The sequence below is a fragment of the Ensifer sp. 22521 genome (assembly GCF_052044795.1).
In the GTDB taxonomy this organism is placed as follows: Bacteria; Pseudomonadota; Alphaproteobacteria; order Rhizobiales; family Rhizobiaceae; genus Ensifer.
The window spans coordinates 113338-154253 of the sequence record NZ_JBQENM010000015.1 but is presented as its reverse complement, the minus strand read 5'-3'; the positions used below and the strand labels follow the sequence as shown (position 1 = coordinate 154253).

Annotated in this window: 31 protein-coding genes and 1 pseudogene (1 of these 32 running past the window's edge); 10 read left to right on the top strand and 22 right to left on the bottom strand. The window is 60.8% G+C overall.

The genetic code is table 11. The features are described 5' to 3' along the window. From ACTJKE_RS22860 to ACTJKE_RS22850, 3 genes and pseudogenes are all read left to right on the top strand, one after another. Window positions 1-573 (top strand): annotated as a pseudogene (locus tag ACTJKE_RS22860) (hypothetical protein); the annotation flags it as partial. A 320-nt stretch (window positions 574-893) separates the two neighbouring features. Beyond that, entirely contained in the window at window positions 894-1163 is a 270-nt protein-coding gene (locus ACTJKE_RS22855) for a hypothetical protein (protein ID WP_057249283.1), read from the top strand. Between the two features lie 190 nt (window positions 1164-1353). Beyond that, window positions 1354-2337 (top strand): L,D-transpeptidase family protein, encoded by a 984-nt coding sequence (locus tag ACTJKE_RS22850; RefSeq protein ID WP_113513888.1) that lies wholly within the window; start codon window positions 1354-1356, stop codon window positions 2335-2337. 104 nt (window positions 2338-2441) lie between these two features. Here the strand turns inward: ACTJKE_RS22850 and ACTJKE_RS22845 are convergent, their stop codons facing one another. Next, a complete protein-coding gene (locus tag ACTJKE_RS22845) occupies window positions 2442-2630 on the bottom strand; it encodes a hypothetical protein (protein ID WP_440692539.1) in 189 nt (62 codons plus the stop codon). Window positions 2631-2793: 163 nt separating this feature from the next. Here ACTJKE_RS22845 and ACTJKE_RS22840 point away from each other — a divergent pair, with 163 nt between their 5' ends. After that, a complete protein-coding gene (locus tag ACTJKE_RS22840; RefSeq protein ID WP_058327511.1) occupies window positions 2794-3048 on the top strand; it encodes a hypothetical protein in 255 nt (84 codons plus the stop codon). Between the two features lie 98 nt (window positions 3049-3146). On the opposite strand, the gene ACTJKE_RS22835 is transcribed toward ACTJKE_RS22840, so the two are convergent. From ACTJKE_RS22835 to ACTJKE_RS22760, 16 genes are all read right to left on the bottom strand, one after another. Beyond that, on the bottom strand, window positions 3147-3989 hold the full coding sequence (locus ACTJKE_RS22835) for an HpcH/HpaI aldolase/citrate lyase family protein (RefSeq protein ID WP_058327512.1): 843 nt from the start codon (window positions 3987-3989) through the stop codon (window positions 3147-3149). Then, a complete protein-coding gene (locus ACTJKE_RS22830) occupies window positions 3986-5203 on the bottom strand; it encodes a CoA transferase (protein ID WP_113513892.1) in 1218 nt (405 codons plus the stop codon). The genes ACTJKE_RS22835 and ACTJKE_RS22830 overlap by 4 nt, the downstream gene beginning before the upstream one ends. Next, window positions 5200-6249, bottom strand: coding sequence for an ABC transporter ATP-binding protein (locus ACTJKE_RS22825; RefSeq protein WP_058327514.1), 1050 nt, complete (start codon window positions 6247-6249; stop codon window positions 5200-5202). The genes ACTJKE_RS22830 and ACTJKE_RS22825 overlap by 4 nt, the downstream gene beginning before the upstream one ends. Before the next feature lie 30 nt (window positions 6250-6279). Next, complete coding sequence (locus ACTJKE_RS22820) at window positions 6280-8379, bottom strand: ADP-ribosylglycohydrolase family protein (RefSeq protein WP_440692537.1); 2100 nt, start codon at window positions 8377-8379, stop codon at window positions 6280-6282. A 16-nt stretch (window positions 8380-8395) separates the two neighbouring features. Further along, window positions 8396-9601: an ADP-ribosylglycohydrolase family protein gene (locus ACTJKE_RS22815; protein WP_440692535.1), complete on the bottom strand. Its 1206-nt coding sequence runs from the start codon at window positions 9599-9601 to the stop codon at window positions 8396-8398. Further along, window positions 9591-11012: an extracellular solute-binding protein gene (locus ACTJKE_RS22810; protein ID WP_440692533.1), complete on the bottom strand. Its 1422-nt coding sequence runs from the start codon at window positions 11010-11012 to the stop codon at window positions 9591-9593. The genes ACTJKE_RS22815 and ACTJKE_RS22810 overlap by 11 nt, the downstream gene beginning before the upstream one ends. Window positions 11013-11061: 49 nt before the next feature. Next, complete coding sequence (locus tag ACTJKE_RS22805) at window positions 11062-11964, bottom strand: carbohydrate ABC transporter permease (RefSeq protein ID WP_057249398.1); 903 nt, start codon at window positions 11962-11964, stop codon at window positions 11062-11064. After that, on the bottom strand, window positions 11964-12812 hold the full coding sequence (locus ACTJKE_RS22800; protein ID WP_440692531.1) for an ABC transporter permease: 849 nt from the start codon (window positions 12810-12812) through the stop codon (window positions 11964-11966). Before ACTJKE_RS22800 ends, ACTJKE_RS22805 begins: the two co-directional genes overlap by 1 nt. Window positions 12813-12932: 120 nt before the next feature. Beyond that, window positions 12933-13982 (bottom strand): LacI family DNA-binding transcriptional regulator, encoded by a 1050-nt coding sequence (locus tag ACTJKE_RS22795; protein WP_113513902.1) that lies wholly within the window; start codon window positions 13980-13982, stop codon window positions 12933-12935. A gap of 385 nt (window positions 13983-14367) precedes the next feature. Beyond that, on the bottom strand, window positions 14368-15987 hold the full coding sequence (locus ACTJKE_RS22790; protein WP_058327518.1) for a dihydroxyacetone kinase subunit DhaK: 1620 nt from the start codon (window positions 15985-15987) through the stop codon (window positions 14368-14370). A gap of 10 nt (window positions 15988-15997) precedes the next feature. Beyond that, window positions 15998-16993, bottom strand: a complete 996-nt coding sequence (locus ACTJKE_RS22785) for an ABC transporter ATP-binding protein (RefSeq protein ID WP_058327519.1) — start codon at window positions 16991-16993, stop codon at window positions 15998-16000. Next, window positions 16986-18083 carry an ABC transporter ATP-binding protein gene (locus ACTJKE_RS22780; protein ID WP_440692529.1) on the bottom strand — a complete coding sequence of 366 codons (1098 nt, stop codon included), beginning with the start codon at window positions 18081-18083 and terminating at the stop codon, window positions 16986-16988. Before ACTJKE_RS22780 ends, ACTJKE_RS22785 begins: the two co-directional genes overlap by 8 nt. A gap of 4 nt (window positions 18084-18087) precedes the next feature. Continuing rightward, window positions 18088-18276 carry a hypothetical protein gene (locus ACTJKE_RS22775; RefSeq protein WP_057249296.1) on the bottom strand — a complete coding sequence of 63 codons (189 nt, stop codon included), beginning with the start codon at window positions 18274-18276 and terminating at the stop codon, window positions 18088-18090. Beyond that, window positions 18273-19211, bottom strand: coding sequence for a carbohydrate ABC transporter permease (locus ACTJKE_RS22770; RefSeq protein WP_058327521.1), 939 nt, complete (start codon window positions 19209-19211; stop codon window positions 18273-18275). Before ACTJKE_RS22770 ends, ACTJKE_RS22775 begins: the two co-directional genes overlap by 4 nt. After that, on the bottom strand, window positions 19208-20155 hold the full coding sequence (locus ACTJKE_RS22765) for a carbohydrate ABC transporter permease (RefSeq protein WP_057249298.1): 948 nt from the start codon (window positions 20153-20155) through the stop codon (window positions 19208-19210). Before ACTJKE_RS22765 ends, ACTJKE_RS22770 begins: the two co-directional genes overlap by 4 nt. A 209-nt stretch (window positions 20156-20364) precedes the next feature. Next, on the bottom strand, window positions 20365-21699 hold the full coding sequence (locus ACTJKE_RS22760; protein WP_440660981.1) for an ABC transporter substrate-binding protein: 1335 nt from the start codon (window positions 21697-21699) through the stop codon (window positions 20365-20367). A 273-nt stretch (window positions 21700-21972) separates the two neighbouring features. Between ACTJKE_RS22760 and ACTJKE_RS22755 the strand changes: the two genes are divergently transcribed. Next, window positions 21973-23010 carry a LacI family DNA-binding transcriptional regulator gene (locus ACTJKE_RS22755; protein WP_440692527.1) on the top strand — a complete coding sequence of 346 codons (1038 nt, stop codon included), beginning with the start codon at window positions 21973-21975 and terminating at the stop codon, window positions 23008-23010. Window positions 23011-23099: 89 nt separating this feature from the next. Here the strand turns inward: ACTJKE_RS22755 and ACTJKE_RS22750 are convergent, their stop codons facing one another. The 4 genes from ACTJKE_RS22750 to ACTJKE_RS22735 are packed head-to-tail and all read right to left on the bottom strand — an operon-like array spanning window position 23100 to window position 34129. Further along, window positions 23100-30272 carry a tetratricopeptide repeat protein gene (locus ACTJKE_RS22750; RefSeq protein ID WP_440692551.1) on the bottom strand — a complete coding sequence of 2391 codons (7173 nt, stop codon included), beginning with the start codon at window positions 30270-30272 and terminating at the stop codon, window positions 23100-23102. After that, window positions 30272-31138, bottom strand: a complete 867-nt coding sequence (locus ACTJKE_RS22745; RefSeq protein ID WP_197423457.1) for a polysaccharide deacetylase family protein — start codon at window positions 31136-31138, stop codon at window positions 30272-30274. Before ACTJKE_RS22745 ends, ACTJKE_RS22750 begins: the two co-directional genes overlap by 1 nt. Further along, window positions 31104-33275: a glycosyltransferase family 2 protein gene (locus tag ACTJKE_RS22740; protein WP_440692525.1), complete on the bottom strand. Its 2172-nt coding sequence runs from the start codon at window positions 33273-33275 to the stop codon at window positions 31104-31106. The genes ACTJKE_RS22745 and ACTJKE_RS22740 overlap by 35 nt, the downstream gene beginning before the upstream one ends. An 8-nt stretch (window positions 33276-33283) precedes the next feature. Further along, the gene (locus ACTJKE_RS22735) at window positions 33284-34129 is read right to left on the bottom strand and encodes a glycosyltransferase family 2 protein (protein WP_245296116.1); all 846 of its coding nucleotides are present in this window, start codon (window positions 34127-34129) and stop codon (window positions 33284-33286) included. Between the two features lie 710 nt (window positions 34130-34839). Between ACTJKE_RS22735 and ACTJKE_RS22730 the strand changes: the two genes are divergently transcribed. Continuing rightward, window positions 34840-35142 carry a hypothetical protein gene (locus tag ACTJKE_RS22730; protein ID WP_058327526.1) on the top strand — a complete coding sequence of 101 codons (303 nt, stop codon included), beginning with the start codon at window positions 34840-34842 and terminating at the stop codon, window positions 35140-35142. Between the two features lie 28 nt (window positions 35143-35170). Here ACTJKE_RS22730 and ACTJKE_RS22725 read toward each other — a convergent pair whose 3' ends face one another. Beyond that, window positions 35171-36220, bottom strand: coding sequence for a POTRA domain-containing protein (locus ACTJKE_RS22725; protein WP_058327527.1), 1050 nt, complete (start codon window positions 36218-36220; stop codon window positions 35171-35173). 175 nt (window positions 36221-36395) lie between these two features. On the opposite strand from ACTJKE_RS22725, the gene ACTJKE_RS22720 reads away from it, so the two are divergent. The 4 genes in view from ACTJKE_RS22720 to ACTJKE_RS22705 are tightly spaced (at most 6 nt apart) and all read left to right on the top strand, a layout consistent with a single transcriptional unit that may run on beyond the window. Next, window positions 36396-37484: a GNAT family N-acetyltransferase gene (locus ACTJKE_RS22720; protein ID WP_440692523.1), complete on the top strand. Its 1089-nt coding sequence runs from the start codon at window positions 36396-36398 to the stop codon at window positions 37482-37484. Next, a complete protein-coding gene (locus tag ACTJKE_RS22715) occupies window positions 37474-38316 on the top strand; it encodes a glycoside hydrolase family 16 protein (protein ID WP_440692549.1) in 843 nt (280 codons plus the stop codon). Before ACTJKE_RS22720 ends, ACTJKE_RS22715 begins: the two co-directional genes overlap by 11 nt. Beyond that, window positions 38316-40841 (top strand): phosphotransferase, encoded by a 2526-nt coding sequence (locus ACTJKE_RS22710; protein WP_440692521.1) that lies wholly within the window; start codon window positions 38316-38318, stop codon window positions 40839-40841. Before ACTJKE_RS22715 ends, ACTJKE_RS22710 begins: the two co-directional genes overlap by 1 nt. Before the next feature lie 6 nt (window positions 40842-40847). Then, window positions 40848-40916 carry the 5' portion of a hypothetical protein gene (locus ACTJKE_RS22705; RefSeq protein WP_440692519.1) on the top strand. The gene runs 1794 nt beyond the window's last position, so 69 of the gene's 1863 nt are visible here — the first part of the coding sequence; it begins with the start codon at window positions 40848-40850; its stop codon lies off the right edge, out of view.

The window sequence follows — 40916 nt, the reverse complement described above, 5'->3', positions numbered from 1 at the left end:
AAGCGGATGGCGCCGGGCGAACAACGCTGGTCCGCCGTGTCTGCCGCCGGCATCGGTCAGGCCGGTTTCACGGCACAGGAAACCGATCGCAACGGCTTTGCCGCCGTGGTCGATCGTTTCCTCGCGCAGTTTCCGCTGCGCCCCGAATGGGCTGAAGGGCAGCTCGACTACATTCTCGGCGATGCGGAGCAAAAGCCCGAACAGGGCGAGCTCGTCTACGCTCTGGCCACGGCGCGCACCGGCACGCTCGTTGGCGCGTTCGCCTATTACGCCAAGGCAGGCGCGATCGGACGGGTGCTGCAGGTTTTGGCGCTGCCGGGCCAGGCTGGCCCGGTCATCGACTGTCTTGTCGATCATGCCGCCAAGCGTGGGCTCCCGGGCCTACGGGGACGGACACAGCCGGTACTTATGGAAGCCATGCTCGGACGTCGGATTGCCTTCGTCCATGTTTACTCAACAGTGCTCCACTCCCGTGACCCGGCAATCGTCCAGGCCTGCCGGGACGGGCAAGGCTTCTTCAACGGCATTGCCGGAGAACACTGGTGCCGGCTGATCGCCGGGACCTTCGGTTAATCTTGCTCAGTGATCGGACGATTCATACGCTCCCTTTTTGCAGATAGCGATGATCGCCATGAAAGACACGTGCTGCGGGTGCCGAGTCCACGGCAACCCAACGTCACTGGCTTAATTCCATGAAGAGGTATAAATTGACCGGCCGGTCGTCGCCCCAGAGCCAACGACCGGGAATGACTGCATGGGAGACCGAGCGATCGATGACTGTCTCCCTCAAGAAGGCCCGCGGGGCGAAGCCAATATCAGCGATACCTCCGCGTGAAAGTGAAAGCGTCAACTGGAAGATGGGCCGGAAACCGCGGCCGCCAGGGAGGGTTTCAATGCAGTGGGCAGTCAATGATCTCAATGGCCAATGGAATGCAACCGAGCTTGAAATGCTCCAGCGCACATTCGACCGGGTCTGCCTGTGGCAGAACATCCCTGCGAACAGTCTGCGTGCAGGGCGCCTGGTTCGGTATTTGACAGATCAGCTTCGCGGCGGCATCTGCGACGAGGGTACCCTGTTTGAAAACGCCATGTTGCTGGAGCGATCGCGTTCGGAGGCGACGTCCTTTCCCCGACGCGGCGCGCCGATGCGTGTGCTCAACTAGCTCCGCCCGATAGATAGATCCGCGAGACCTGCAATGTTGATCCCTTTTGAGGGCAAAGCGTTTCCGCGGCCATCGGGACGCTACAGAAATGGCTGTTGTCGCGATCAACGGCGTGTCGACTTTCCGGGCTATGATCCGGCCGGCTGCGGTATCTCGATGGGCGGGAACAAATCCGGCGCCAGTCGATTGAATGGTCATGAAAAACATGACCCTGTCGACAGTACTGTTGATGCTGTTTCCCGCCGCTATGGCTCTGGCCCAACCGCTTCAGCCCGATGCGATCAACAACGCTTCGATCGCGCCCACTTCGTTGAAGCCGAAGACTGGAGCCTCGGACGAACCCGACCCCGCCATCGTTCGGCTTCAAGTTCTCCTGGATCGCGCGGGTGCATCGCCTGGCGTGATCGACGGCTACGACGGTGAGAACGTCCGCAAGGCGATTGCCGCCTTCGAAACCATGCAGGATCTGCCTGCAGACGGCAAACTGGACCCGGATGTCATTGAACGAATTTCGGACCGGACGCCGACGGTACAGCCCTATGTCATCTCCGAAGAGGACACCAAAGGGCTCGTCGCCACTATACCCAAAGACTACTCCGAACAGGCGAAAATGGATCAGCTCGGATATACGAGCGTCGCCGAGAAGCTGGCCGAGCGCTTTCACATGGACATCGATCTCTTCAAGGCGCTCAATGCGGCCTCGATGTTTTCGGTCGGCGATACCGTGTCCGTTATGGTCCCCGGAGCCCCAAGGCAGGGGACAGTCAAACGCATCGAAGTGCACCGACGCTTGGGCCAGGTCATAGCCTTTGCAGGCGACGGAACGGTGATCGCCGCCTACCCAGCAACGATCGGCAGCCGAGAGGCCCCGTCGCCTTCCGGCACGCATAAGGTCAAGGGGGTCGCTCGCACGCCTCCCTATGTCTACAATCCGAAGATCAATTTTCAGCAGGGCGACAACCGGAAGATACTGACCTTGCCCGGCGGTCCGAACGGCCCTGTCGGCAGCGTCTGGATCGACCTGTCGAAGCCGACCTACGGAATCCACGGCACGCCGGAACCATCAATGATCGACAAGTCCGGATCGCACGGATGCGTTCGCTTGACGAACTGGGATGCGGAAGAATTGGCAGGGATGGTCAAACCCGGCGTCATCGTTGAGTTTGTCGACTGAGCCTCGTCAACGCTGCGAAGGACTGAAACGACGTCGCGAATGAGAAAGTGAAGCCCCGCAAAACGAGCGGTCGAGCCGTGGTACTCCGAGCCTGTATCGAGCAATCATCGTATGCGCGTCTGAACGCGCACGATGTTCATCTGAAGCTCATGACTCGTCGCGTATCTGCCCAGCACCTTGATCAGGCGCTGCTCTTCGGTCTTGTGAATGCCGGTGCGCCGGCAATAATCGGCGACATCCCAGATACGCCTGGCCTGGGGGTTGTCGACTGTTCGGATATCCGCGTGTTTCATCCTGCACCTCCCCTTGCGAGCGCATAACGTTGGCAGGCCGCTTTGGTTCCGCGCGAGCCGCTGAAAGCCAACGCGCGGACGGCAATTGTCGCCTTCAAGGGAACGTAGTTTCCGCCCGCTGGTTTGGGGCGCGAAATACCACCCAAAACAGGAGGCAGATGCGATGTTCAACAAGCTTCTAATTGCAGCCGTCATGGCCGCTTCTTTCACCGGCGCCGCCATGGCCCAGGCCGATATGACCTGCGATGAGGCCGGCATGACAAAGCTGGAAACGGACGTGGGCTCCATCACCGACGCCACCAAGAAGGACATGGCAACGAAGGAACTGGCCATGGCCAAGGAAGCAATGGCGGCGAAAGATACGGCAAAATGCAAGACCCACATGGAGAATGCCATGAAGGGCAAGGACGCCATGTGATTTCAGGTTGCGGCGGCTCGGGTGTTTCGCCACTTTCCGCGTGGCGTGACACCCAGGCCGGCGCCCAGTAAAAAAGCGGGGTCTTCGCGGGCTTTGACTTAATCGATCTTCTGCAGAATGCGGCGGGCGCGTTCGATGATCGGTGCATCGACCATCCGGTCGCCGACAAGGAAGGCACCCCTGCCATCGGCGGTCGCACCTGCCGCGGCATCGAGCACGGCGCGCGCCCAGGCGACCTTTTCTTCGCTGGGTGAGAATGCCGCATTCATGATCGGCACGGCCGAGGGATGAATACAGGTTGCACCGTCGAAGCCATGGTGGCTTGCTTCGCGGGCAGCAGCCTCAAGGGCATCGCGCTGCTGATAGTCGGCAACGGTCGTCAGAGTGCCGAAGGACAGCTTGCCCTCGGCCTTCGCTGCGAAATGCACGAGCAACTTCGGCAGACGCAACACCTCGGGGAGTGGTTCGGCCCCCATGCTCGTGGCAATATCCTCTCCACCGGCCACGAGGCCCAATACGCGCTGGCAGGCGGCAATTGGTCTTGCGTCCAGCACCGCGCCGGCATCCTCCAACAGCGCGACGAAAACGAGCGGCTCGCGCCCGAGCTCACGTTCGATCGGTGCCAGATGTTCTGCAAGAACGCCCACCTGCTCGGGCGAACGGGCCTTGGCGATGAAAAGACCGAAAGTGCCTGCGCGGCAAGCGGCCTCGGCATCCGCCTTCTGCAGTCCCGGTTCGGCATTGATCCGCACGAAGGTCTTGGCGCCGCTTCGCCCGACCATGGGGACTGACTGCGCAAGTCCAGCACGTGCCGCCTGCTTTTCGCCGTCGGCGACGGAATCCTCGAGATCGAGGACGATGGCATCAGCGCCACGTTCATGCGCCTTAGCGATGAAGCGTTCGGACGAGGCAGGCACGTAGAGAAGAGATCGCAGTCTCATGCCGCCCTGCCTTTTAGAATGAGGTCGATTGCGCTTGCATCCAACCCTGCTTCGGTGAGGACCTCAGCCGTGTGTTCCCCAAGCGTTGGCGCCGGTCTCCGCCAGACACCCGGCGTCTCCGAAAGCCGTGGCACGATGTTGTGCATCGGCAGGCTACCGAACTCCGCGTCCTCCACGTCGACGATGATTTCACGCTCGGTAAAATGCGGGTCGGAAACGGCATCTGCGATGTTGTAGATCGGCCCAACCGTCGCGCCGGCGTCGCGCATGATCTTCAGCGCTTCGTCGTGGTCGTGCCGGGCAAACCAGCCGCCGACGGCCTCATCGACCAGATCCCGGTTCTTGACGCGCTCCGAATTCGTTGCAAAGCGCGGATCGTCGTTCATGTCGGCACGGCCGATGATCTCGAAAATCCGCCTTGCGACCTGGGGTGTCGAACCGGACAGCGCCACGTATTTACGGTCGCGGCACCGGTAGACGTTGCGCGGCGCGGCTGTGTTGGAGGCGCTGCCCACGCGCTCCTTGATCTTGCCAGTCGTCTGGTATATCGCCGCTTCAGGTCCGAGCACCGAGAACATCGGCTCCAGCAGCGAGAGGTCGATCACCTGCCCCTTTGCGTAGCCGCGATCACGCGCGAGCAGCGCCGTCACGGTGGCCGAACTTCCGTAGACACCGGCGATCATGTCGGCGAGCGCCAGCGGCGGCAGCACCGGTTCGCGATCGGGAAAGCCGGTTCGGTAGGCAAATCCGCTCATGCCTTCGACGATCGTGCCGAAGCCCGGGAACTGCGCATAGGGGCCGGTCTGTCCAAAACCAGAGATCCGCACGATGATCAGGTTGGGGTTGCGGGCATGCAGCGCTTCCGGCGAAAGGCCCATGCGCTCCAGCGTCCCCGGCCGAAAATTCTCGATGAAGACGTCCGCCGTTTCGATCAGCGCCCAGAGCGCCGCCATGGCCGCCTCCTGCCGAAGGTTGAGCACGACGGAGCGCTTGTTGCGGCTATAGGTCTTCCAGTAGAGCGAGTGGCCGTCGTCCTTCCAGTCCCGCAGTGGATCGCCGGCCGGCGGCTCGATCTTGATGACGTCTGCACCGGCATCGGCCAGCTGCAGCGACAGCATGTTGCCGGCGACGAGGCGTGAGAGATCCAGAACCCTTGTGCCGACAAGCGGCCCCGTGGCAGCGGGATCGAACTGTCGCTTGGCAAACCCGCTCATCGAATGCGCTCCCCGGTTTCCTTGTCGAAGAGCAGAACCTTGTCGACGTCGATCGTAAGCGTCACATCCTGGCCGGCCGAAAGCAGCTTGCCGCCATGGACGACGACGGAAATATCCTGGCCGCCCATATCGACGACGATTTCCTGATCTTCGCCGGTCGGTTCGACCAGGCTGATGCGGCCCGGCACACCCGTTGTTCCAAGCGTGATATGTTGCGGGCGGATGCCGCAGACGACGCGCGTACCCGGCTGCACCTGTCTTCCAAGCGGCAAGGACACCCCGCCGCGGGTCAATGCCGTTTCGCCGTCAGCGATCGCCTCGATGAGGTTGATCTCCGGCGAACCGATGAAGCCGGCAACGAAGAGATTGGCGGGATCGTTGTAGAGTTCGAGCGGCGCGCCCGCCTGCTCGATCTTTCCGCCGTTCATCACCACAATCTTGTCGGCCATGGTCATGGCCTCGGTCTGGTCGTGGGTGACGTAGACCATCGTCCGGCGCAGCCGCTGGTGCAGCTTCTTGATCTCGCCGCGCATCTTCACGCGCAGCTTGGCGTCGAGGTTCGAGAGCGGTTCGTCGAAAAGGAAGGCGCGCGGGTCGCGCACGATGGCGCGGCCCATGGCGACACGCTGGCGCTGGCCGCCGGAGAGTTCCCGCGGCAAGCGGTCGAGCAACTTTTCCAAGCCGAGGATTTCGGCGGCCTCGGTCACGCGCTTGTGGATCTCCGCCTTCGGCGCGCCGGCAAGCTTCAGCGCGAAGCTCATGTTTTCCGCGACCTTCATGTGCGGATAGAGCGCGTAGGACTGGAAGACCATGGCGATGTCACGCTCCTTCGCCGGCATGTCGTTGACGATCTTGCCACCTATGGTGATTTCGCCGGCTGAAATATCCTCCAGCCCGGCGATCATGCGCAACAGCGTAGACTTGCCGCAGCCCGAAGGACCAACGAGGACGACGAATTCGCCATCGCCCATCTCCAGCGAGATGTCGTTGAGCACGGCGACACTGCCATAGCTCTTGCCGACACTTCTGAGCTCTATCTCGGACATGTTTCCTCCCTTCCTTTCCTCGTCGCGCGACTAGCGCTCGGATACCTCGAGCCGGCCAATCGACATGCGTCCAGCCGAGGCCATGCGTAGACCCGCCATGCCGTAGCGGAGCGTCGCATCGTCCGCTTGGAGCACTCGCTCGCCATCGACGGAAAGGGTCAGCTTGCCACCTTCGACCGTGAGATCGACCGCGTAGCTTCGGCCGTATTCGATACGGAACGGGCTGCGGGCGAGGATCGTGGTGCCGTGATTTTCCAGAAGGATCACGGCCTCGCCATGCTCAAAACCGGCGGCATAGAAACGGCTTGTTCCTTGAGCGCGTGCCACCACCAGATGCGAGGCACCGGAGAGCGGCTGCAGCTCCGCTATGACACTGACGTCCCGCAGGTAGGCATTGCCGGTCCAGGCGTCCGCATCGGTGGCCGTATGCGCATGGATGCGGCCCTGCTGCAGACTCCAGTGCCCGCGGTTCCAAGTGAAGCGGGTGATGCCACCCCATTCGTGCACTTCTTTCGCCGGGTCGATCACGGCGCGGCCCTTGCCGGACACGGTGAAGTCCGCCAGGAACAGCCGGCCGAGGAACTTCAAACGACCGAAATACTCGACCAGGATACCGATCTCATCGACCGCCTCGCCATTGCCATCAGGGATGGTGAATTCGTAGTCCTGCCAGCCGCTGGCCGAGGGCACGTGCCAGGCGCCTGTTTCCTGGATGGTGTCGGTCATGGCGCGACGGACGTAGGGCGCTACGCGCAGGTTGCCGTCGCCATTCCACGGGTCGAGCCAGAGCTTGAACTTCACCGTCTGGCCGTCATCGGCAAGCGGCGTGAACATCGGACGGTAGCGCTCGTCGTCGAAGTCGGAGCGGCGATAGAAGGGCTTCCAGAATATCCGCCCACCCTGCCCGCGTTCCAGCCGGTCGAGCAGGATTTCCAGCGATCCCTTGGCATTCTCGGTATGGCGCTCCGCCGATGCCTTGACGGAGATCTGGTTGAACGGCTCCGTGCGGAAGCCATGGGTCGCGCCGGGAGCGTCGAAATCGAAGCGCACGCCGCGACGTTCGAAATCTTCGCCCCAGAGCGCCGGGGCCTCTCGCCCCTGCAGGCGGAGCGCGAGCACGGTCAGCTCGCGGGCAAAAGAGGGAATATCAACGACGTTGATCGTGCCGGTAACGCCCGAGGCTACGACGAAATCGTTGATCGGCTTGCGGTATTTGTCCCAGCCCGGCTGAACCTGCTGCAGGGTGCCGACGATCGCGCCGGCGTTGCCGGCGTTGCAGTCCGTATCCCAGCCGGCCATCGTCGCGATCTCGACCGTGCGCGGCAGGTCGCCCTGACCATAGATCAGCGCCATGACGAGAACGCCGGCGTTCGGAATGATGTGGCAGACGCCGGGATAGCGGTCATAGCCCCATTCCGCAGTCAGCATGTCGCGGCAAGCGCGCCAGTCATTCGGGTTGCTGTCGTGGAAACGAAGCACCGCGCGAGAGACCCTGGCGTAGATGGAATCGGCCGGGATCGTCGCGAGGCCCGTCTCGATGACTTCCTCGATGCTTTTTGCAACGAAGGCATGGGCGATCGCCGCGGCGCAGAAACGCGCGCCGTTCAATCCCTCGCCGTCGTGGGCGACACTCGCGGCACGCGCGGACGCTTCGGCCGCCGTCTTAGGATCGGCCGGATGCACCCAGCCCCAGCTGTCGATGAAGATCTGGCCGCCGATCTGCTCGGCAACCGTGGTGCCGTTCTGGGCGATCGAGCCGGACTGCGGCGCCGGGATACCGGCCCGAAGGTTCTGGTAGGCGGTATGCTCGGTCGAATTGCCGAAGCCGCCCCACCAGTACATGCCATGTTCCTCGGCCGCATAGTTCAGCCAGGTCTTGCCGACCTCTTCGGCGGTTGCGCCGAGGCCGTAGTCGCGCAGCGCCCGGATGAAATAGACCGGGCCGTTGGTGTCGTCGTCCGCTGCGAAATTCTTGAAGTCGCGCAGATATTCCGTCACCTCGCCATAGGTGTCCCGGATGCGTTCATAGCTCCAGATGGTCGGTTCGACAGGCGCGCCGAGGCGCACGCCGATCGCCTTGCCGATGAAGCCGGAATAGATGCGCTCGAAGATTTCTGTGGTGCTGAGCATCGGATACTTTCAAAGACTAGAGGCTGGAAACCTGGGTGAGCTCGCGGGCGGCAAAGAGCCGTGCGCGTGCCTGCGCCCGCGCCGTTTCGCGTTTGTGATCGGCCGCCTGGATCACGGTCACCGCATCGGTAAAAAGGTCGGCGGAGCGGAAGAGATCGAGCCTGTTGACGCGGTCGAGTTGGGAGGCCATCGCCGGGTCGATGATCGTTTCGCCGTGCATCGCGCCGAGGATCGCACCGGCCATGACGCCGATCGAATCTGTGTCGCGGCCGGAATTGATGCCGTCGATGATCGTCTTGTAGAAATCCCCGTCATTGACGACGGCAAAGCCGAGCGCCAGCGGCAATTCCTCGATTGCGTGGAGGCGTGACGGCTGGTAGGCGTCGGTGGCAATGCCGGCCTTCTGCGGCGTATGCTGGACGTTGTCGCCCATCGGCGAATAGCGGGCGATGATACGGTGGAACTCGCCGACGACCGTCTGATGGTCCGCGCCCCTCAGTGCGCGCGCAGCTTCCACGATATCGGCAATCGCATTGCGCGTACCGTCTTTGGCAACGGCAAGGGCTTCTTCGATGACGGCGTCAAGCGTGGTGCCCGGCACGAAAGCGGCGGCAACGGCTGCCGAAAGCACGCCGGCAGCCTCGAGGCCGAAACTCTGCTGGTGGCCGGAGGCAAAGGCGATCGCCTCGTCATAGGCTGCCTTTGGATCGCAGGCGTTCGCCACGCCGATCGGCGCGATGTACATGGCCGCGCCGCAGTTCACCATGTTGCCGATCCCGCCCTGTCGCGGATCGCAGCCGGAAAGCTGATGGCGCTGGAAGATCCATTTTTCCGGATAGAACAGACGCTCGATCAGCATCGTCTCGCGCTGCAGCTCCGGCACCCAGCGCGGCGTCCAGGCGATCTCCCGCACCATGCCGGAGGCCATATCCCAGGCATCGAGGTGACGCTTGACGTCGTCGTAGATCGACATGACGCAGAGCGTCATCAGCGTGTCGTCGGTAACGATGCCGCCACCGCGGACACGGCCGTTGCGGGCCGCTTCGCTCTGCTTCATCCGGTGCCACTCGGTGTCGAGCGACGTCACCCGGCCATAGCGCCCGCGAATTTCTGCGGCAGAGAGTTTTTCGACCGGCGCCCCGATGGCGTCGCCGTAAGCGACGCCAAAAAGAAGCGCCCGGACCCTTCCCTTGAGGGAGAGCCCTGCAGCATCATTTGTCATTGAGAACCGTCCTTGCATATTCGGTCATTTTCTCGCCGCCGGCAGCGTTCCATTCGGAAACGAACTGGTCCCATTGGTCCATCTTGGCTTCGCCGGAGACGAATTTGTACACCCAGGCCCGGTAGACGTTTTCGGTCGCATCGATGTCGGTGGCGTATTCGGCAGGCCAGACGAAGGCATTGTCCGGCTTGAAGTCGGCTGAAATCGTCTTCAGCGATTGCTGCGCGGCCTCGCTCAGCCATTGCACCGGTGGCTGCCAGTTGGCGGCGACGAGGAAGCGGGCATACCAGGTGGCGAGCTTGTCGGTCGGTTTGATGGTCTCGCCGTCCTTGGTGTACTGCTCGCCTTCAAACCCAAGGCGTTCGATCGCCTGGCCCTCGGGGCTGGCGATGAAATCGAGCAGCTTGACCACCTCTTCCTTGTGCTGCGAAGTCGTCGCGATGGCGAGGCCGCGGGATTCCTTGGAAACGTCGAGTGCCATCAGGCCCTGGCCGGCCGGCCCCTTCGGCGGAGACAGCAGGCTCAGCGTCACGTCAGGATGCGCCTGGCGCATCTTGCCGCCATAGATGTCGATGACCTCTGCGGAAGAGCCGAAGATCACGCCGGCCCGGCCGGAATAGAACTTGTCTTCCTTCACGTCCCACTTGGTGGTGATGAACTCCGGGTCATAGAGGCCCTGCTCGCGAAGCGAGGCATAGAAGGCGATCTTCGCCTTTTCCGCTGCCGAGACGCGGGCATGGATCCATTCGCCCGCATCGTTCTTCAGCCAAGTGCCGGTGACGCCGAAGGCCTGGTTGAAGATCGCATCGAGCTCCTGGGTGTTGTCGGCAGTGGTAACGCCGTAGCTGTCGGCCTTGCTGTTGCCGTCGAGATCGCCGTCCTTGATCGCCTTAAAGAGGGTGACGTAATCGTCTGTCGTCTTCGGCGCCGCGACGCCCGACTTCTCGAGCCAATCCGTGCGAATGACCGGCTGCGGTATGCGCGGCGGATAGACATAGAGCAGATAGGGATAGTTCTTCAGCCGCTCGACATTGTGCGGAAAAAGCGCGTCCTTGAGATGGGTCGTCTTCGGCAGCCAGTTGTTCCAGTCTTCGAGCACGCCCTGTTCGGCCATCTTGGCGTCGCCGCCCTGGAAATAGATGAGATCCGGGATATCACCTGACAGAAGCATGGCGCTCAGCTTGTCGGCGTAACCCGAGGACGGCAGGTCGATGACCTGAATATGGATGTCGGTGCCCTTCGCCTTTAGCGCCTCCTCGTAGGCCTTCATGAGCTTGACGTCGTCAGGATTGCTCGTCGTGAGGTCCTTCGAGACGACGCGGATCGTTACTGGGTCGGCGAAGGCGGGCATCGCGACGCTCGCCATCAGTGCCACGGCGGTCGTTGCGCTAAGGATCAGTCTTCCAAGCATGTTTGTTCCTCCCAATATGCTTTGGCCATTTATGTTCGGTTCGACATCGTCAGCCCTTCAGCGCACCGCTCATGGTGCCCTTGGTGAAGAACTTCAGGATGAGCGGGTAGATCGCGAGGATCGGCGCGATGGTGAGCAGGATCATGCCGGCCTTCAGCGCACGGATGTTGATTTGGCTCGCACCCGTGTAAGTGTTGCTTTCGACCACCCCGACCATGGCGAGCTTGTCGCCCTCGACCACGAACTGGCGCAGGACGACCTGCAGCGGCCACTTCGACTGGTCGTTGAGGTAGATCATCGCCCGGAAGAACTCGTTCCAGTGGAAGACGAAATAGAAGAGCGCGATGGTTGCGAGCGCCGATTTGGCGAGCGGCAGCGCCACGTACCAGAAGATCTGGAACGGATTGGCGCCGTCGAGCTCGGAGGCCTCGATCAGTTCCTTCGGCACCTCCTCGAAGAAGCGCACCAGGATGATCAGGTACCAGGCGTTGACCACCTTGAAGAGGATCAGCGACCAATAACTGTCGAGCAGGCCGAGGCGTTTGTTGATGAAGTAGTCCGGGATGATGCCGGGCTCGAAGACGATCGTGACCAGCACGAAGACGAAGATGATGCGCCGGCCGGGCAGACCGGGACGCGAAAGCGCCCAGGCCATCAGCGCCGTCAGCACGACACCAAGAACCGTGCTGACGAGCGTGATGAAGATCGAGTTGAGGAGGCCCCGCTGAACGGCGGAATTGTTGATCAGCAGATCCCAGACCTCGGTCGAAAACCCATTGGGGATGACCGTCAAGCCACTCATCCCTGCGACCTTGCCCGGGTCGGAGAACGAAATGGCGAGCAGGTTGAGGAGCGGCTGGACCGTCAGGACGACAAGGAACAAGAGCGTCGAAACGATGATCGCATATTCGAGCCGCTCAAGCGGTGTTCTGCGGACGTTGTGGGCGGCCATCACCATACCCCCTTGCCGGTAAGACGTTTGGAAAGAAGGTGCGCTGCGACGATCATCAGCATGCCGAGCACGGCCTTGAAGAGGCCGGCCGCTGTCGCCAGCGAGTATTCGCCGGTCTGCAGGCCGATGCGGTAGACATAGGTGTCGATGATATCGATCTTGCTGCGCACGACGTCGTTGGAGAAGTTGATCACCTGGTTGAGGTCGGCGTTCAGGAACATGCCGGCGTTCAGGATGAAGAGCGTCGCGATCGTCGGCACGATGCCGGGAATGGTAACGTAGCGGATCTTTTGCCAGCGGTTCGCCCCATCGATCTCGGCCGCGTCGTAGAGCTCCTGGTCGATGGCGATGATGGCAGCGAGATAGAGCAAGCTATCCCAGCCGGCCGACCGCCAAATCTCCGAGAAGACCAGCACCCAGCGGATCGAGCCGGTGTCGGTCATGAAGGAGACCGGCTGCATGCCGAAGAAACCAATGATGTCATTGACCGCGCCGTCGCTCGGCGAGAGCACTGCGATGAACACGCCGGCGATGACCACCCAGGAGAGGAAGTGCGGCAGGTAGATTGCCGACTGGATGAATTTACGGAAGGCGCCTCCCCGGATCTCGTTGAGCAAGAGCGCGGTGATGATCGGGACCGGGAAGAAGAAGACAATCTTCATCGTTGACAGGATCAGCGTGTTCGCCAGCACCTGCCAGAAGATCGGAGACGAGAACAGCGTCTGGAAATGCTTGATACCGACCCAGATGTTCGGCGGGATGATACGCAGCTGCTCGAAAGCGATCTTGGCTTCCCAGATCGGAAAATAGTGAAAGATCACGAAGAAGATCAGGCCAGGAGCCATCATCAGGTAATAAGGCCACCATTGCCGAACGCTTTTGGCGAGGCTCCGGTGGCGAGCTTTGGGAACGTTCCCATTTCGTGGCATAGTCGCGTTCATCGCAAGTTCGTTGCTTACCGCCATTGCTTACCTCCCTGCCGCAACACGCACGGGTGCCGAGGCTGAAACGTCGGCAAGCGAGCCGCGCTCCACCAATCGGCACGGCAGATAAATCCGCTCGCGCTGGCGCCCACCAGCAATCTGATCGATCAGGCATTCGACCGCACGAATGCCGATCTGCCGGCCGGGCTTTTCGATGGTCGTCAGGCCCGGCCAGGAAAAGGCCCCTGCCGGAATGCCGTCGAAGCCCAGGATCGAGATGTCCTCAGGGCATCTCAGCCCCGCCTCGCGAACGGCTATCATGGCCCCAAGCGCCATCAGGTCGTTGGCGACGAACACGGCGCGGTTTCCTCTCCACTGCTTCGCAAGCAGGCGGGCCATCGCGCTGCGACCGCCCTCGACCGTATAGTCGGACTCTTCGACCATCAGGACTTCGGGATCGACATCGCGGGCGATGCAGTGCTCGTGGACCGAGCGCAGGAAGCGGGCGCGCGCGAGACGAGACCTCGGCCCGAGCATCAAGGCCGGCGCCGGGTGTCCGCGCTCGACAAGAATATCCATGCCGAGCCGCACCGCCTGAGCGATGTCGGATCCGACGCTCAACGTATCGGGGAAACGCTCGGCGCTGGAGCCGATGAAGATGAAAGGCATGCCAAAACGGTCGAGGTCGTCGAAATTATCCGCAACGGGATTGATGATCGCCCCGTCAACACGCGCCCGGCGCAGGGCGCGCAGGTGGGTCGCCTCCTTGTGCGCATCCCAATCCGACGAGAAGATCAGAAGCGAAATGTCATCCTTCGCCGCCCGATCCTGCGCTCCGCGGGCAACTTCGGCCCAGAACGGGTTGGTGATATCAGGAATGACGATGCCGAGCAGGCCGCTGCGACCCGAACGCATTCCGACGGCAAGCTGATTGGGCTCGTAACCGGTGGCAGCAACCGCCTTCAATACGCGGTCGCGCGCTTCCTCGGAAATGTTGGCGGAGCCGGCGAGAACACGCGCGACGGTGCTCTTCGAAACGCCTGCGCGTTTGGCAACGTCGATAATGGTCGCCCTTCGACCCGTCGTGTTGTTCATGAAGCTTCCTCCCAAAGCTCAAGCAATGCCTCTCAAGGCATCGCCTGATCTCTGTGGGAACGTTACCATGACGAAAGATACTTTGGCAATATGCAGGAGAAAATATCCCGATCTTTGCTACTAGACCGCCAACGACGGTGCGGAAATGTCGATCCTGGCTCGAAATTGCCATTCGTCCCTTCGCGCACTGTCAAAGCGGAAGTCGCGGCTGTGCCTTTGCAGCCTCTGACGGACATTGGGAATGCTCGATGCCCTTGATGTCCTGGCGGCGTCTTACGAACCATCGGCGAGATGTGGCGTGCTTTCGATCAGACATAGACGGGAGGCAAATCCCCTACGCCGCCGAACGCTAGGCTCGGCGGCGTCTCATGAGCGGCACGACAGCCTAGGCGGCCAGGTGCTCGAACAGCCGGGCGACGGCCTCGGCACCGGGGTCGACATGGCCCTCAAGCTGCTTTGCATTGATATAGGCCGCGCGACCGGCCTTGGCACGCGTCAAGGTGGAGGTGAAGTTCGCCCCCGTTCGTGCGGCAGCCGCTGCCGCGACCACGCTGTCGCCGAGCGCATCGAGCGCGGGAGACAGAGCATCGATCATCGTTCGGTCGCCGATCTTGGCGCCGCCGATCTCCTGCATGCGCGCAAGCCCGGTTCGAAGCGCCTCGCGCATCGGTAGACCGCTTGATGCTCCGTCGCCGGCGGCTGCGAAGAAAATGGCAAGCAGCACGCCGGAGGAACCGCCCATAGTCTGGCTTAGCTCCTGGCCGATCGCACGCAAAAGCTGGGTGTGATCGGATAATGGCAGCCGATCGATCGCGTTGATCAGGGCGCGAGCGGCTCCCGCCAGCGTCGAGCCCGTATCGCCATCGCCGGACTTCGCGTCGAGCGCATTGAGATCCTGCTCGGCGGCGATCAACACCTTGCAGCAGTCGATCAGGAATGCACGCGTTGCCCCATGGTCGGATGCCATCGGCGTGATCGGAGTCAAGCCATCCGGCAACGCGCTGACGGCGATCGGTCGGACCTCCGAGACACCCGGCCAGGCGGCGATCGCCACTGGTGCCTTCAAGAGCTCAAGTTCCGCCTGGTCTGCGGCAAAAACCGAGACCGAGAAGCCTTGCATGTCGAGCGATGTCATCAGCGGCGCTGGACCAATCGTGTGAGTGATCCTTTTGCCGAGAGGCAAATTGATGAGGTCGTGGGCGAGCACCGACATTTCGAGAACCGAGGTGCCGCCCAGATTGTTGATCAGCGCGACATGGGCGCCTTCCCCCATGACGGCTGCTAGACGCTCAGCCATGGTCGCCACCGCCGAGCGGGCGCCCGCAAAATCGATCTGTTCGACACCGGCCTCACCATGGATGCCGAGGCCGAGCTCCGCCTTGCCCAAAGGTATCCGCGCTTCCTTTGGCGAACCCGGTACCCGGCAGGTGTCCAGCGACATGCCGATGCTGCGCGTGCCCGCGATCACCCGTTTGGCCGCCGCCGTTACCGTCTCGAGGTCCGCCCCGCGTTCGGCGAGCGCGCCGGCGATCTTGTGCACGAACAGAGTGCCGGCAACGCCGCGCGCCTGCGGCAGGTCGGGTAGAGCGATGTCGTCGCCGACGATCACCATGCTGACCTTCAGCCCGAAGGCGCGGGCGCGCTCTGCCGCAAGACCGAAATTCAGCCGATCGCCGGTATAGTTCTTGACGACGAGCAGGCATCCGGCCGGACCGGTCACGGCGAGAATACCGGCAAGAACCGCGTCGACGCTCGGCGAAGCAAAGACATCGCCACAGACCGCAGCCGTCAGCATTCCCCGTCCGACGAAGCCGACATGAGCGGGCTCATGACCCGAGCCGCCGCCTGAGACGACCGCGACCTTCGATTTATCCCAGTCGCTGCGCAACACGACCCGGATGTGCGGATAGCCGTCAAGGCGGGTCAGCGCGCCGCCGGACAGGGCCAGAACACCGTCGATCGCTTCTGTCACGACATCTTCCCGCTTATTGATGAATTGCGCCATATCGAGCTCCTTAAGCCAAACGCATGCCTGCCGCATCGAAGTAGAGCGGCTTTAAAGGTTGAATCTTGATTGTTTCACCGCCACGGAGCGGCGTGTGGGCGTCCGTGACGGTGATGAGATCGTGTTTCCTGAAGGTCAGATGCAGACGCGTCTGGTCGCCCAAGTGCTCGACGCGCTTGACCAGAGCATCCTCCCCCGCACCCTGCTGGATGTGCTCCGGTCTTAGCCCGATGCTTGCCGCGCCTAAGGGGGCGCCGGCAAAAATGTCGGCCGGAAGCACATTGATCCGTGGCTGTCCCAGCCGCGTCGCCGCATAGACGCTGACGGGCTGCTCATACACCTCGCGCGGCGAGCCGAACTGAACGAGCTTGCCCTCATTCAGCACCCCGACATGGGTCGCCATCGTCATCGCCTCGATCTGGTCGTGAGTGACGTAGAGCAGCGTTGCGCCCGACCTTGCCTGGATGCGCTTGAGCTCGATGCGAAGATCGGCCCTGAGCTTGGCGTCGAGCGAACTCAACGGCTCGTCCATGAGGAATATCTGCGGGTCTCGGACAAGAGCACGACCGATGGAAACGCGCTGCATCTCTCCACCTGACAATGCCGTTGCCTTGTTGTCGAGCTTGTGCGTGATCTGGAGAACCTCGGCAACCTCCCTCACCTTCCGGTCGATCTCTTCCCTTGGCGTCTTCAGCAGCGGAGATTTCAGCGGGAACTCCAGATTCTGACGAACCGTGAGGTGTGGGTAGAGCGAGTATTGTTGAAAGACCATGGCTACGTTGCGTTCGGCAGGCGCCAGCCCTTTCACTGGTTCTCCGTCGATATAGACCTCGCCGCGATCGGGGGTGTCCAAGCCGGAGACCATTCTCAGTGTCGTCGTCTTTCCAGCACCGGTCGGCCCGAGCAGCACGACGAAAGAACCGTCCGGAACCGTCAGTGAGACATTATCGAGAGCAACCGTACCAGCAAACGTCTTCGTCACGTTTTCCAAGACGACTTCAGCCATGTCTCAGCACTCCTTGATTGCCGTCGGATAACAGCACCTTGCCGGATTCCGCATCGAAAACCGAAAGCGTTCTCGCATCGAATTCGAGGCCGATCTGCTCGCCTTCCTGAACCCGGTGGCCCGATGAAATGCGTGCCTTCAGGTGGCCGTGGCTCGTTGCGAGCGTCACGATCTGGGTGGTCCCGAGATATTCGACAGCGCTCACGCGGCCCCGATAGGCGCCGTCACTGACAAATTTCACATGTTCCGGCCGGACGCCAAGCGTCAGCCTTCCGGCGCGTCCTTCCCGCGAGGTCGGCACCTTGACCTCTATGCCGCCGAGATCGATAGCGCCGCCGCCCACGCCGATCATCCCCTCGAATTCCAGGAAGTTCATCGGAGGAGAACCAATGAACTGGGCTACGAATTTCGTGGCGGGCCAGTCGTAGATCTGCTGCGGCTTACCGAACTGTTCGACGACCCCATGGTTCATGACGACGATCTTGTCGCCCATTTGCATCGCTTCGAGTTGGTCATGGGTCACATAGACGGTGGTCGCACCCATGCGGTCGTGCAGTGCCCGCAGTTCCTCGGCCATGTGCTCACGGAACTCGGCATCGAGTGCGCCGAGGGGTTCGTCCATGAAGAAGGCCTTGGGGCGACGCACGATGGCACGCCCGAGCGCGACGCGCTGGCGGTCGCCGCCCGAAAGGCCGCCGACGGGCTTGTCGAGAATGGTCTCGATCTTGAGAATGCGGGCGACTTCGGCGACGCGTGACCTGACTTCCTCGCCGCGCAAGCCCTGGCTGACCAGCGGATAGGAGATGTTCTTGCGCACATTCATATGCGGATAGAGCGCAAACATCTGGAAGACGAAGGCGATGTCGCGCTTGCTGGCCGGCTTCATCCCGACCTCTTCACCATCAATGAAGATCTCGCCGCTCGTCGGCAGTTCCAGGCCTGCCATCATGCGCAAGGTCGTCGTCTTGCCGCAGCCGGAGGGCCCGAGCAGCATGAAAAACTCGCCATCCTCAATGGTGAAGCTCGAGGAGCGCACCGCGGTGAAGGCGCCGAACTCCTTGCGCACATTCTGAATTCTGATCTGCGCCATCGGCTTACTCCGGAAAATGGCTGACGATGATGAACATCACCGTACCCAGCAAGGTTATGACGAAGGACCAGGAATAGAGCGCGAGAGCGAAGGGCTGCATGAGCATGAAGACGCCCGCTGCGATCAGGGCCGATGCCAGCATTTCCCAGGCACCGCGGCGCAAGTGCAGCAATCCATTGAAAAATCGTGTCATTTGCGTACGGCTCCGAAAGTGATGCCGCGCAGTAGGTGTTTGCGCAGAAGAATGGTGAAGACCATGACCGGCACGAGGAACAGGGTCGCCCCGGCGGCAACAGCCGGCCAGTCCTGACCGCTGACGCCGATGATGGTTGGAATGAAGGGAGGCGCCGTCTGGGCGTTGCCCGATGTCAAAAGCACCGCGAAGGCGTATTCGTTCCAGGCAAAGATCAGGCAGAAGATCGCGGTTGAGGCGATGCCCGTCGCCGCCTGCGGCAACACCACCTTGTAGAAAGCCTGGAACCGGGTGTAGCCATCGATGAGCGCCGCCTCCTCATATTCGACAGGTATCTCGTCGATGAAGCCCTTCAGCAGCCAGACCGACAGCGACAGGTTGACCGCCGTGTAGAGCAGGATCATGCCCGCATGGGTGTCGTTCAAGCCCAATGACCGGAACATCAGGAAGATCGGGATGGCGACGGCGATCGGCGGCATCATGCGCGTCGATAGAATGAAGAACAGCAGATCATCCTTCAGCGGTACCTTGAAGCGCGAGAAGGCGTAGGCGGCGGCCGTGCCGAGCACGATGCAGAGCACGGTCGAGCCGAAGCCGATGATCACCGAATTGGTGAAGCGCTCGGCAAAGCGCGACGGACCGGAGATGACGAGGCCATCCTTGCGAACCAGCCGGTCATACCAGGTCTGCGGCTCGCCGACCGCCTTCAACTGCTCCTCGGTGAGCCGGGTGCGCGTCGTGAAGACGTTGACATAGCCTTCCACCGTCGGCGTAAAGAAGGTCTTGGGCGGATAGGCGATCGCGTCGGCCGGCGACTTGAAGCTCGTCGCGATGATCCAGACAAGCGGTAGGATCGTGATCAGCGCGTAGCCAACGACCAGGATCCCGGCGAACCACTTTTGCCGTTGCGACGGCTCGGTAACGGAATAGCTCATCGTTGTTTGACCTTGTTCAGGGCTTTGACGTAGATCGACGCCAGGCCGAAGACGGTGACGAAGAGGATGACGGCGTAGGCGGATGCGTAGCCGGTGCGCCACTTCTCGAAAGCTTCACGCTTCAGGTTGATCGAGGTGAGTTCGGTGATCGATCCCGGTCCACCGCCCGTCAGCTGCACGACGAGATCGAACATCTTGAAGTTCTCGATGCCGCGAAAGAGCACGGCGAGCATCAGGAACGGCAGTACGAGCGGAATGGTGATCGTCCAGAATTGCCGCCATTTGCTGGCGCGGTCGCATTCGGCGGCCTCATAGATGCTGCTCGGAATGGAGCGAAGGCCCGCAAGGCAGATCAGCATCACGAAGGGCGTCCACATCCAGGTGTCGACGATGATGATTGCCCAAGGGGCAAGCGACACATCGCCGATCATCGAGAAACTCGAGGGATCAGCCCCTGTCAGGAAACCGACTGCGTAGTTGAAGAGACCGATCTGCGGCTGGTAGAGGAAGGTCCAGAAATTGCCGACCACCGCCGGGCTCAGCATCATCGGCAGAACGATGATCGTGGTCCACAGATCGTTGCCGCGGAACTTCTTGTTGATCAGGTAGGCAAGGGAAAAGCCGATGAGCACCTGAAGGACGATGGTCCAGATCAGGAAATGGGCCGTCGCCTGCATGGTCAGCCAGATGTCCTTGTCGGACAGGATGCTCAGGTAGTTCTTGAGCCCGATGAACTGGACCTCGGCATTCGGCCTGTTGACGCGAAAATTCGTAAAGCTCAGTCGGACCGTCCAGATCAGCGGAAAGATATTGACCGCGAGAAGCAGGACGATGGACGGGGCAACGAACAGCCAGGCCAGCGACCGATCCGAGAGACCTCGGACCCGTTTGGCAAGGGCATGCGGTGTCGCTCCGGCGACCCGGTCCACTGTTGATTTCAGCATGGGTAGTTCCCTCATTTGACTGCCGCGCCGCGCGTCTCAATCGAGGCGCAAAGGCCGCTGCAGCACTTTGAATTGCTGCATGTTTTCGTCCTTCAATCGACCACGATCGAAGGAACCATGCAGAAGGCGGCGACAGAACCGGGGAAATTCCCCGGCTCCGTGTCGCGCCATGGCGCGCTGGGAGGTGCACAGCCATGGCCTGATGGCGGTCAGTACTTGCCTTCGTCGTCGAAGATCTGCGTCCAGTCCTTGGTAAGACCGTCGAGTGCATCCTGCGCAGACCCCTGGCCGGCGACCACATAGTCGTGGAAGCGCTTCTGCGTCGCCTGAAGCAGCGAGGCATAGGAGGGCTCAGCCCAGAAGTCCTTCACGATCGCCATGGAGTCGAGGAAGGTCTGGGCATAGGGCTGACTGGTTGCAAAGCCAGGATCTTCGACGACTTTGCGCAGCGCCGAATAGCCGCCCATCTGCCACCACTTCTGTTGGATTTCCGGCTGGGCGAACCACTTGATGTAGGCGAGGGCATCGTCCTGCTTCTCGGACGCTGAGACTACGGAGATGCCCTGGCCGCCGAGCTGCGCGAAGGCAACGCCATCGGGACCGGCCGGGTTCGGGAAATAGCCCGACTTGTCGCCGCCCACATTGGCATCGGCATTGATGCCGGGCCAGGTAAAGGCGAAGTTCATGTGAAGGGCAACCTGGCCTGACTTGTAGGCGTCGATGTCCTCGGACATGTAGGCGTCGGAATGCCCAGGCGGCGTGCAGCAGTCGTAGAGCGCCTTATAGAACTCCAGCCCCTTCACCGCCTTGGCGGAATTCACGTATCCCTCGAGCTCGTAGGGCTTGTCGGGGTTTTGATACTCGAAGCCGAAGCTGTAGAGCACGTCCATCGCACCCATGGTGATGCCTTCTGATCCGCGCTCGGTGTAGATCGCAGCACCATAGACCGTCTTTCCGTCGATCTCGCGTTTCTGGAAGAATTCGGCGATGTCCTTGAGTTCGGCAAAGGTCTTCGGCACGGCAAGGTCGCGGCCGTACTTGCTCTTGAATTCCGCCTGCAGTTCGGGGCGGGCGAACCAGTCCTTGCGGTAGCTCCAGCCGACGACGTCGCCGAATGCCGGCAGCGCCCAGTAGTTTGGTGAGTTCTTCGGCCACTCGGCATAGCCGACGACGGTTGCGGGGATGAAGTCGCTCATCTTGATCCCTTCCTTGTCGAAGAAATCGTTGAGCTTGACGTACTGGCCGTTTTCAGCCGCACCGCCGATCCACTGGCTGTCGCCGATCATCAGGTCGCACAGCTTGCCGCCGGAGTTCAGCTCGTTCAGCATGCGGTCGGCGAAGTTCGGCCATGGCACGAACTCATATTTCATCTTGATGCCGCTCTTGGCCTCGAAATCTTTGCTGAGTTCGACCAGGGCATTTGCCGGATCCCATGCCGCCCAGCAGAGCGTCAGCTCGGCTGCACTTGCGTTGCCGGTGTTTGCGACACTTGCCGCCAGCAGGGCACCCAATGCGGCCAATGATTTGAAATGACGAAGTTCCATAGCTGGGGCCTCCTCCCCTTCCTCCCGACCTCCATCGGAAGCTGAAAACGCCTGTGGCGAATAGCGGGCGCAAAGCGACGTTTCTTCGTGGGCAGGCCTCCCTCGCATCGCTCCGTGGCCTCACGCACTCCTCTGCCGGCCACAGCACTATTTTTATTGAGGTGCGCACCTCAATGCAAGCAAATTTTGAGGTGCGCACATCAATTCTTGCTTTTCGATTGCTTTTGTTGGAGGAATCGCCCTGAAGGATCGAGAGCAAAGAGAAGCGATTGCATGCGCCCTACCGCGAAAGATCTGGCAGAGGCAGCCGGCGTGAGCCTGGCCACCGTCGACCGCGTGCTGAACGACCGGCCGAATGTCAGCAAGAAGGCTTTCCGCAAGGTCAACGACGCCATCGAGCGCATCGGCTTCGTCAGGAACCCGGCGGCGGTAGCACTTGCGCGCAACAAGACCTACCGGTTTCGCTTCGTCCTTCCCGTCTCCGGCGACCAGTATCTGAGCGAACTGATTGGGCGCGTCACCGAGGCACGCGACGCGCTGCGCGCCGATTCCACCGAGGTCGAGGCCGTGCAGATCCCGATGGCAGACCCGCACCACGTCGCCAAGTATCTGAGCCTCATCGATCACGAAATTGTCGATGGCGTCGCGGTGATGGCACCGGAATCGCCACAGGTGCGCGATGCGCTCGTGCGGCTCGTGGAACGAGACGTGAGGGTCGTGCAGTTCCTGTCAGGCCAGGAACGGCTGGAAAGGGCCGACTATGTCGGCATCGACAACTTCGCGGCCGGCGCCACGGCCGGCAAGATCGCAGGCCGCTTCATCGGCAACCAGCCCGGCAAGATCATGGTCGTGGCGGAAACCATGATGGCACTCGACAGCATCCAGCGCCGTCTCGGCTTCGACAGCATCATCAATGCGCAGTTTCCGCATCTCCAGTGTCTGCCTTCGCTCGAAACCTATGCCGACGAGAAACGCGCCGAATTGATCATCAACAGGACGTTGCAACATAACCCCGATACGCTTGCCGTCTATGTGCTGAGTTCCGAGGCGCGAGCGCCGTTAACGGCGGTCTGGAATGCGCAGGGCTCGCGTCAGCTCACCGTCGTTGCTCACGAGCGCACGCCGTTCAGCGAGCGGGCGTTGATGGACGAACGCATTGATGCCCTGATCGCCCAGGACCCCGGCCATGCGGTCAGAAGCGCACTGCGCATCATGCGCGCCCGCGCAGATCATCGCGAGCTGCTGGCTTCGCAGGAGAGGATTCGCATCGAGATCCTGCTCAAGGAAAATCTTCAGTTTCAGGGCCCCTAGAGTGCCGTTGGCAGCCACAGCCGGTCTATACAGGCAGTGGCGATCAGGGTCGCACGGGAAGACGGGCGTCCCGCGATCGCGAGATTGCTTCAGAACATCTGGGCAAGCGTCTCAACGACCCGCGGCGTCGAGAGACCTTGATTGCATTGGCGCGCCGGAAGAAGCGTGCGGCATTGCCGGGCCATTGCCCTTTGGGCGGCCACGTTAAGCCGTCCGTCAACCGGCCCGACGCGCACACCGTTTTGGCGCAATTGTGCTTCTATCAGGTAGGCAAACAGTCGAGGGTTGGTCCTTGCCAAATCACGCACGACCCTTTGGCGTTCCGGTTGTGTCAGGGACTTAAACCTGTTGCTGAGCGCCGCAAACGCGCTGGCTTTTGCCGTCGAGGCATCCAACAGAAAGGTTTGAATGCTTTTTTCGGGGCCCGAGAGCAGGTCGGCCGACGCGAGCAAGACCGACTTCGCTTTCGCGTTGTCCCTTTTCACGAGTTGTGTGCGGCCATCGCGCTTGCCATCACGATAGGCTTCGATCAAATCGATTGCGGCAATCCGATCACCCTCCTTGGCAGCTTTCTGCAGGACGGCGAGAGCCTTCTTGCTGCTGCGCGTGATGCCTTGACCGTAAAATAGGGCCTCGGCGACAACCGATGATGCTCCGACCACTTTCTCGTCTGCGGAGCGTTGGAGCAAGGCCATTCCCGCAGCTGCATTCTTGCGTGTCTTTGTCAACGCCTTGAAGCGGCCGAGCGCCACATTGGCACCCGGGTTCCCCGTTTCGAAGGCCATCTGGTAGTACCTTTCGGCCTCCTTCGTATTGCGCGGGACAAGACGTCCGTTGTTGTAGGCATCACCGAGTCTGAGCATCGCTGAAACGCTACCCTGCTCCGCTGCGGCCTTATAATGTTTCACAGCCAGCTTCGGATCTTGCGCAGTAACTTGCCCCCCGCCGTAAATGTCACCGAGGGAGAGCAGGGCGGAAGCTGAGCCCTCGGCCGCCAGCGATGAAAGCACATTGACCGCCGAAGCGACGTCCTTCTTTATGCCCTGGCCGCGTGCTTCCATCTCGGCAAGGCGTATTTTGGCGTCCACATCGCCCTGCTCGGCTGCCTGGCGATAGTGCTCAAGCGCAGCGCTGTAGTCCGCCTTTACATCATCTCCCTCGGAATAAAGGTCGCCCAGCCGTAGATGCGCCCGGACGGATCCCAAATGCGCCGCCTTCTCAAGCGCCGCGACGGCAGGCGCTGGCTGCAATGGGATACGTCCGGAGAGGTAGAGTTCGGCGAGTGTGACCAGGAGATCCGGGCTCTCGCTTGCTCCGAGTGCACGAAGCTCCGCCATGCCGGCATTCACATTTGGTTCTGTCCCCTCACCCCTGATTGTCAGTTCGGCGACACGTAGGTGGCCTTCCAGGTTGCCTTGATCTGCTGCGGTGCTATAGGCCGCAAACGCCTTAGCTGGATCGTCCGACCGATAGCCGTCACCAAGCCTCAACATGGCCCTCACGCTGCCTTGATCTGCGGCTTGCTGGTAATATTGCCGAGCCCGCAGCGGATCAACTGGCACCGTTTGGCCCTTGGCGTAAAGGTCACCCAAAGAGTAGGCCGCGCCCGCTTCACCTTGGGCGGCAAGCATCGCCAGTTCGCCGGTGGCGCTTCCCGCGTCGGGAGCCATGCCCCGGCCGAGTGCCTTCATTTCAGCGAGCCGCACCTTCGCCTCCAGGCTGCCTTGATCGGCCGCCTGGCGATAGTGCTCTAGTGCGAGAGCATAGTTGACCGTCACGGCATCCCCGGCGGCGTAGAGATCGCCGAGCCGTACATGCGCCGGCACCGAGCCGAGGCGCGCAGCGCGCTCCAAGGTTGTGATGCCGAGTTCCGGCTGCATGGGCACGCGACCGGACAAGCAGAGGTCGGCAAGCGCTTCCAGTACGTTCGGATTGTCACTTTCGGCGAGCGATCGCATCGTCGCAACGCCTTGCGGGACATCGCGTAACGTTCCTTCGCCACGGATCGTCAGCTCCGCAACACGCAGGCTGCCGTCTAGACTACCCTGCTTGGCCGCTGCGCTAAAGGCGGCGAAGGCCTTGCCTGGTTCGCGACCTCGATAAACGTCGCCGAGCCGCAGGAGCGCCGTCAAACTCCCTTGTTTTGCGGCTTGTTCGTAGTAGTGGGCGGCCCGGATCGGATCATTGGGCATCACGCCTGCACGTCCATAGAGATCGCCAAGGGCGAGTGCAGCGCTGGCTTCGCCTCTGTCGGCAAGCGCCGCCAATTCGGCACTGGCGGCCTCCATGTTCTGCTCTCCACCTTGGCCTCGGGCCTGCATCTCTGCAAGCCGTATCTTCGCCTCGACGTTGCCCTGTTCTGCCGCCCGGCGGTAGTAGCTTTGGGCCAGCGGAAAGTCGGTCGTGGCCGCCTCGCTTTGCGAATAGAAATCCCCAAGCCGCAGCAATGCGGCGACATTGCCTTGCGCGGCGGCCTGTCGATAATAGTCCGCCGCGCGGGCGCGATCGGCCGGCACCGCCTCGCCCTTGCTATAAAGATCGCCGACGGCAAGCGACGCCTCGGCCCCGCCGCGCGCGGCAAGGTTTTCCAGCTCGGTCTTGGCAGCGGAGAGGTCCTGGGGGATGCCCTTGCCCTGCGCCCGCATTTCCGCAAGCCGAACCTTGGCCTCCAAATTGCCCCGCTCTGCCGCGCGGCGATAGTGATCGAAGGCGGCCGCAAAGTCCGTCCTCACCCCCTTGCCCGCGTAATAGAGGTCGCCCAATCGAACATTCGCCGTGGTGCTGCCTTGCGACGCGGCTTGCCGGAAATATTGCACTGCTTGCGCGGGATCAGCCGGGACTACTTTTCCGTCACTATAAAGATCACCCAATGCCAGTGAAGCCTCCTGTCTGCCAGATGCAGCAAGGCTTTTAAGCTCGGCCTGGGCCGGCGCGAGGTCCTGCGGAACGCCAAGGCCCCGGGCTTTCATTTCCGCAAGCCGGACCTTCGCCTCAACGCTACCCTGGCTTGCCGCCTGACGGTAGAAGTTTTGCGCGCGAGCGTAGTCAGTCATGGCCGTCTGGCTCTTGGAGTAAAACTCGCCGAGACGTATCATCGCCGTCACGCTGCCGCGTTCGGCCGCCTGGCTATAGTACTCGACCGTGCGCCCAGGGTCGGCTTGCACAACCTCCCCCTGGCGATAGAGCTCACCGAGAGAAAGCGCGGCTACCGTCTCTCCCTTTTCGGCCAGGGCAGCCAATTCTTGTGTGGCCGATGCCACATCCCGCGCCATGCCCTGTCCCCGAGCCTTCATTTCGGCGAGCCGGACTGCGGCCTCCGTGTTCCCCCGACTGGTAGCCTGCCGATAATAGTTTTGCGCCAGAGCAAAGTCCGCCACTGGCGACCCGCTTTCGGAGTAATAGCTCCCCAGTCTCAGCAACGCGGTAATGCTGCCGTTCTGGGCGGCCTGCCGGTAGTAATGCAGCGCTCTCACCGGATCGGCTGGGACCACGTCTCCCGCGCCATAAAGGTCCCCAAGCGAGATCGCAGCGGCGGTCTCTCCCCTGTCGGCGAGCGCAATCAATTCACGCGTTGCCGTTGCTACGTCGCGGGCAGTCCCCTGGCCCCGCGCCGTCATTTCAGCCATCCGGATCTTTGCCTCGTTGCTGCCACGCTCTGCCGCCTGGCGATATTGGTCGAATGCTCCGGCGTAGTTCGTCGCCAAAAGACCGCCAGCAGAGTAAAGATTGGCCAAGCGAAGATGTGCGGTGGCGCTTCCCTGCGAGATCGCCTGCCTATAGTAGTTGACGGCGGCCGATGGATCTTGGGGTACGACCTTTCCTTCGGCATAGAGATCACCAAGGGCGAGGGACGCGCTGGCCTCCCCTCCCTTGGCAAGCGCCGCCAGATCGGCGGTGGCAGCCGTCACGTCTTGCTGGACGCCCAGCCCTCTTGCCTCCATCTCCGCAAGCCGCACCCTTGCCTCAACGCTACCAAGCTCTCCGGCGCGGCGATAATAGCCGGCAGCAAGGGTTGGGTCGGCAGGCACGACCTGTCCATTGCTGTAGAGTTCGCCAAGCGCAATCGCTGCGGCTTTTTCTCCTCCTTTTGCCAGGGCGGTCAATTCGCTTGTCGCCGACGCGACATCCGGCGCCATACCCTGGCCGCGCGCCTTCATTTCGGCGAGCCGAACCTTCGCCACCAAATTCCCTCGTTCAGCAGCGCGGCGGTAGTGGTCTAGCGCTGCCGCGTAATCCGTCGCCGATGTGGTGCCGGCGGAATAGAGGTCGCCAAGCCGCAAATACGCAGTCATGCTGCCTTGCGTGGCCGCCTGGCGATAATATTGCAAACCCTGCGTCGGATTGACCGGTACGGCTTCTCCCCTGCCATAGAGGTCGCCCAACGCCAGCGCGGCAGCCGTCTCACCCCGCTGCGCGAGCTCGGTCAGTTCCCGGGTCGCGGCGGATACGTCCCGCGCAATACCTTGCCCGCGTGCTTGCATTTCGGCGAGCCGGATCTTGGCGCTCACATTCCCCCGGCCGACCGCTTGACGGTAAAAGTCCTGCGCAAGCCCGTAGTCGAGCATCGTCGGTTGGCCTTGTGAATAAAAGTCGCCGAGCCGCAACAAGGCGGTCACGCTGCCCCCATCGGCAGCCCGCCGATACTGGCTGAGAGCTTTCTCAGGATCGAACGCGACAACTTCGCCCCTACCATAGAGGTCGCCGAGAGCCAGTGAGGCATCTGCCTCGCCCGCTGCTGCGAGCTGCTCGAGTCCGGCTTTCGCGGCGGCGATGTCCTGGTTGATGCCGCGCCCCCGCGACTTCATCTCCGCCATCCGTATCTTTGCGTTGACGTTTCCTGCATCTGCGGCCTTGCGATAGAACTCGATGGCGCGCGCGTAATCGGCGGCGGTCCGTTCACCGTCGGAATAAAGGTCGCCAAGGCGAAGAAGCGCCGTGACACTGCCCTGTGCAACTGCCTGCTGATAGTAGAGGAGGGCCTGAGCTGGCTCGGCTGCCAGAGCCTGTCCGTCACTATACAGATTGCCGAGCGATAGCGAAGCGCCCGCGTCCCCGGCCGACGCGAGAGAATCCAACTCTGCCTTCGCGGCTGCAACGTCCTGCGTTGTGCCGCGTCCTCTCGCCTTCATTTCCGCGAGCCGCACCTTCGCACCGACGTTTCCCCTCGCCGCTGCCTGCTCATAGCTTACTCTTGCGGCCCTATAGTCGCCCGTTAGTGCGCCCTGGGTAAGGTAGAGATCGCCCAGTCGAAGCAAGGCCGTTATGCTTCCAAGCGCGGCAGCGTGCTGGTAATATCCGGTTGCGCGTGCCGGATCCGCTCGGGTGACTTCTCCGGAGTAATAGAGATCACCCAAGCTAAGGGCGGCAGCCGGTTCACTCCGTTCGGCAAGCGACGTCAAAATTCGCGTCGCCGTCGATACGTTGCGAACGACCCCCTGCCCGTGAGCCTCCATTTCTGCGAGCCGCACCTGGGCGCTCACGCTTCCTCTGCTGACGGCGCGCCGATAGTAGTCCTGCGCGAGGGTATAGTCTGGCTTAGCCCTACCGTTGCCAGCGTAGAGATCGCCAAGCCGTGTCAGCGCAGCGACGCTTCCCTGATCGACAGCACGTCGATAGTGGAGCCAGGCTTGGGCAGGATCGGCTGGCATGACATCCCCACGGGCGTAGAAATCACCCAAAAGAAGGGATGCCTCCCCCTCGCCGCGGGCTGCAAGGTTTTCCAGTTCGGCTTTGGCGGCGACGACATCCTGCTGCACGCCTCGGCCCATGGCCGTCATTTCTGCCAACCGGACCTTTGCACTGACGCTGCCCCTAGCGATTGCGGCACGATAGTATTCCAACGCACGTCCGTACTCGGGTCGGGATAACTCGCCTTGCGAATGGAATTCCCCGAGCCGGAGCAACGCCGTGACACTGCCCTGAGCGGCGGCCTGTCGATAGTAGATCAGAGCCTTGGCGGGCTCGATGGCTAACGCGCGCCCTTCGCCATAGAGATCGCCAAGCGCCAAAGAGGCACCGGCCTCCCCTGCACTTGCAAGCGTCATAAGTTCCGTCGTCGCCGCGGCAAGATCCCTCGGCATTCCGCGCCCTCGCGCCTTCATTTCCGCAAGCCGTACTCTCGCGCCTGGATTGCCGTTCGCTGCGGCCTGTTGATAGCTTTGAACGGCTGGACCATAGTCGCCAGTCACCGCCCCCTCATCCGCATAGAGGTCTCCAAGCTGCATCAGCGCCGTCCCGCTGCCACGGGCGGCGGCCTGACGGAAGTATTTTGCCGCACGAACCGGGTCAGCCAGCACGACATCGCCTTTCAGATAGAGACTTCCAAGGGAGAGGTCGGCAATCGGCGAGCCGAGATCGGCCAGAGCCTGCAATTCGCGCACCGCCTTCGTCACGTCGCGGGCCATGCCTTGACCGCGCGCCTGCATTTCGGCAATCCGAACTTTTGCATCCACATTTCCGTGTCCCGCAGCCAGACGGTAATGAACAAGCGCGGCGGAATAGTCCGAAACCAGGACTGTTCCGGCGTAGTAGAGTTCGCCGAGCCTGAAGTGCGCCCTTGCGGAACCCATATCTGCCGCCTTGCGCAGCGCCGAAACCGCGATATCGGTCTGTTCCGGTATGCGTCCGGAAAGGCAAAGCTCAGCTACTAGCTCCAGCACGCTGGGATTTTCGGATTGACCGAGCACGCGCAGGCTCGCCTCGCCTGCCGTCACATCGCGTTTCGTGCCCTCACCCCGGATCATCAATTCCGCCATCCGCAACTGCGCCGCGGGGATCCCCTGATTTGCCGCCTCGGCATAAGCGGCAAATGCCTTTTCGGGATTGCGAGGGACGAGTTCGCCACGACTGTAGAGATCACCGAGACCAAACAGCGCGCCCCGATAGCCGTAGGCCGCCGCACGTTCGTAAAGAGTAAGCACGCGGGCGCCATCGGGCGCTTCGTTAACAACCTCACCCGAGCCTCTCGGCTGCGATACCGCGACAATCGCATCCGGCCCGGCATTGCGCAGCATGCCTTCATACTCGCCGAGCAGACGATCCACGGTCGCGGCATCGACCTTGCGTGCAATGTAGAGGTCAGCCAGTTGCGCCAGTGCCCGGCCTAGGTTGGGTTGGAAGACAAGCTGTTGCCCTCCTTCAGGCCGATCGTGTTGGGATAGAGGGTCGATCGCTGAGGTTTCCGGCGCGGCGGCAGACGCCGACCCGGCCCACAGGACACCGACAGCGACAGCGACAAGTCCGATCCAGCCCGAGGAACTCATCACGCCCCACTTTCTGCTCCGGCCACTTGGCGCCTTGGAAACACCGAGCGGTGCAAGGCGCGCAGGCGTCTTGCTGCGCGCCAACCGGTGGCAATCAGCCGATCGGCTGGTGGTGCGACGGGAAGCTGCGGCGTCTCGATCATATCCAAGAGCGCGTCTGGCGTCACTTCACTGGTGACAACAATGCGAGAAAGAGCGAAGAGATTTTCCGTCTCGTCGCTGAGCGCGTGACGAACACGGCAGGCGGCGAGGTATCCAGCATCTTTTGCAATCCTGCGCGTTGCGCGGGACGCGTAGCCGTGAGGGTATGCGAATGTGGTGACTGCCGCGCCCAACCCGTCTTCCAGGGCCCTCTTGCTGTCGCGAAGCTCGCTGGTAGCCTTTGCAAAGGACAGTGTGTCAAGTTCGGGATGAGTTACAGAGTGCGCGCCGATCTCGATCCCAGCGTCGTGCAGGTCACGCAGCGCGGTCCAGTTGAGCATTGGGCGATTGCCTTCATCGAGATCCGCAAGCCATCGAGCGGTCGCCCCCACGAAACCGGTGGCGACATAGAGTGTGGCGGCAAACTTCCGGTCGACCAGAACTGGCATTGCGGCTTCGGCAAAGTCGCGAAGTCCATCGTCGAAGGTAATGACGCAGGTGCGCGGAGGGATCGGTTGTCCGCCGCAACGCAATAGCGCAAGGTCGCGAACCGTCATTGAGCGGTAGCCGCGCTGCGTCAGGGCCTGGAGATGTGCGTCCAACTCCCGCTCGGTCACCAGCCAGCGTCGATAGGCCGGGCCGCAAGTGCGGCCGACGCTGTGATAGACCAGGATCGGGATAGCTTGCATGTCAAACCTCTCTTTCTGCCGGTCGTCTTTCGCCAATGCCATTACGCGGTCGATCGTCGCGCCGACGTTTTGCTAGGCTGCGCAAATAGCCTGGCACACCTGCAAGGATGCCAAGGCGCTCCATCCAGACGAGTCGTATCGGGTAATCGCTCGGTAGCCGCGCGGTTTTCTGCGATGTCGGCCCGGCCATGTGTAAGATACCTGCTGGAAATGCCGCAGCGAGCCGAATAGCCCGACGTGGTTCGTCGACAACGATCTTCGTCAGGTAGGCACCAAGCCCCATGCCATAACAAAAGGCTTGCCGACGCATGCCGTCTTCGCCGCGGCGGTGGTAGTGCCAGATAATGCCCTGAGGCTGGTAGACCAGTCTAAAGCCGCCGCTAACGATGGCGAAGAAGGCAGCAAGGTCATCGCCGCCACGCGCCAGCGTTCCAGCACCCAGTGCTGCATCGAAGCCGCCAACCCGGCGCAACGCACTTGCCCGGAACGCCATGTTGGCACCTGAACCGAATTGACCAGCGGTGAAGGGAAAGAGCATGCTTTTGGGACGGTTCGCCTCCAAATCGTAAACTCGACGTTGCAGCCCCTTCCCGAAGCCGCCATGCCGCTCCGTCCAGACCTGCGCCCGAGTTTCGAGTTCGGCTGGCAGGATCAAACCGGTCACGCAACCGACAGCCTTATCCTCCTCCATCGGCGCTGCCATCGCTTCGACCCAATGTCTGTCGAGCACGACGTCATCATCGGTAAAGAGAACGATGTCGCTGGACACGTAGCGCAGGCCAGTATTGTGTGCCCGTCCGAGCCCCGGGGTTGGCTCGAGCACATAGTGCACCCGTCCGCGGTAATGTGTCGAAATCAGATCCAATGTCGCCGCCGAGGCCGGAGCGTTGTCGACAACGTGCACCTCATCGGGGGCGCGGGTCTGATCAAACAGCGAGGCGAGGCAGCGATCCAGGCTCTCTGCGCGATCACGCGTTGCAATCACCACCGCCACTCTTTCACGCGCAGGCGCGCGGTTGGAGTTGACTGAAGGCAAGGAGCGCACGGAGCCGATCTCCGCGAGCAAGTCTGCAGGCGCAATCACGGGGCCAGAATGCTGCAACTCGACGAGTGCGAGCGGCTGCGCGCCAGAGCGGATCAAACAGAAAACGCCGCCATAGGGCACATCGCCGCTCGGCCTGGTAAGGTCGATCGCCGGAAGTGGCTTGGTATGGTCTATGTCTACGATCTTGATTGGGCGGAAAGGACTTGAGTGTCTGGAGAATTTTGCGGCAAGATAGGCTGCCGTGGTAAAAATAAGCCCCGCGACGATTGTGAACGCACGCATCGGCCCCGAAGGGTCAAGTCGCGTCACCATATCCATTAAGCCGCGAAAGACGCCAGCCGGCAAGGTGCGGGTAACATAGGCACGCTCGGCACCAAGCTTGTCGCCCGCCCCTGCGGTTTCGACCACAGCACTTTTCGAGCGTCCCTCAGCCTGGCATCGTCTGCGGAAGTAGGCCCACCGCGTCCGTTCTCTGGTAACGTGGTGATGAACCACGGCTAGCGGATCGTAGAGAATGACTGCTGCCGGGAAGTGCCGGCGGGCGCGAATGCAAAGCTCTGTTTCCTCGCACCCGGCGGCATCCTGGCCACTGCGACCGAGACCTTCGCGAAAGCCGCCCACGGCATCGAAGACCGTCCGTCGGAACGACATGTTGCAGCCAATCGGATTGCGAACCGGGCTCAGCCTGTTCGGCAGGCCCTTGTAACTGCAGCCGACCACCCACTGGAATTCTTCTGGAAACCAGCGCGGTCGCTGATCTGGCCAAAGTGGCAGCACCTTGCCACCGACGCCGATAATGTTTGGATCCACAAAGTGCAGCGTGAGCCGTTGCAGCCAGTCGGCTTCGGCGACAGCGTCGTCGTCAAGAAACGCAACGATATCGCAGGGCGCGGCGGCACGCACGCCGGTGTTTCGCGCACCCGAGAGGCCTCGCGCCCCGTCATTGGCGATCACCTCGACACCGGGGTAAGAGGTCCGCATCTCCCGCAGCAGGTCGTCGTTGTGGTCGATGACGACGACGAGCCGATCAGGTTTGCGCGCTTGTTTCAATACCGAGTTAATAGCGTCGCCCAGTTGTAGGCGGCGCTCATCGCAGTAAGCGCAGATCACAACCGCAATCGAAGACATGGCAGGCCTCAACCTGCCCGCTGCGTACGGTTTCTGACCATGGCACCGGCGCGACTGCGTTGACTGAGGCCCAGCCGAGCAATTGTCTTCAGGACGCGCCAGCCATCGGGGATCGTGCGTAGATTGCTGACGCCGTGAATCCGCGCATATTCCCGGCTCGGAAGCTCCGCTATGGCGAGGCCTGCTTGGAGTGCGCGGATATTCATTTGCGTTTCGATCTCGAAACCGGTCGCGGACTCGACCCGCAAATGGGGTAAAACGTCACGCCAGAAGGCGTTGTAACCGTAGCAAAGATCGCTATAGCGGCCGCCGAAGCGCAGACGCACCAATTGCAGCAGACCCCAGTTTCCAAGACGTCGGTACCACTCCATGTCACGCGTATCGCCGCCTTGGAGAAACCGCGAACCCTTTACAAAATCGGCGCCTGCAAGCAATGCACCCACAAAACCAGTCATCTCTTCCGGGTCAGCGGAACCATCCGCGTCAAGGGTGATGAGGATGTCTCCGCGGGCCGCGGCGAAACCAGCAGCAAGCGCCACCCCTTTTCCAAGGCGCGGCTGCTCTATTACGACGATATCGGGCATAAGTTCGCGCGCAACGGCGACGGTTCCGTCGGTAGAGCTTCCGTCGACAAGGATGACCTCGTCTATCCAGGCGGGTATGCGTGGCAGGACATGCGGTAGGTTTTTTGCCTCATTTACTGTAGGGACGATGACACTGACCCTTGGGACAACGATGGCCCTGTCCATGGTGGACGGGCGGAGGGCTGCTCTTAACGAATTGTGAAAATGCTCACCCATCTTATTCAAAATCCTCCAACCAAAAAAAGAAAATTGAAAACAATAAGCGTTCATCCCCGGTCATGCAGATGGCCGCGGAAGAGAAAAGTGTGTATTACTTGTACATATTCAGTTTTATTACAATATTCTAACTTTGTAAACTACCGCGTGAATTTCTTGAAAAAGAGCATTTTATAGCAGAAACCGTTATTTTCCTTGGTTTATTCCAAGATAGGCTCGACGGTACCGTTTTATTGCAGAAATATGTCACAGTATAACGGATGGAATAGTTCCGTTCACAAAAAAATTTAGGAAACAAATTCTCTCACGGACGCAATTTCTCCGGTGTCGTTATATTTATACCCTTTATTTTTCTCTGGAATATAAGATATTTTCCGAATTTCAATACATAAACCTTAATATCAGCAACCCCTTAAATGAAAGAATTCGCCGGAGATCCATGACGAGCGGAGCCACACTGTGAGCGCATATGGCTGACTGCTATCCACACACGTTGTCGTGACCAGAGCGCCTCGTCGTCGCGTCAGTTAAAGAACAGCTCGCCTTCGGATATGCTGGTTTGTGTGCCGTAGAAGCACAACATAGCGCCTCGCAAAGCTGAGCTCAGTCGAATCTAACCGATTGAATTTGCCTAATTATGAGGGATAACGGAGGGTTGCAACCCACTAAGGTTGCAAGACCGATGGCTTATCAAGCGGGAATCGCGTATCTTGCAGCGCGTGGCATGATGCAGATTACCGTGCAAACAAAGGTAAGCGAGGCTGATGCAGTCGGAAGAACATATCGCCAAGGCACCGACAACGGACCCAGTTAAGCGGTGGATGAAGCTCATGGAAGAGTGGAACGCTCTAATTGCGGACTTGAGGGAATTGCGACGTTCCATCGCAACAACCGCGAGCGCGGATAACGCTACCTTAATCCAGGCCGAGGCGGCGCTCGTCGCCAAAGGCCAGGCGCTTAAGGAAGAGATTGACGCTGTTCTCAGCGATGCCGCCAGTCAACGCCAGCCGGTCAACGGCCCACTGATTGTCGGAACCCTTATTCCGACGCCCAAAGGCGAGCAATAGCACACGTCCAGCCTAACCCATGCCGGCGTCAAGCTAAGAAGCTAACGAGCCTGAGAGCCGCCAACGCTGCAAATATCAATAGGCAGCCACCTGTGCACCATATTAGTGGGCGCAACCGGGATCGCGGCAAGCCAGTCTGTGCTCCCATCTGAACAAAAAATAGACCTGCGATCGCGGCGAGGCCACTTCCAACGTCGAGCGGGTTCGAATGGCGCAACGTCTCGAGATTTGCAGGCGCTTCGCGGATTCTGACATCGATCGGGACCATTCCGTCTTCGTCTTTACCCATGGCAATCCTTACAGACTTCACAGTACTAAGGGCCTCAATATTGTGACGTAGCTGTTCAACAGCTGCGGCGCTGTAGCGGTCGCCGGAACGAAAGGGAACGAGGCGCTGGAGTTCGGATTGCATGCGAAGAGCGCCACTAAACCGAACCTCACCGAAACGGTTGCGGGGGCCCAAGTCGAGATCAATGACAGCAGTCGCGACACCCTCGCCCTTACGGACCCAATCCGTTGCCCGTCGCCGTGCGTGCGCGAAATCTTGGGCGGTGACGATTTGGAGGATACGCCGAGTGAACGTATCAACGACGAATGTCGTCGCGGGCTGCCCGACAAACTCATCAATGATCGCGGCGAGCCGATCGAGGACCTCACGGTCCAGTTCCGATGGACGAATGCCCTTGAGTTCGACGGACGTCACCCTGTAGAGATCACCAAGCTTGGGGTGGAGAACTATTTGCCCTTTCTGATCCTCCTCGAAGACATCCGCGTCCAAATAGCCAAAGCCGGCGATCACGCCCTTGAGCCGGGCCTTTTCGGTCGCGAGCGCCTCCTTTCGTTCGGCCGGCGAAGCGCCGGCGCCTAACAGAAGCGGCAATTGGTAAGCCTGCTCAAGTGCCCGCGCGAGATACGGTAAGGAAATTTCCTGCGTGTCGAGCACCACCGATTGGGCTGACGCCGGTAAGACCGCAAACATCCAGACGGCGCCAGCGGTAAGGAACCTTGTGACGCGCCAGTTCATCTTTTTGAGCTTCTGTTTCGCCGTTAATATTCGGTTTTGCGATCGATGCGGCATTTGCTGGCTCCAAGCATAACCTGCCAGTGTGCTGTCCTACATTAGTAAAGCACAAAATTGTGAAGATGCACGCCCCCTAAGAGATCATTCTCGGGCATTTCATTTCCTGCTTATTCGTCCTATGCTTGTGAAACGCACCGATGAACGACCATGAGGGAAGCGCTGGATCGGCTGTATGAGTTTGGAGACGGCATCAACGCAACCGATCGGCCCTAACGCCTTTGGTCACCTCATCCAATCAAGTGGGCCGGCCTCAGATGCCGTTTGGCTTGACCTCTATCAAAGTGACCGGACCGCGCTCGTCAGCCAATCGCACCAATGGGCACAAGCCGTCACTGCCAGCGGCAACTACCGATGCAGCCCACAGCACTTCCATTTCGCCGACGGTGCCCAAGCGGTATTGCCCCTATTTACCAAGGGTGTCGCCTCATTGCGTTACGCCTGGTCGCCACCGCCGGCCTGGGGGTTCGGTGGCCCGCTTTCTGACCAGGGAATTTCGCCTGACAAGTTGCGTTGCGTTCTCGCTCATCTTGAGACGTTGCCCTATGTCGGACTTAAAATCCGACCAAACCCTCTTTTAGCGACTATCTGGGCTGAGGTTGTCCGCCCTGGCTGGACGACCATTCCCCGTATGGCGCATGTCGTTGACTTGGCCGGAGGGATTGAGGTTGTACGGGCGCGCTTTCGCTCTAATGCTGGAACTAACATCCGACGCGCCCAAAAATGTGGCGTTGAGGTGGAAGCAGGTAACAGCGCTCGACTGATCGATGAGTTTCACAGCCTGCTCGAACTTTCGTTGTTGCGTTGGGCGCGCAAGCAGCATGAACCTGCAGTACTTGCACGCTTCCGTGGGTTGCGCCGTGATCCTCGCTCAAAGTTCGCCGAAATGGCGAGCCATCTCGGCGAGGCTTTTCGGCTCTATGTGGCGCGCATCAACGGCCGGCCCGTTGCCGCAATATTAGTGCTCATGCATCACCAAGCCCATTACACGCGCGGCGCGATTGATGAGGAGCTCGCGGGCGAAAGCCGCGCCACATACCTGCTTCAAGCCCGGGCAATCGAAGATGCCTGCCGGCTCGGCAGTACACATTATCATATGGGCGAGACTGGGAATTCCGCTTCGCTCGCCCAATTCAAATCTCGCTTCGGCGCGGTCGCCGTCCCCTATGCGGAATACCGCTATGAGCGACTTCCCCTCGCAAGCCTCGACAGTTTCGCCCGAAGCACAGTCAAACGCGTGGTGGGGTTTCGTGATGCATCTTAGGCAATCGATCACCATTACCGCCATACTCTTGTCTCTCTGTCTCGCAATATCGGCGGCGCGTGCTGACGGACCGGTTCCGATCGCTGCCAAAGGTTCGTGGCGGCTGATCTTTGAAGATAGCTTCGACGGACCCGAACTTGACCGGGAAAAGTGGACCACCTGTTATTGGTGGAACAAGGACGGCTGTACCAATCTCGGCAATGCCGAACTGCAATGGTACCGACCAGAAAACGTCACTATGTCCGAAGGACTTTTGCGGCTCACTGCTCGACGACAAAAGGCCAAGGGCATCGAAGACCGGACTTTCGACTACACCTCCGGCATCGTCACCACGGGGCGCGACTACGACGAACTGCCTCGTCCCTCGCGTGTTCGGTTCCGTTACGGCCACGTTGAAGTCAAGGCAAAAGTTCCCGCGGGCAAGGGGCTCTGGGCCGCGATATGGCTTCTGCCGGAGACACGCAAATCCCGTCCGGAAATCGATATTATGGAGGTTCTGGGCGATTCATCTTCCACGTTGCGAATGCACTATCATTACCTTGACGCGGCCTCTGAGAAGAAGAGCGTCGGGAAGGACGTCGAGACATCAGACTTGACGGCGAACTGGCACGTCTACAGTCTGACCTGGGACGCGGACAAGATCATTTGGTACCTCGACGGCAAGGAGGTCTGGCGACACACGGACGTCCCGACGATATCGAGTGAAGAGATGTACCTGCTCCTCAATCTGGCTGTTGGCGGTGAGTGGGCGGGGGCTCCATCGAAGACTACGAAATTTCCCTCCGCATACCTCGTCGACTACGTACGTATCTGGCAGCGGGACGACGGCTGATGTTGCAGCGTAACAACCACGACCACATCAACTTCATGGCCCGAGTCTCGCGGGCCTATCCCGCGTTGGCTGCGCTTGCCCAATCGTCACTCCTAAAAAATGGCTACGCGCTAATCGCGAGCGCCGGGCTCACTTCGGTGCTCGGACTCGCCTTCTGGGGCCTGGCTTCCCGCTTTTACTCCCCCGAACAAGTCGGGCTTGGGGCAGCACTCATCTCTACCATGCTGGCGCTTGGAAACATCTCGCAGCTCAACATGGGCAACTTTCTGAACCGCTATCTACCTGCGACAGCGAAGGAGGGCGTCCGGCGTCTGGTGCTTTGGGCCTATGCATTAGCCGCCATCGCAGCGGCTTTTCTTTCCACGCTCGCCATCATTTTCATCTCCCGTATCACACCCGAATTGGGTTTCCTGCGAGAGCAGCCCATCTCAGCCGCAGCCTTCGTGGTCGCAACGGTCGCCTGGACCCTCTTTGCCCTACAGGATAGCGTGTTAGCGGGTTTGCGGCGGGCGACGGTCGTGCCCATTGAAAACGCCATATTCGCCGTTGCCAAGCTTTTGTTGCTTACGCTATTTGCAGGCTCATCCATTCTCGGTGCTGGCCTCTATGCGGCGTGGATCTTGCCGCTGCCACTCTTGTTGGCCGGCATTAACTGGCTGATTTTTATCCGTTTTATTCCGCAACACCGCATCAACGGCGAGTCCCAGAGAGCTGACCGCAGGGCGCTCACTCGATATTTTGGGTGGGACTATCTGGGTACGCTCGCCTCAATGACGGCAATGGGCATCGCGCCTCTCGTCGTCCTGCATTATGGCGGCTCGGCCAATCTGGCTGTCTATTATATCAGCTGGGAAATCGTCTACGGGGTCTATTTGATCAGCCGTTCGATGGGCGTCTCCCTGTTGGCAGAAATCGCGTTCGATAAGTCGAAATTGCATCGGCTCGCCGTAGATGCCTTGCTCTACACGATCGCGCCATTGGCAGCTGTTGTGTTGGTTTTGATCATAGGCGCGCCACTTCTGTTGACGGTGCTCGGTATCGATGTCTCGTTTACAAACTCGACGCTGCTGCGCCTACTCGCTATATCCTGCCTGCCTTGGAGCCTCGTCACGCTCGTTCTCGCCGTCCACCGTGCGACGGGTCGGACACAAGTTGTTGCACTGGCACAAGTCGTAACGTTAGTCGTAGTGCTTGGTCTTGGCACTCCGCTTGTCGCAGCCTATGGCGCTCTAGGGATGGCGGCCGCGTGGCTGATCGCCCACAGCGTAACGACGGTCGGCCTGTTAGGCGACCTGTCGCGCCGTCTCGGACCGTCCGGTCGGATCGATCTTACATTGCGTTTGTTATCGTCGCTGGCGCGGATCTGGAGCAATGTCGCACCGCGGCGGCATTCAGCGCCGCCACTCGAGGCGTCAATTGCGAGCTTCTGTGCCGCCACCGGGCTTGCAATGCCAGCTGCGCAGTCCGTGCGGGAATTTTTCCGTGAAAGCGACGTACGAACAGGCATGTTCCGGACGGATGACGCTGCGAACGAACTCCTCGTCTTCAAGGCATCGACCTCGCCAGAGGGGCACCGAGCAGTTACCCGCCACATCGAACGCAGCCGTGAACTCGCCACCAATCCCGCGTTCCGACACCTTGATTTTGCGGTTTCAACGATTATCGCGAGTTCTGTTGACCCATCAGGAGCGAAGCTCGCGGAGCGCGCGTTGCCGGGTGCCGACGGTCGTTCGGTTTTTGCCAAGTCTGAACAGTACCCTTCCGCACTCGCCCAAGCGATAGACGCCATCCACATAATGCACTCGCGCACAGGAACAAAAGGGGTAATCAACCAGGATTGGCTGGAAAGCTGGCTCTATTATGGTTCCGATATTGTGTGCGCATCGCAATCGCATTTGCTCGGCCCGGCGTCGCGCGCAGAGGCACTTGCTGTCTTTCAGGCGCAGCAACGCGAGTTCTGGAGCGGTCGTTCGTTGTCTCTCAGTCTCGGCCATGGCGATTTCGCCCCCGGAAACTTGCTTTTCACGTCCGGCCCAGATGAAGCTGATGTCCGCTTGAGTGCAATTATTGACTGGGAGACGGCCACCCAGGATACCCCGCCCGGCCTTGATGTCATCTTCCTGTTGCTGACCGCGCGCGCATTGCGCAGCGGCGAAGACCTGGGTTTCGTTGTACGCCGTTTTTTGGAAGTGCCGCAATTGTCACCCGAGGAGGTGAAGGCCATGGCACCAATGCGTGCCACACTTGAGGAGAGCTACGGTGCACTTACGGACCCCGCCGTGTTGCGCGCGCTTTGCGGGTTGGCGTGGTGGCACCACATTGCGACCAATTTGACCAAATCATCTTGTTTTGCTGATAAGGCGCTATGGCTGGCGGTCAACATCGACCTGGTCCTGGCCTGGTACGGCGGTAAGGTGAACGCGGCACCGCACATACTTGCGATCGGCTGCCTCCGCAGACAAAAGCGCAAGACAAGCGCGACGTCGTCCTACCCCATTCCTGCCGGCTCCACGAAGAGGGGGTAACAGGTAATGACCGTTCTTGCCCGCGTCGAAGACATGCCATTGAACACAGGCGCTGACACAGTCTCCAAGCGATAT

Excerpts from the sequence above, each read along its gene's own strand:
- ACTJKE_RS22735 (WP_245296116.1), bottom strand. The coding sequence starts at position 34,129 with ATGAACGCTTATTGTTTTCAATTTTCTTTTTTTGGTTGGAGGATTTTG.
- ACTJKE_RS22835 (WP_058327512.1), bottom strand. The coding sequence starts at position 3,989 with ATGAGACTGCGATCTCTTCTCTACGTGCCTGCCTCGTCCGAACGCTTC.
- ACTJKE_RS22810 (WP_440692533.1), bottom strand. The coding sequence starts at position 11,012 with ATGCTTGGAAGACTGATCCTTAGCGCAACGACCGCCGTGGCACTGATG.
- ACTJKE_RS22730 (WP_058327526.1), top strand. The coding sequence starts at position 34,840 with ATGCAGTCGGAAGAACATATCGCCAAGGCACCGACAACGGACCCAGTT.
- ACTJKE_RS22750 (WP_440692551.1), bottom strand. The coding sequence starts at position 30,272 with ATGAGTTCCTCGGGCTGGATCGGACTTGTCGCTGTCGCTGTCGGTGTC.
- ACTJKE_RS22805 (WP_057249398.1), bottom strand. The coding sequence starts at position 11,964 with ATGGCCGCCCACAACGTCCGCAGAACACCGCTTGAGCGGCTCGAATAT.
- ACTJKE_RS22855 (WP_057249283.1), top strand. The coding sequence starts at position 894 with ATGCAGTGGGCAGTCAATGATCTCAATGGCCAATGGAATGCAACCGAG.
- ACTJKE_RS22850 (WP_113513888.1), top strand. The coding sequence starts at position 1,354 with ATGGTCATGAAAAACATGACCCTGTCGACAGTACTGTTGATGCTGTTT.
- ACTJKE_RS22800 (WP_440692531.1), bottom strand. The coding sequence starts at position 12,812 with ATGATGGCTCCTGGCCTGATCTTCTTCGTGATCTTTCACTATTTTCCG.
- ACTJKE_RS22760 (WP_440660981.1), bottom strand. The coding sequence starts at position 21,699 with ATGGAACTTCGTCATTTCAAATCATTGGCCGCATTGGGTGCCCTGCTG.
- ACTJKE_RS22820 (WP_440692537.1), bottom strand. The coding sequence starts at position 8,379 with ATGCTCAGCACCACAGAAATCTTCGAGCGCATCTATTCCGGCTTCATC.
- ACTJKE_RS22720 (WP_440692523.1), top strand. The coding sequence starts at position 36,396 with ATGAGTTTGGAGACGGCATCAACGCAACCGATCGGCCCTAACGCCTTT.
- ACTJKE_RS22845 (WP_440692539.1), bottom strand. The coding sequence starts at position 2,630 with ATGAAACACGCGGATATCCGAACAGTCGACAACCCCCAGGCCAGGCGT.
- ACTJKE_RS22815 (WP_440692535.1), bottom strand. The coding sequence starts at position 9,601 with ATGACAAATGATGCTGCAGGGCTCTCCCTCAAGGGAAGGGTCCGGGCG.
- ACTJKE_RS22830 (WP_113513892.1), bottom strand. The coding sequence starts at position 5,203 with ATGAGCGGGTTTGCCAAGCGACAGTTCGATCCCGCTGCCACGGGGCCG.
- ACTJKE_RS22715 (WP_440692549.1), top strand. The coding sequence starts at position 37,474 with ATGCATCTTAGGCAATCGATCACCATTACCGCCATACTCTTGTCTCTC.
- ACTJKE_RS22825 (WP_058327514.1), bottom strand. The coding sequence starts at position 6,249 with ATGTCCGAGATAGAGCTCAGAAGTGTCGGCAAGAGCTATGGCAGTGTC.
- ACTJKE_RS22725 (WP_058327527.1), bottom strand. The coding sequence starts at position 36,220 with ATGCCGCATCGATCGCAAAACCGAATATTAACGGCGAAACAGAAGCTC.
- ACTJKE_RS22795 (WP_113513902.1), bottom strand. The coding sequence starts at position 13,982 with ATGAACAACACGACGGGTCGAAGGGCGACCATTATCGACGTTGCCAAA.
- ACTJKE_RS22775 (WP_057249296.1), bottom strand. The coding sequence starts at position 18,276 with ATGACACGATTTTTCAATGGATTGCTGCACTTGCGCCGCGGTGCCTGG.
- ACTJKE_RS22840 (WP_058327511.1), top strand. The coding sequence starts at position 2,794 with ATGTTCAACAAGCTTCTAATTGCAGCCGTCATGGCCGCTTCTTTCACC.
- ACTJKE_RS22790 (WP_058327518.1), bottom strand. The coding sequence starts at position 15,987 with ATGGCGCAATTCATCAATAAGCGGGAAGATGTCGTGACAGAAGCGATC.
- ACTJKE_RS22765 (WP_057249298.1), bottom strand. The coding sequence starts at position 20,155 with ATGCTGAAATCAACAGTGGACCGGGTCGCCGGAGCGACACCGCATGCC.
- ACTJKE_RS22740 (WP_440692525.1), bottom strand. The coding sequence starts at position 33,275 with ATGTCTTCGATTGCGGTTGTGATCTGCGCTTACTGCGATGAGCGCCGC.
- ACTJKE_RS22785 (WP_058327519.1), bottom strand. The coding sequence starts at position 16,993 with ATGGCTGAAGTCGTCTTGGAAAACGTGACGAAGACGTTTGCTGGTACG.
- ACTJKE_RS22780 (WP_440692529.1), bottom strand. The coding sequence starts at position 18,083 with ATGGCGCAGATCAGAATTCAGAATGTGCGCAAGGAGTTCGGCGCCTTC.
- ACTJKE_RS22770 (WP_058327521.1), bottom strand. The coding sequence starts at position 19,211 with ATGAGCTATTCCGTTACCGAGCCGTCGCAACGGCAAAAGTGGTTCGCC.
- ACTJKE_RS22710 (WP_440692521.1), top strand. The coding sequence starts at position 38,316 with ATGTTGCAGCGTAACAACCACGACCACATCAACTTCATGGCCCGAGTC.
- ACTJKE_RS22755 (WP_440692527.1), top strand. The coding sequence starts at position 21,973 with ATGCGCCCTACCGCGAAAGATCTGGCAGAGGCAGCCGGCGTGAGCCTG.